Consider the following 56332-nt stretch of genomic DNA (forward strand, 5'->3'; position numbering starts at 1 on the left):
GGATGACAAAGGGCGACTACGCACGCACGCGCCTTCGACCTACAAAATTCCGGCCTGCTCTGATCGGCCTGACATTTTCAACGTGGCGCTCTGGGATCAACCGAACCCTGCAAAAACCGTCTACCGATCCAAGGCCGTGGGCGAGCCGCCGTTCATGCTGGGGATTTCCGCGTTTTTGGCGCTATCCGATGCGATTTCCAGCTGCGGTGAGGGCTATCCGGCACTCGACGCACCAGCCACCGCTGAAGCAGTTTTGGACGCCGTGACCCGTGTGCGCAATGGGTGAGAACCAGTGGATCACGATCACGGTCATGCGGACCCAAGGATCGGCGCCGCGTGATGCGGGCACCGCGATGCGGGTGTTTGCGGACGGCCAAGACGGCACAATCGGCGGCGGCGCGTTAGAATGGGAAGCCACGGCAATTGCCCACGAAATGCTGGCGAACGGCAAGACTGACATGCAACGTGTCATGCCGCTGGGGCCGGACCTTGGGCAGTGCTGCGGCGGGACCGTGACGCTTGGGTTTCAGCAGGGCGCGGCTGTCGGTGACGCCACGCAACCCGCTTTGTGGATTTGGGGCGCTGGGCACGTCGGTCGCGCGATTGCGGGCGTTTTCGCGCCTTTCAATGACCGCCCGATTACGCTGATCGACACCACCGCTGCACGTATGCCGAGCAACCTGCCGGACGGCGTTGCCCCATTGGTTGCGGCGGACCCGTTGCTGGTCGTGCCGCACGCCCCCTCAAACGCGGACCATCTGGTGCTAACCTATTCACATGACATCGATTTAGCGCTCTGCGATGCCTTGCTGCGGCGCGATTTTGGTAGCATTGGTTTGATCGGGTCCGATACAAAATGGACACGGTTTCGGCGCAGATTAACGGCGATGGGTCATGGTAACGAACAAATTTCACGCATTGCCTGTCCGATTGGCGATCCAGCCCTTGGAAAACACCCCCAAGCAATTGCGCTCAGCGTTGCGACGGCCATGCTAACCACGCAAAGCGTGAAAGAGGAACGCACCGGATGAGTGAGATTTTACTGGCGCTAAAAGGCTTAACCAAAGCCTACCCCGGTGTTGTGGCGAACAGCGATGTGTCGTTCGACATCGAACGTGGCGAAATCCACGCGCTTTTGGGGGAAAACGGTGCTGGTAAATCGACGCTGGTGAAAACGATCTACGGCTTGGTGAAGCCTGACACGGGGACGATGACGCTGAACGGCGCGGCCTTTACGCCAGCCGAACCACGTGCGGCACGGATCGCTGGGGTGGCGATGGTGTTCCAACACTTCTCGCTGTTCGATGCAATGAACGTGGCCGAGAACATCGCGTTGGGCATGGAAAACCCACCACCGCAGCGCGAAATCGCAACACGTGTGCGCGAGGTATCGGAAAAATACGGGCTGCCGCTGGACCCGTCACGGATCGTCGGTGAATTGTCGGCGGGTGAGCGGCAACGCGTTGAAATCATTCGCTGTCTTTTGCAGGATCCTAAACTGCTGATCATGGACGAGCCGACATCGGTGCTAACCCCGCAAGAGGTCGATATCCTGTTTGAGACCCTGCGCAAACTGTCCGCTGAAGGCACGGCGATCCTCTATATCTCGCATAAACTCGAAGAAATTCGCAGCCTGTGTGACCGCGCAACGGTTCTGCGTCTGGGTGCTGTTGTCGGCGACTGCATCCCGCGTGACACGTCGGCGCGGGACATGGCAGAATTGATGGTCGGCGCGAAACTGCAAGTCCCGACCAAGGCCGAACGGGCCGTTGGGCGCGGTGTTCTCGTGCTTAACGGGCTTAGCGCACCCGCGCCGCATCAATTTGGCACGCCGCTGCGCGATATTAACCTGCGTGTTCGCGCTGGCGAAGTCATGGGCATCGGCGGCGTCGCTGGCAATGGGCAGGACGAACTGGTCGCGGCACTGTCCGGCGAAATGCGCACGGCAAACGGCATGGTGATGCTGGACGAGCAGCCGATCGGCAAACTCGGGCCAAACGCGCGACGTAAATTGGGGCTGTCAGTGGCCCCCGAAGAACGCAACGGGCACGCCGCCGCTGGCGATATGTCCTTGGTCGAAAACGCGGTTCTCACGGGTGCTGTGCGGCAAGGTCTCACATCGCGAGGCTTCTTGCGGTGGGGCAAAGCACGGGCCTTTGCGGATCAGATCATCAAAGATTTTGACGTCCGCACGCCCGGGGCGGCAAACACGGCAGGCGCCTTGTCAGGCGGGAACCTGCAGAAATTCGTGATCGGTCGCGAGATACTGCAAGCCCCCGATGTTTTGGTCGTGAACCAACCGACGTGGGGCGTGGATGCGGCCGCGGCGGCGGCGATCCGGCAGGCCTTGCTTGATCTGGCGGCCAACGGGGCTGCGGTGATTGTGATCTCGCAAGACTTGGACGAGTTGATGGAAATATCCGACCAGTTCGCCGCGTTGAACGAAGGTCGTTTATCAGAGCCACGCGCTGCTAACGGGCTGACGGTGGACGAAATCGGGCTGATGTTGGGCGGTGCGCACGACATGGAGGTCGCCCATGTTGCAACGTCGTAAGATGAGTTGTTTTGGCGAAATGAAACAGGGGGCGCGGTCATGATCATGCTTGAGAAACGACCGCAGCCGTCGCAAGGCTGGACGTTGGCGACGCCGATTTTGGCGGTTTTACTGACGATGCTGGTGGGCGGCGCGTTGTTTGCCGCACTTGGCAAAGACCCGTTGGTGACGATCCGCACGATTTTTTATGACCCGCTGTTTTCGGAATTTGCATGGTATTATCGCCCGCAATTGCTGGTGAAAGGCGCGCCTTTGGTATTGATTGCCATTGGTCTGTCGTTCGGGTTCCGAGCCGGTGTGTGGAACATCGGCGCAGAGGGGCAATACATCATCGGCGCGATTTGCGGCGCGGCTGTGGGCCTCGCGATGTACCCGATGGAAAGCGTGTTCATCTTTCCCGCAATGGTGATCGCGGGCGCATTGGGCGGCATGCTGTGGGCCATGATCCCCGGCATTCTGCGGGTGAAATTTGGCACAAACGAGATTTTGGTGTCCCTGATGCTGGTCTATGTGGCCGAGCAATTGCTGGCATCTATGGCGCTAGGCACGTTGCGCAATCCCGAAGGCATGGGCTTTCCCGGATCACGGAACCTGTCGCAATATCCATCGGCGGCGAACCTTGAATTGATCTCTGGGTCTGGCATGCACTGGGGTGTTGTCGCGGCGTTTATCGCGGTGATTTTTGCCTACATCATGCTTTCGCGCCATATCTTTGGATTTCAGGTGCGATTGTCCGGCCTTGCCCCTCGTGCGGCTGCGTTTTCGGGCGTCAATCCGGGCAGGTTGATCCTGCTGTGTATGGCGATTTCGGGAGGGCTTGCTGGTCTCGCTGGATTGTTCGAAGTCGCTGGACCTGCGGGGCAAATCAGCATCGATTTCAACGTGGGTTACGGATTTACTGCGATTATCGTCGCGTTCTTGGGCCGTTTGCATCCCGTCGGAATCTTGCTGGCGGGTGGGCTGATGGCGCTGACCTATATCGGCGGCGAAATTGCGCAGAGCAAACTCGGCCTGCCTGGAGGGGCTATTCAACTGCTGCAAGGGATGCTGCTATTCTTCTTGCTCGCGGTGGATGTGTTAACGCATTACCGCGTCCGATTTGGGCAGGGGGAGGTCGCATAATGGATCTGTCATCAATCAACCCTATCCTGTTGCTCGCATCGCTTATGGTCGCGGCAACCCCGATCATGTTGGCCGCGATTGGCGAATTGGTCGTAGAGCGATCCGGCGTTTTGAACCTTGGCGTTGAAGGTATGATGATCACGGGCGCTGTCTGCGGGTTCATCGTCTCGGTGAGCACCGGATCGCCGTGGCTTGGGTTCATTGGCGCGGCCATCGGCGGTGCGATGCTGGCGTCGCTGTTCGGGTTCCTGACACAGTATTTACTGTCGAACCAAGTTGCGACCGGCCTTGCATTAACCCTGTTCGGGTTGGGGCTGAGTGCTTTGATGGGCCAAGGTTATATCGGGATCAAATCGCCTAGTTTTCCTGATTGGCACATCCCGCTGTTGGGCGATATTCCGGTCATCGGCCCAATTGTATTTCAACACGATCCGATGGTCTATGTCGGCCTGTTGATCGTGCTGGCGGTCTGGGCGTTTCTGAAATTCAGCCGTGCAGGTCTAATCCTGCGTGCTGTGGGTGAAAATCACGACGCGGCCCATGCGCTGGGCTACAAGGTCAAACGCGTGCGGATGCTGGCGATTATGTTCGGCGGGGCTTGTGCTGGCCTTGGCGGCGCGTACCTCAGCCTTGTGCGGGTGCCGCAGTGGACGGAAGGCATGACGGCAGGTGCGGGTTGGATCGCCCTTGCCATCGTTGTTTTCGCCAGCTGGAAACCGGGGCGGCTTTTGCTGGGTGCCTACCTTTTTGGCGGGGTGACTGTTTTGCAGCTGAACCTGCAGGCCGCTGGTATGGCAATTCCGGTCGAATATCTTTCGATGTCGCCGTATCTGGCAACCATCGTCGTTCTGGTTATTATGCGGGCTGGACGTGCGCCCGGATCACTGGGCCGAATCTTTCACGCCTCGCGTTAGGGGCATACGACCACGACCATCAATGGGGATTAAAAACATGATGAAATCACTTCTGACCGGGGCCACTTTTGCCCTTGGCCTGACAACTGCGGCTTTCGCGCAAGACGAAACCACAAAGATCGGCTTTATCTACGTAGGCCCAGTCGGCGACGGCGGCTGGACATACGAGCACAACCAAGGCCGTTTGGCTGTCGAAGAGCATTTCGGTGACGCGGTTGAAACCGTATTTGTCGAAAGCGTGCCAGAAGGCCCAGACGCCGAACGTGTGATGACGCAGATGGCGCTTGACGGTGCTGACCTGATTTTCTCGACATCTTTTGGTTTCATGGACCCGACGATCAACGTCGCTGGCAAATTCCCAGACGTGAAATTCGAGCACGCGACGGGCTACAAGCAAGCTGACAACGTCTCTGTCTATTCCGCACGCTTCTACGAAGGCCGGGCTGTGCAAGGCCACATTGCGGGTCAGATGACCGAAAGCAACGTGATCGGCTACATCGCGTCCTTCCCGATCCCCGAAGTTATTCGCGGCATCAACGCAGCCTACCTGCAAGCCAAAGCGGTGAACCCTGACGTCGAATTCAAAATCGTCTGGGCCTACACATGGTTTGATCCAGCCAAAGAAGCCGAAGCAGCGACTGTTCTGATCGAACAAGGCGCTGACGTAATCTTGCAGCACACTGACTCAACAGCACCACAAGCCGCAGCCCAAGCTGCTGGTAACGTGGCAACATTCGGTCAGGCGTCCGACATGGCTGAATTCGGCCCGTACCCGCGCGTATCCTCGATCATCGACAACTGGTCACCATATTACATCGCACGCACACAAGCCGTGATCGATGGCACATGGGAAAGCACAAGCACATGGGACGGTATCGCGCCGGGCATGGTTGGCATTGGTGACATCACCGACGCAGTCCCTGCAGAGATCAAAGCATCCGCTGAAGCGATGATCGAATCTATCCGTTCGGGCGACATGCACCCGTTCACTGGTCCGATCAACAAACAAGACGGGTCTGTCTGGTTGGCTGACGGCGAAACCGCCTCCGACTATGGTGATGACGGCTTGGCTGGCATGAACTTTTACGTTGAAGGCATTGTAGGCGACGTTCCGCAATAAGAGACGCTGCCTAGGTAAACGAAAGGCCCGCCAATCTTGGTGGGCCTTTTGCGTTTTAGCGCGGCGCGTCTATTTGCAAACGGCGGCAGGCGCTTGGCGATTGTCAGCGCATAAAAAACTGGTGTGCCCGAGGGGAGGCGGCACACCAGTTTTTAAGGCGGCACGTTTTATGCCGCCCGGTTGTCCGTTTAGATCACGGTGTTGTCTATTCCGCCGCTGGTGCTTCGACCTCTGGCAGTTCGACGTTGACGTCGAGCGTCTCACCGCCACCACTGGAAAACATGCCGCTGTTTATTGCGAAAAAGCCCAGTAGCAAGACAGCGACCAGCAGGCCTGCAATGAACCACCCGCCGCCACCGCTGCTCCGACCTGTGTCGGTGTGGATAACGGTCGTGTCTCGTGTATCGCGATCTCTATCGGCCATCGGATGTCTCCTTGATTAAGTTATCCAGAGAACGCGGTGACATGATAAATAGTTCCGGCAAACGCCGATTAACTTTCACGGAGAGGCTGAAAAGCTGTATCTACCAGTGCGGCGGACGTTGATCGGCCAACGGCACAGAGCCGCCTGCGTCCATCTCGCGGCCAGCCTCGCGTTCCATCAACATCGCAAGACGACGGGTCGCCACGGCGAGCTCGTTTTCCTGCCGTGCGACGATGTCGGACAGCTCTTCGACCGTTTTGGTCAGGTGGGCGATTTGTTCTTCGATGTGTGTCACGTCTGTCATAATTCCCGCTTATCACGGCCCAACGAGACTGCAAAGCCAATGCGCATTGCCCCAACCGCCTGTCCGCGCTAAACGGCAGGCGCATTCAAGCAATTCCATAGGACCCGAAATGGCCAAGATGAAAAAAGCACCCAAGCCAAAGGCGCAAACCCCCAAAGGGTTCCGCGACTATTTTGGCGCTGAGGTGACCAAGCGCACTGAAATGTTAAATCAGATCGCTGCGGTTTATCATCGGTACGGGTTCGACGCGCTGGAAACGTCGGCTGTGGAAACTGTCGAAGCTTTGGGCAAGTTCCTGCCCGACGTGGACCGCCCGAACGAAGGCGTGTTTGCATGGGAAGAGGACAAAGACTGGCTGGCGCTGCGCTACGACATGACGGCACCACTGGCACGGGTCTATGCGCAACACCGCAACGATCTGCCGACGCCCTACCGCCGCTATGCGATGGGGCCTGTGTGGCGGAACGAAAAACCGGGACCGGGTCGTTTTCGGCAGTTCTATCAATGTGATGCGGACACAGTTGGAGCGCCAAGCGTAGCGGCCGACGCCGAGATTTGCGCGATGCTGGCGGATACGCTGGAGGCCGTGGGGATTGACCGTGGCGACTACATCATCCGTGTGAATAACCGCAAGGTTCTGAACGGTGTGATGGAAGTTGCGGGCCTCGCTGGTGACGACAAAGAAGCCGAGCGCGGGATCGTGCTACGCGCGATTGATAAGCTGGATCGATTGGGTGTTGAAGGCGTGCGGGCGTTGTTGGGCGAAGGTCGTAAGGACGAGAGTGGGGATGTCACCAAGGGTGCGGGGCTAAATGAAGAGCAGATCGAAGTCGTTCTTAAGTTTGTAAACGCAAACGATGTCGTGAAATCTAATGCTCTAATTGATCTATCTGAAGCCATTGGCGACGGCGACAGTGAAATTGCAGACGTTATTCGCGCTGAAATCGAACTTTCAGATAACAAAGGTCAACATACAAGCGACCGAGACGATATAGGCGATTTTGTAAATTCTCAACGATGTGAGTATCTCCGTAAATTGGTTCAGGGATCTGAGGTCGGTATTCAAGGCGTTGATGAACTCGAAGAGATTACCGCGTTATTGAGCGCCCAAGGATACGAAGCCAATCGCATCGTTATCGACCCATCCGTCGTCCGTGGCCTCGGCTACTATACCGGTCCTGTCTATGAAGCCGAACTCACCTTTGAAGTCACCGACGAAAAAGGCCGTCCGCGCAACTTTGGCTCGGTCGCTGGCGGTGGTCGCTATGATGACCTTGTGAAACGGTTCACGGGCCAAGAGGTTCCTGCGACGGGCGTGTCCATCGGCGTGGACCGCTTGCTTGCCGCGCTTGATGCGAAGGGTCGTTTGTCGAAAGCTGCCGTTGGTCCCGTGGTTGTAACCGTCATGGATAAGGCCCGCATGGCCGATTACCAAACGATGGTTGCCGAATTGCGCAACGCTGGCATCCGGTCCGAAGTGTACCTCGGGAACCCGAAAAACTTTGGTAATCAGTTAAAATACGCTGATGCGCGACAGTCTCCGATTGCGATTATTGCAGGTGGTGACGAGTTCGAGAACGACGTTATCCAGATCAAAGACCTGATCCTAGGCGCTGAAATCGCCAAGAGCGCGACGCTGGAAGAATGGAAAGGTCTGCCGTCACAATACGAAGTGCCGCGCGGTGATCTTGTCGCGAAAGTACGCGAGATTTTAGCGGGGCAGGGCGCGTGACAACAGCAGCAATCAAAGCCGAAGCATCCCGCATTTCCGCCGTGTTCGAGGCCGCAGGGGCTGTTCCCGTCGAGGCCGAAATCATGCAACCCGCAGAGGTGCTTTTGGACCTCTACGGCGAAGACATACGTGGCCGCGCCTATGTCACAGACGATCCGGTGCAGGGCGAAATGATGCTGCGCCCCGACTTCACCGTGCCCGTCGTGCAAATGCATATGCAAAGCCACGCCAGCCCGGCACGCTACACCTATTCAGGTCCGGTTTTCCGCAAACAAGACGAAGACCCGAGCCGCGCGCGTGAATATACGCAAGTCGGTTTCGAAGTTTTCGACGGCCAGAACCCTGCCGCCGCTGACGCCGATGTGTTTGCGACAGTGCAAACGGCGCTTGCCGACGCGCCTGTGCGGGCCGCGACAGGCGACATTGGTTTGCTGAAAGCCGCCGTTGCAGGTCTGCAAACAAGTGATGCACGCAAGGCTGCGCTGATGCGGCATATTTGGCGGCCCAAACGGTTCAAAATCTTGCTTGATCGTTTCGGTGGACGGGTCGCTGTGCCTGCGAAACGTTTGGCGCTCTTGGCCAACGAAAACCCCTTTGCGGACGCAGGGCCAGAAGTCGGTCTGCGGTCACGCCAAGAGGTGCAGCAGCGCCTTGATACGTTGCGTGCAGATGCCGCGATGGCCCCGATTTCCGGCGAAGAAATCGCGGTGATCGAAGCGATTTTGGCACTAAGCGAAACCGCCCCGCATGTCCTATCCGCCTTGCACGATATTGCGGTTGATATGCCTGCGATCCGCCGTGCTGTTGGCCGCTTTGAGGCGCGTCTGGACGCGATGTCAGCACGTGGTGTCGACGTCGAAACCCTACCGTTTGAAGGCAGCTATGGACGCACGTCGCTGGAATATTACGACGGTTTTGTTTTTGGTTTTTATGGGCTTAAGGACAATCGGCCGGTGGCCACTGGGGGGCGCTACGACGCGCTGACCGAAGTGCTGGGCGAGGGCCGTGCGGCCCCTGCCGTTGGTGCCGTGATCCGCCCTGATCTGCTGCTCGAGGTACGCGCATGTTAAAGCTAGGTGTGCCGTCTAAAGGGCGGTTGATGGAAAAGACGTTCCAATGGTTCGGGCAACGTGGCGTGACGCTGCGCAAATCCGGATCGGACCGCGAATATGCGGGTGCGGTTGACGGGATCGACGGCGTGGAACTGGTGCTTCTGTCCGCCGGAGAAATCCCGCGCGAACTGGCCGCTGGCAACATCCACATGGGTGTGACCGGATCGGATTTGGTCCGCGAAAAGCTGCCCGCGTGGGACACGCAGGTCGGTGAATTGGCGCTGATGGGGTTCGGCGGGGCAGACCTGATTATCGCCGTGCCGCAAGGCTGGGTCGATGTGGAATCGCTGGATGATTTGGATGCCGCCGCCGCCGCGTTCCGCCAGAAACACGGGATGCGGTTGCGGATCGCGACAAAGTATCACCGGCTGGTCCGCGAGTTTCTGCGCGACGAAGGTGTGGCTGATTACCGTCTCGTCGATAGTCAGGGCGCGACGGAAGGTGTCGTGAAAAACGAGACCGCTGAAGCGATTGCAGACATCACGTCGACGGGCGAAACACTGCGGGCCAATGGGCTGAAAATTCTGGACGGTGGATTGATTCACGCGTCACAGGCGACGCTGTTTCGGGGCCGCCGACGCGACTGGACGGATGCACAGCGGGCGACGTTCAAAGAGCTGTTGGCGCTGCTCGACGTATGATCAGAATCGGGTTGTGACTCGCGTGCACAAGGCGTGCACAACCCGTGCACTGCTGTGTCAGATGTTGATTGAGTTGTTTTGGCGAAATGAAGCCGGGGTCAGAGCACACCAATGGCGGCGAGTGCTTCGCTGAGGGCAGCGGGAAGCGGTTCTTCTTCTTCGCGCCCCGCAGGCAGGTCGATGGGGGCGTCTTCTGGTGTGAGATAGCGCCAACCTTGGAATGCGCGTTTGGGGGTGCCTGCGACGCGGATCAGGGGTGTGTCGCAAACAATGGCACAGCGTCTGATTCCATCGGCGGAGATATGTTCGTCGAGGCGGATGATGGCTTGGCGTGCCAGAATGACGCCTTTGATCACCCAATAAATAGAGCCGCCATTTAAGATTTCGGTATCGCGTTTGGGCCACATCCGTGTGACATGACGGGGGTAGCCGTCAGCGGTTTGGGCCTGTTTTGTGGCTTGCCATGCGGCAAGTCCTTCGACATTTTCGGTGCCGACAGAGAGTTTGATCAAGTTGACGGTTTTAGTCACGCGCGATTCCTCTTAGTTGGGGTAACGCTTATTGTTTAGGTCTGCGTCTATCAAGATTTAAAATTTACTATATTTTGACATTTTCGTATTGCGGACACCACATGTTGGGGTATGACGGCCTCGAGAACGAACAACCGCCGCCCGGCACCTCGCAGAATCTCATTCCCTTTTCGCGGGAATTCACGTAGTGTGAATGTCTCCCGTTGCCATATTTCGATCACGAAAGGTCATCCCATGTCCCGTTTTACCACCCCAATCGCCGAGCAAATTTGGGACATGAAGTACCGCTTCAAGCAAGCAGATGGCACGCCGATTGACCAGACTGTCGAAGATTCGTGGACGCGCATCGCCGGTGCACTGGCAAGCGTTGAAAAAGACCCGAAGGCATGGGAACCAAAGTTCTATAACGCCTTGGAAGATTTCAAATATCTGCCAGCCGGCCGCATCACCGCTGGTGCTGGCACGGCCCGTTCAGTGACGTTGTTCAACTGCTTTGTCATGGGCACTGTGCCGGACAGCATGGGCGGCATCTTCGACATGTTGAAAGAAGCCGCGCTGACCATGCAACAGGGTGGCGGGATCGGTTACGATTTCAGCACGATCCGCCCGAAAGGCGCGTTGGTCGAAGGCGTTGCGGCGGATGCGTCTGGCCCGTTGTCCTTCATGGATGTGTGGGACGCGATGTGCCGCACGATCATGTCAGCGGGGTCGCGTCGCGGTGCGATGATGGCGACGATGCGTTGCGATCACCCCGACGTCGAGGACTTCATCACCGCGAAATCCGACGCTGCCCGTCTGCGGATGTTTAACATGTCCGTGCTGATTACCGATCCGTTTATGGATGCGGTAAAAGCCGACAAACCGTGGGATTTGGTATTCAACGGCGAGACATACCGCACAGTTCAGGCCCGCGAATTGTGGGATGCGATCATGCAATCCACCTATGATTACGCCGAGCCGGGCGTCATTTTCATCGACCGCATCAACAAAGCGAACAACCTGTCCTATTGCGAAACCATTGCCGCGACGAACCCGTGTGGCGAGCAGCCGTTGCCCCCATATGGCGCGTGTTTGCTGGGGTCGATTAACATGGCCCGCTTGGTCAAAGATCCGTTTGGTGATGCGTCCGCGATGGATGAAGACCTGATGATTGATCTGGTCGCGACGGCTGTGCGGATGATGGATAACGTGGTCGATGCATCCCGTTTCCCGTTAGAGCAGCAGGCGCAAGAAGCCGCCGCCAAGCGCCGGATTGGTCTTGGCGTCACTGGTTTGGCCGATGCGTTGCTGATGGTTGGCCTGCGCTATGGGTCCGAAGAAGCTGCGGCACAGACTGACAAATGGATGCATGCGATTGCCCGCGCCGCGTATTTGGCGTCTGTTGATCTGGCGAAAGAAAAGGGCGCGTTTCCGCTGTTCGACGCGGATAAATTCCTGGCTTCAGGTGCGATGCAGGACATGGACGAAGACGTCCGTGATGCGATCCGCGAGCATGGTATTCGCAACGCATTGCTGACCTCAATTGCGCCAACTGGCACGATTTCTTTGTATGCTGGTAACGTGTCATCCGGGATCGAGCCTGTGTTTGCTTACGCTTACACACGCAAGGTTTTGCAGAAAGACGGATCGCGTACCGAGGAAGAAGTTGTTGATTATGCTGTACAATTGTGGCGCGAGCTGAAAGGCGACACAGCATTGCCGGATTATTTCGTGAACGCGCAAACACTCGCGCCGCTGGATCACGTCCGCATGCAGGCCGCAGCGCAGAAATGGATCGACAGCTCGATTTCCAAGACGATCAACTGCCCCGAAGATATCAGCTTTGATGATTTCAAAGAGGTTTACATGGCCGCTTGGGATCAAGGCTGTAAGGGCTGCACAACTTACCGTCCAAACGACGTGACTGGGTCGGTCTTGTCGGTGTCCGAGGAAAAATCCGAGGCCCCAGTACAGGTGGCGACAGACGGCGAAACTTCTGAGATTGTGTATTTGGCAGAGCCGCTTGACCGTCCGCAGGAATTGGATGGCGCGACATACAAATTGAAATGGCCGGATTCTGAGCACGCGATCTACATCACCATCAACGACTTGATCGTCGCAGGGCACCGTCGTCCGTTCGAGGTATTCATCAACTCGAAAAACATGGAACACTTTGCGTGGACCGTGGCGCTGACACGGATGATCTCGGCGGTATTCCGGCGCGGCGGTGACGTGTCGTTTGTGGTCGAAGAGTTGAAAGCAGTGTTCGACCCACGCGGTGGCGCATGGATGCAGGGCAAATACGTGCCGTCTATCTTGGCCGCAATTGGTGGCGTGATTGAAAAGCACATGGTCGCGACAGGCTTCTTGGCTGGCGAAGGCATGGGCCTGAAATCGGACCCACAAGCGGACGTTGTCCCGTTGAATAGCGCGCCCAAGGGCAAGGCTTGCTCGTCCTGCGGCGACTACGACTTGCGGATGGTCGAGGGCTGCATGACATGCGGGTCTTGCGGGTATTCTAAGTGCGGGTGATGCTGGGCTGAGGTGTTAGGCAGAAACATGAATAGCCTTCTCAAAAGCAAGCAATAGTGTGCGCAAGGCCTGTCAAGATTTAATTCTCTTGACGGGTTCTTGTTTTTTGAACCCATATTTATCGTTTAAGGTTAGAGGCTTATCGTGATTTAGTGTCTCCGGGAGAATCGCGGCCTGCATTATGCGCAGCTGCGTCGGCTTTGGCTCTCCCGAGTGTTCAAGAATGGTGTCGCAACGTGGTGAGGCGGTTGTGCCCTGTTCGGCTTCTAAAAGAGGGCATCTCGAGTGGTCGAGAAATAATGAAGCCCAAATATTTATTCTCGCCGCACTCGGTTAGGTGACCGCTGAACCGGCGGATATCAAAAGTGAACCGCAGCTCTTTCGATTGATGACGACGCATCAATTCAGCGACATTACCCTTCCGGCTGACTTTCAAATTATCCACGAAGTGGTTTGCAGCTACGCAATTAACGGTAAGATTGAGGTCGCGGGTGGTTTGGCTGGTGAAGATTTCTACAAAAGGTTGGCGACGGCTGCTGCATTCCGCTGGGGCCTGCTTATCAAGATGACGTCTGACGCGATCGGGGCAGCGCTGTCAAAGGGAGCCGCACGGCTCGAAGTGGATCATTTTGTTGATGTTTGGGTGGAGCAGACACAGATGCCCCGCTTCGTGACTCCTTTCACGCATGACCGTTACGAAACGATGTTTCGGCGGGACAACCCGTTTCTGAAATCCATCGACGAATGATGTGGCCTAACGCTTGATGAACAACTTCATCCTAACCAGCACATTGACTGCACTCAAGTTAACCCGTCTATTCGGGACATCTATCAGGAGACAAACATGCGCGCGCTTTTCAACATTTTTATCCTTCTTACAATCCCATCTATGGTCTCTTCTCAGACCTTAGATGACACACCCCGAACGGCCATCATGTCTGCATTTCCACCTGAAATTGTTGCCTTGCAAGACGGTTTCACCGATCAGGTTAGCTATAGTTTGAATGGTGTGACCTTTACTACTGGTCAGTTCGAAGGCAAGCCCGTCGTGATGTTCTTGTCGGGTGTAAGCATGGTGAATGCGGCGATGACAACGCAATTGGCACTCGATCACTTTGACATTAAGCGAATTGTATTTTCCGGCATTGCGGGCGGTGTTGACCCAGATCTTTCAATTGGCGATGTGGTCGTATCAGCGCATTGGGGGCAATATCTACAGGGCACAGCTGCGCGAGCTGATGGAGACGGTTTTGCCCTTCCAGGGTGGATGTCATCTGACTTCCGAAACTTTGGTATGTTCCACGCGATCCCTTTCGGCGTCCTCAAAGAAGATTTGGCTGAGCCTGACAATCGGTTCTGGTTCGACGCTGATCCAGCGTTGCTGGCGGTCGCCACTGACATTTCTGAAACGCTCTCATTGGCTGATTGCAACGCTGAGGCTGCTTGCTTGACGCGCGCACCGCAGATCGTAGTTGGTGGCAACGGCGTCTCGGGGCCGATTTTTGTAGATAACGCGACCCTGCGAGAACATGTTTTTACATCTTTTGACGCACGGGTTCTGGATATGGAAAGCGCTGGCGTCGCGCAGGTCGCGTTTGCTAATGATGTGCCCTATATCGCCTTCAGATCGCTTTCAGATCTTGCTGGTGGGGGCGACGGCGCCAATGAAATGAACACGTTCATGTCTCTCGCCGCTAGTAATGCGGCGATCGTGATGCGTGGGTTCATAGCCGCACTCGACGACTAGACAGGGTGGTCTTTCTAGTTGAGACTGGCTCTCAATGCTAAGACCATAGCACCAACTATCATCTGGCATCCATCGACCAATGGCTGTGATGAAGGCAAATGCTAAAGTTATACTACCTAGAGTCCCGCCGATCGAAATCGCGTCAAGCCAAGCCAGTGTGGGACCATCGTCTTGACAAGCCCCAATCAAATAGGCTGCGGGAACTACTACTCTACCATAGAAATCCAAGTGCATTGCGAATGCGATCCTTTAGCCCGTTCTACGGCGAAGCTGAATGACCCCCAACTAGATTCCCCTTCGTGTCTTGGTGCCTAGGACGTCTTCGGCGGAGGGTGTGGGGAGATCGAAGTAGTCCATCGTTCCTGCGTATCCATTGCCGCCCATCCGACCTAAGGCATCCAGCTTTTTATGGTCTGAATAATGGGTTTTCGGGTCGATGATATCCTCACGGATGTGTGCCATAACAATTCGGCCCAAGATGATCTCGCGTGCAGAGCTGATTTCGATTCCCAAGTAACGTTCACATTCAAACGCCACGGGGGCTTCTGCGATCCTTGGGCATGCCACCATTTGTCCTGGTGCTGCAGTAAGGCCAGCCATTTCGAGTTCATCGACCTCCGGGTCGAACCCAGCCGCTGTCACTGACATGGCTTCGACATTTGCGCGATCGACGATGTTCACAGTAAAGCATTCGGTCATGCGGATATTGTAAGCGGTGTCTTTGAAACTGCGGTCTGGTTTATTCTCGACACCCAAAGCAAGGATCGGTGGATCTGCGGACAGACAGTTGAAAAACGAATAGGGGGCTGCATTCACCACGCCATCGGGCGAAACGGTGGTGACCCAAGCAATGGGCCGAGGCACAATCGTGCCGATCATGACCTTATAGGCTTCGCGGGGGGACATATCCGCGAAATCAAACGCGTGGTAACCTTCTTGAAGGGTCAATTGGCCAGCTCCTTGCCGTAGTGTGAGAGTATAGATTGGATACTATCTGGTTGTGCGGTAAGCTCGGCGCGTCCCGCGACGGCCCCCAGGTGGTGCTCCATTATTTCCGCAGCCCTCGCCTGATCTCCGGCGCGAATGGCCCCGATGATTTGCGAATGCTCGTCCACGGCACATTCCGACGAATGATTTCGCGCATACAGTGACATGATTAAGGAGCAGCGCAACACGACCTCTGATACATAGCGGGCTAACACATGATTGCCGGTGAGTTCTGCTAGCAGGATGTGAAACTCTCCCGCGAGGCGAATGGATACGGGATCGTTTTTACCTCTGACAGCATCCTCGTGACGCACATGCGCCTCTAGGCGATCAAAGCCGTCTTTGTGGATTCCCTGGCATAAAACCCTGATAACCTCTGTTTCAAGGCAGCGGCGCACTTCAAAGATGTGCTGGGCTTCTACTTTTGAAGGCTCTGCAACAAATGCCCCTCGATTTTTATACGTGACAACCAGTCCTTCATTCTCAAGCCGGACGAGAGCATGGCGCACGATAGTGCGACTTACGCCGAATTGCTCGCCTACGGTGTCTTCCGGTAGGCGCATACCTGGCTTGAGTGCTTGTTCGATGATTGCCTTGCGCAAAAGGTCATGCACTGCATCGGTAAGTGTATTTTTGTCGGCCATAGTCAACTTTGCTCATAAAATTTGCACGATGCATATCGCATACAATTTATCCAGTCAATTGGATACAATCTTCTTGACCGACAGAAATCCTCATGCCATCCCAAATATATCGTATCCAATCTGGGTGATTCCTAGATACAATTTCATTGGACGGGGACCAAAATGAAAACTCGAAACCTCTTGCTTATTTCGGCAGCACTTGCCGGTCTTTCGGGCGCAGCGCAGGCTGAAAATGTATTAACCTGGGGGGCGAACCGCGACATTGGATCGCTTGACCCCTATTCATACGGGGACAGCTTTACCATCAACGTGCTGAACCACGTTTACGAAGGGTTGGTCCGTTACGACAAAGACCTGAAGATTGAACCAGCTTTGGCGGAGAGCTGGGAAATCCTAGAGGACAACATCACGTGGCGTTTTCATTTGCGCGAAGGTGTAACATTCCACAATGGCAACCCTTTCACAGCGGAAGATGTCGTTGCCTCCTTGACGCGTGTCAGCGACGAAACGTCACCGCTTAAAGGAAACCTGCCAGCCTACGTGAGTTCGGAGGTCGTGGACGATTTGACAGTCGACGTTACCCTGAATGGAACCTATCCGCTGTTGTTGAACGATCTGACTAATATCCACATTTTCGACAATGAATGGATGACGGAAAATAACGCCCTTAAGCCGACCGACATCGGGGCGGGCACCGAGGGTTACGCGACCTACAATGCCAACGGCACGGGCCCTTTCGTCGTTGAAAGCCGTCAGCCAGATGCTAAAACCGTTTTCGTCGTGAACCCCGATTGGTGGGACGAGCCACAGCATAATCTGGACCGTATTGAGCTGACACCTGTCACATCCGCCGCAACACGTGTGGCTGCATTGCTATCGGGTGAGATCAATTTCACCAACGACGCACCTGTTCAGGATCTTCCTCGCTTGGCGGCCGCACCAAATGTTAAGGTGCTGGAAGGTGTGGATCTGCGCACCGTGATGATTGGCTTTCCGTTTCGAGAAACGCTGACCACGGGCGAAGCGAACCCATTTAAGGATCGCAACGTGCGCGAAGCGCTGTATCGTGCGATTGATCTTGATCTGATCCACCAGCGGGTCATGCGCGGTAAGTCACGGATTGCGGGTGCGACAATTGCCCCTGAAATTCCAGGATATGTTGAAGCCTTGGATGATCTGCCTGGTTTCGATCCAGATGCAGCACGGAACCTGTTGGCAGAGGCTGGTGTGCCTGAGGGACTCGAGTTTGAATTCAACTGTCTTTCAGACGGGCTTGTGAATGAAGAGCAATTCTGTCAGGCGATCGCATCCATGTGGACGCGTATTGGCCTGTCGCCAAAGCTGGATGTTGCGCCGCGTGCTGTGCAATCGCCAAAGCGGACAAATGGCGCAACCGACGTTTACACATTGGGTTGGGCTACTTTGCCTTTATTGGACAGCTATTCACCATTGTTGCAGATCTTCCACTCCAAAGACGGCAATGCAGGTGTGTTTAACTGGGGCGACTGGTCTTACCCTGAGGTTGACGCGCTGATTGACGCCGCAGGTAGTGAACTGGATCTGACAGCGCGGTTGAATTTGCAAACGCAAGCACTTCAGATCGTCAAAGACGAAATGATCATGATCCCGTTGCACCAGCAGCCGATGGCATGGGCCGTGACCGAGAACGTGGCAGACATGCCGTTGTTCTCGGACAACAAACCACGTCTCTGGTTCGCGATGGTCGACTCCGATTCCTAAATCCTGGGCCGGGCCTGTTTCGGGCCCGGCGCTTTTTTCCTTGCCCTTTGCCATCTGAAAGACAGCTATGATTGCATTTTTGATTAAACGCACCGCGAACGCCGCCTTTGTCATGTTGGCGGTCGCACTGCTGGCCTTTGTGATCTTCCGGTTCTTCGGTGATCCCGTCGAGATGATGGTGAACGAACAAGCGACGCAACAGGACCGCATTGAATTGCGCGAGCGGCTTGGTCTGAACGATGGCTTTGTCACGCAATATACGCGGTTTGTGACCAACGCCGTGCAGGGTGATTTCGGGATTTCCTACAGAAACCAACAAGATGTGATGGTTCTGATCAAGGACAGGTTTCCTGCGACATTCGAGCTGGTTCTAGTTGCGACTGTGATTTCACTTGTGGTGGGCATTCCGCTCGGGGTCTTAACTGCTGTCCATCGCGACTCACGTTTGGCCAATATACTCCAGCTAGGGTCTATTATCGGCGTGTCTTTACCAAGTTTCGTAGTTGGCATCCTGCTCATTTTGGCATTTTCGGTATCATTGGGGTGGTTGCCCGCCTTTGGGCGGGGCGACACCGTCGACATCGGGTGGTGGTCTACCGGACTGCTGACACCGTCTGGTCGCATGGCCCTTATCCTGCCGTCGTTGTCGTTGTCGACTTTTCAAATCACGCTTGTGATGCGGTTAGTGCGGGCCGAGATGCTCGAAACCCTGCGCGCCGATTACATCAAATTCGCCCGCGCCCGTGGTGTGCCGATCCGGCGCGTTCAATGGCGTCACGCGCTGCGCAATTGTTTGATGCCTGTAATTACACTGACAGGGATGCAGATCGGAAATCTGATCGCGTTTGCGCTCGTGACCGAGACCGTCTTCCAATGGCCGGGCATGGGCCTGCTTTTTATCCAAGCGGTGACCTTCGTCGATATTCCGGTGATGGCGGCCTATCTGATGATCGTTTCGTTCATTTTCGTCGCGCTGAATACGCTGGTCGATATCACCTATGCGTGGGTCGATCCGCGCTTGCGCGATGACGCGGCCCGTGCGGGTGGTGCAAATGGTTGATCCCGAGGTTCCAATGAAAAATACATCCGACATCACTAAAGGCGGCACTGCGTCACCGCTGATCCCACAAAAGCCGTCACGATTGACCAAGCTGCGCGAAAGCGATCTGTGGTTTTCGTTCTGGTCGCACCCCTCTGCCATTTTTGCGGCGGCACTGCTGGCGTTTGTCACGATCACGGCCTTTCTCGCGCCGTTCATCAGCCCCCAGAACCCCTATGACCTAGGCGCGCTAGAGCTGTGGAATTCTGAGATACCACCGATCTGGGACGCGCAAGGGCAGTGGCCTTATCTGCTGGGCACCGACACGCAGGGGCGCGATATTCTATCAGCCATTCTCTACGGGTCGCGAATTTCACTGATTATCGGGTTTGCCTCGGTGATCTTGGCCTTGTCCGTTGGTTTGGCCCTTGGTTTGATCGCGGGTTATTTCGGTGGATGGGCTGATAACATCATCATGCGGATCGGCGACGTGCTTTTGTCGATGCCATTTATCCTGATTGCGATTTTGATCACTGCGGTGGCGTCAGCGTCACTGCCGACGGGTCTAAAAGACGTGCTCGCGGCACCGATCCTGATCTTTGCGATCGCGGTGCCGTCGTGGGTGCAATATGCGCGCACGGTGAGGGCCTCTGCGATGGTTGAAGCCAAAAAAGAATATGTCCAAGCGGCGAAACTGATCAGGGTCAAGTCGTGGCGGATCATGTTGAACCATATTCTGCCCAACTGCATGACACCGATCATGGTCGCGGCCACGCTTAACTTTGGGTTGGCTATTTTGTCCGAGGCGACGTTGTCCTTTCTCGGTGTGGGCATGCCGCCGGATCAACCCAGCCTCGGCACATTGATCCGCATCGGTAACCAATATCTGTTCTCGGGCCTGTGGTGGATTGTGGTGTTTCCGTCGATCCAACTTTGCCTAATCGTTTTGTCCGTCAACATGATTGGTGACTGGCTGCGCGACGCTCTCAACCCCAAACTTCGGTAGAATAAAATGACAACATTGATCCTGAAAAACCTGCGTCCGATGGGCGGTGAACTGACTGACCTGAATATCGTTGATGGTCGTTTTTCTGCCACTGCGCCAGAGGGTGCCGAAGTCATCGATTGCGGCGGGCGCATTCTGATCCCCGGCTTGATCGAGGCGCATACGCATCTTGATAAATCACTGCTGGGCATGGACTGGTATCGCAACGAAGTCGGGCCGCGCCTGATTGATAAGATCGACAATGAACGCGAAGTGAAAGTCGCACTTGGCCTTGATCCGCAGGTGCAAAGTGAACGGCACGCTATTCTCGCGATATCGCATGGCTGCACCCATATTCGCAGCCACGTGGATGTGGATACCCACCACGGTCTAGCAGGTGTCGAAGGCGTGATGGCGACCCGTGAAAAGCTGGCGGGTATGATTGATATCGAGATTGTCGCCTTCCCGCAGTCGGGCATGATGACCCGTCCGGGCACCGTCGAGATGATGGATGAAGCCCTGAAATTGGGCGCAGAACTGGTGGGCGGCATTGATCCTTGCGGCATGGAACATGACCCCAAAGGCCATCTGGATGCGGTATTTGGCTTGGCTGAAAAACACGGCAAGCCGATTGATATCCACCTGCACGAGCGCGATGCGTTGGGCTGGTTCTCGATGGAGGAAATCATCGACAGGACGATTGCGCTTGGCATGCAGGGCAAAGTTGCGATTAGTCATGCGTTCTGTCTTGGTGCTGTAGATCGCGGGTATGTCGCGGGTCTCCAAGAAAAGCTGGCCGAGAACCAGATCCACATTTTAACAACGGCACCGGCGTCGGCACCTGTCCCGGCCGTCAAGGAGCTGAAAGAATATGGCATTCTGACTGGCGCTGGCTGTGACGGTATTCGTGACACTTGGGCCCCGTATGGCAATTCCGACATGCTGGAAAAAGCGATGCACATCGGGATGCGCAATAACTTGCGGCGCGACGACGAGGTCGAATTGGCGTTGGATATTTGCACCTTTGGTGGTGCCGCGATTATGGGCCTAAAAGGCTACGGATTAGACGTCGGATGCGTAGCTGATTGCGTTCTCGTCGAAGGCGCGACACTGGCCGAGGCAGTTGTGACCCATGCGCCTCGCAAGCTGGTGCTGAAGGCAGGCAAAGTCATCGCCCGCGACGGTGCTTGCGTGATTGAGGCCCCTTGATGGCCAAACGCACACTTCTGACGGCCCGATGGGTCATTGGCCACATGAATGGTAAACATGTCGTGTTTGAGGACGGCGTGGTTGTGATCGAAGGCAGCACAATCCTGTATGTCGGCACTGCGTATGACGGCGCCGTGGAAAGCCGTTTTGATTACGGGCAGGCCGTCATTTCACCTGGGTTTGTTGATCTTGATGCGTTGTCGGATCTGGATACGACGATCCTTGGCTATGACAACAGTCCTGCGTGGCAAAAGGGGCGTGTTTGGCCCGAGAGCTATATCAAGCGCGGCCCCTACGAGATGTATGCGCCCGATGAGCTTGCGTTTCAAAAACGACATGCTTTTGCGCAGTTGATCCGCAACGGGATCACCACCGCACTGCCGATTGCGTCGCTCTTCTACCGCGAATGGGGCGAAACAGTTCAGGAATTCGACGCGGCTGCCACTGCTGCAAAAGACCTTGGGTTGCGTGTGTATCTGGGGCCAGCGTATCGCAGCGGCGGTCAAGTCACCGATGGCGATGGCAACATTCGTGCGGTTTTCAATGAGGATCGCGGCCTTGCCGGATTAAGCGACGCGGCTGAATTTGCAGCACGGATTGATGGGACGGCGGGGGGACTCGTGCGGGCGATGTTTGCACCGGACCGGATTGAGACCTGCACCGACACGCTCTTGCAGCGGACAGCGACAATCGCCGCAGAGATGGGCGCACCCGTCCGCTTGCATTGCAGTCAGTCGCCAGTTGAGTTGCGCCTCGTTCGCGAACAGCATGATTGCGCGTCGATTGAATGGCTTGACCGGATCGGTGTTTTGCAAAGCAATTGGTTGCTGCCACATGGCACACAGGCGGTGGACGCCGAATTTGATCTTATCGCACATTCTGGTGCGACGCTGGTGCATTGCCCGCTTGTGTCAGCGCGGCACGGTGGGGGGCTGAACAGCTTTGCCAAATGCCGTGACAAAGGCATCAATATTGGATTGGGCACTGACACGTTTCCCGCCGATATGATCCTGAATATGCAGATCGGCATGATGACCGCACGTATGCGAGATGGGATGGATGCGGTCCGGTCTGAGGCAATGTTTGATGCAGCCACGCTAGGCGGTGCAAACGCGCTGAATCGCGACGATTTGGGGCGCCTTGCGGTTGGTGCCAAGGCCGATATTGCTGTCGTGAACCTCAGCGAAACGCTGCAAACGCCGGACCCCGTTCAGACACTGATGACGTCATGTGCAGGGCGCGATGTGCGTGATGTCTGGATCGACGGACGTCATGTGATGGCAGACTGGCGCATACCCGATGTGGATGCCGCCGCTGACGCGCAACGCGCCCAGGATCAGTTCGACGGCGTCATTGCCAAATACCCCGAACGCACAGCAGGTCATCCGCCTGTGTCGCGTATCTTCCGCCCCAGCTATGAAAGGAACGCCTGATGAACGACATCGTTCTAGACGTGCGCAATCTGCGCGTCGAATTCCCCACACGCAAAGGCACGTTAACCGCAGTGGATGACGTATCTCTGCAAATCCGCCGTGGCGAAATTTTGGGTATGGTGGGCGAGTCTGGTGCAGGTAAGTCGATGACAGGCATGGCAATTCTCGGCCTGTTGGAACCTCCGGGCCGGATTGCTGCAGGGTCGATACACCTGTCTGGGGATCGTATTGATACTTTGGATGACAAAGCGATGCAGACCATTCGTGGCCGTCGCATCGGGGCAATTTTCCAAGACCCGCTGACATCGCTGAACCCGCTTTTCAAGGTGGGCGATCAACTGGTGGAAACGATCCGGTTGCATACCCAACTGGATAAATCCCAAGCGCGCGAACGGGCCAAAGAGTTGATGCGCGAAGTCGGCATTCCGGCCGTTGATGAACGGATCGACAATTATCCGCACCAGTTTTCTGGCGGGATGCGCCAGCGGATCGTGATTGCGTTGGCGCTCAGTGGTGAGCCGGAATTGATTGTCGCAGACGAGCCGACAACCGCGCTGGATGTGTCTATCCAAGCCCAAATCACAGCCTTGCTCAAACGGCTGTGTCGCGAGCGCGGCACGGCGGTGATGTTGGTCACCCACGATATGGGCGTGATTGCCGAAACTGCAGACCGCGTGGCTGTGATGTATGCGGGACGTTTGGCCGAAGTTGGTGACGTGGACGACGTCGTCCGTCGCCCGCAGCATCCTTATACGCGCGGGCTGATGGGCTCGATCCCGTCGCTTCAGAACGAGGTGGAGGAATTGCAGATGATCCCTGGGTCGATGCCGCGCTTGAACGCAATCCCGCCAGGCTGCGCCTTTAACCCGCGCTGCGATCACGCCACGGCGCAATGCCGTGCTGACATGCCTCGGATCAACGGTGCAGCTGGCGGCGTCGCCTGTTGGTTGGCCACACAAGGAGCACCCGCATGAGCATTCGATCAAACGCTATTCTTGAAGTTGACGCGTTGGAACGTCGTTTTGACGTCTCCGCTCCGTGGCTCAACCGTATGATCGAGCGCAAGCCAATTCAGACGCTACGCGCGGTGGATGGTATTGATTTCGTGATCCAACGTGGACAGACGCTGGCGCTTGTCGGGGAATCCGGCTGTGGCAAAAGCACGGTCGCAAAACTGGTGACAGGCCTGCACGCGCCATCTGGCGGCAAGATCAGGTTCCACGGAGACCGCGATAGATTGCAGATGATTTTCCAAGACCCATTTGCCAGCCTGAACCCACGCTGGCGGGTCGGTCGGATCATTGCAGAGCCGTTGCGCACGCTTAAACCAGACACGCCCGACGATATTGTGTCAGCGCGCGTAGATGAGTTGCTAGAGACAGTAGGTCTTGCTGCCGCTGACCGTGTTAAATTTCCGCACGAGTTTTCAGGTGGCCAACGCCAGCGTATTTCCATCGCCCGCGCACTTGCGGGAGAACCGGAATTCCTTGTCTGTGACGAGCCTACCTCGGCACTAGACGTGTCGGTTCAAGCGCAAGTATTGAACTTGATGAAGAAGCTCCAAAAGGAGATGGAGCTGACCTATCTCTTTATCAGCCACGATCTGAGCGTCGTGCGCCATATGGCCGATGTCATCGCGGTGATGTATCTTGGGCGGATCGTCGAAATCCAGCCCACGGCGGATCTCTTCGCGAATCCGCTGCATCCTTATACGCAGCTTTTGCTGGAAACTATTCCCGATCTTGAGGCCCCGAAACGCGACCGCAGTCCGATGGGCGGCGAGGTGCCATCACCTGTATCGCCACCAAAAGGTTGCACCTTCCATCCGCGGTGCCCGATTGCGTTTGACCGATGCAAGGTCGAACGCCCAGAACGAAAGGTCGAGGTGCATAACCGTCGGGTGGCCTGTTTCGCGGCTGAAACAAAACTGGAAGGACCATCAGATGTATAACGAAAGCTTCCTGCGGCGTGCGATTGAAATTTCGGCAACGGCGATCACGACACCGGGCACGGAACCGTTTGGCGCTGTCATTGTCAAAGACGGTCAAATTGTGGGCGAGGGGATCAACCGATCCGTCATGAACCATGATCCGACCTCGCACGGGGAAACCGAAGCGATCCGCGACGCGTGTCGCAATCTGGGGACCGTCGATTTACGAGGGTGCGCGTTGTATTCAAGCTGCGAGCCCTGTGCGCTTTGCGTAGCTGCAATGAATATCGCAGGAATTGCCGCATTGTATTACGCGGCAGATATGGGGCAGGCGGGCGATGCGATTGCTGATCTCCCAGAAGCGGCTCGGTTTCCGGTTGATGTCGATTTGTTAACCCACGAATGTGGTCATGCCGTCGAGACCCGCCGCATGCCTGCAGTACAGCACCTCAGCGCCGATGCCGCCAAAATCCTTCAAGACTGGGCGACATATGCCCGTGCAAAGGTCACTTGATGCGCATATTATTTCTCAATCCGAATGCGACAGAAGCGATGACCGACAGCATTGTGTCCGTTGCGAAAACGGCGGCTGCGGATGTCGATATTTTGGGCTGGACCAACCACTCAGGCCCTGCCGCTATTCAGGGGCCTGAAGATGGGGAACGGGCCATTAGCGGTCTGATGGATCTATTGCCCTCCGCCAAAGCGGAAAAGGCTGATGTCATCGTCATCGGATGCTTTGATGATACCGGATTGGACGCATTACACGCGGCTGCTCATTGTCCGGTGATCGGTATAGGGCAGGCGGGCATGGCTATCGCCGCTTTATACGGCGGGCGGTTTGGCGTGGTCACAACATTGGCCGTTTCGGTGCCTGTGATCGAAGACAACGTCATGACCTACGGTCACCAGATGGCCTGCGCTGGTGTATTTGCATCGGGCTTGCCTGTCCTTGAGGTCGAAGCGGGCGGCGCCCACGTGACCCAACGGCTGCTCGAGACGATCACAGTCGGGAAAAACGCAGGCGCACATGCGCTGGTCCTAGGCTGCGCGGGCATGGCGCGGCTAAAACCGGAACTGGCGTTGAAATCAAATGCGGTACTGGTTGATGGCGTGTCAGCTTCCGTCAATCTGGCGCACGCACTCGTTTGATTTGTATGGCCGTTTCGGAAGTCAAGTTGGATCTACCCGGCGTAACCAACGAGAAACGATTAAAGGTCATATATAATAGAGTTCATCGGCCCTTTGTTGTGTCATCGCAGTCTATCTCCAGGTCACTTTGTATCATGAAATATGCCGACAGATGGGCCAGCACAAAAAGAGCAACTGTCATTTGAGATCGACCTGCATGCCGATTTGTTTACTGAAGGAAGAAAGAATGGGCGATTTTCTATAACGAACTTCTTGTGGGCTAACTTTTAAGGTGTGATTAGTACCTTGAAATGTATGGTATTTTTATTGAGTTAAGCTTTGCGCACGCTTTTGCTTTTTTGCGCAGACTATTGCTTTTTGAGCCCAAGAAAGTTGTTTTTTAACTATTTGAATCGAAATAGTTTTTCGATTCTTCGAATCAGGTAGGATGCAGGCTTTGAGAAGCCTTTTCCTTTTTCTCCCTAAACGACAGTCATAAATTGACCGTTTTGGTAGTTTCGTTTTCCATTATGCAGACAAAGGTTGGCCGTTGGAGTGATTTCGATCACTTCGGCGGCCTTTTTATGTGAAGTAGGGAAGGTTTGTTCGCTTACCAAGGATGTGGATCAGGGGGCCGCTGAGATATGTCGCGTCGTTAAGCTGTTTGATCGGCATCAAACCGCGACAAGTCCAAAGTGGACAGCATTCGTGGTCCTCGAATGGTAAACTCATTCTGAAGAATAGGCGGCGCACTGCCAAGCCAGAGTTTAAGAATGAACCATTCCCTTTGGCAGGCGTTTAGTCAGCAAAAGGAGACTACAATGGCCGATAAAACCACTGACAGCACACAGCCTGAATCGACAGCCGAAACCGAGGACCTCACGGTCGTGATCCCCGGTGAAAAGCGTGACATTCGCAGGGAATCTGTCGATCGTGACGACCCACCGGTCGCAGACCTCGCCCGCGAACTGCCTCCGGAGATGAAAGACGCAGTGCGCAGTGAAGGCACACTGGAAGGTGACGCAGGCCGCCATGACGGCGACGACGCGCAGGAAACATCCGGCGAACTTAGCGGGATCGCGGACGACCGCGAGACGGGTGCTTAATCAGGATTAGCCGCGGGGATTAGAAACACGCGGGGCTGCTTTCCACCAATGTGTTCGGGAATAGCTTGGCAATGGGTTCACCCCATTGCCAAGCTCAGCAAAGTGAGGCCCACCCAGAATGCGCGCCTCGCCTCGTGATGCTATTCGTAGGTGCTGCAATTGCTATTTACTCTACCAACCCTGCCGTTTCCCGTTTCATGACTGCCGCCATCGCTGGACGGTTGGCGCAACGCTTTAGCCAGGCTTGGATGGATGGTTGCTGGGGCGCTGCATCGGGTAGCCATTGGAACGGGCTTGAAAGCAGCAGATCAACTGCGGAGTATTCTTGTCCGAGCAGGTATGGCTGATACAGTGCTTTGCTCAGGCACCCAATAACTGCATCCATATCGCGGAATGTTGCATGCAGTGCAGGATGGTCGATCTTGGCCCAATCGAGAACCAGGACGGGTTCCATCACGCCTTGGTAATAGAACAACCAGCTTAGGAATTGGCCGCGTTGCGGGTGTCCGACGGGGCGACCCATCCCAGCTTCTGGGAACATATCTGTCAGATAAGCGACGATTGCACCGCGCTCGCGCACATGATCGTCGCCGTCGGTCAGGTAAGGCACTTTCTTTTCGGGGTGGGGGTTGCGTGCGTCTGCACCTCCGCTGCCATCTTGTCGCGCAACCGTGACGTCGATCACGTCGATCTGGTCGGTGATGCCCATCTCTTCGATCAAAAGAAGGATCGACGTCGAGCGGGAGTTCTGGGAATGATAAAGTGTCGGCATGAGTGTATCCTGAAGTTGTGTCATGCCTTGTCTTATCCGACACCTGCTGACAGATTGCGTCAGCATGGCCAGAACCGATCGCCTTATGCGCCTGATGGATGCGCTGCGCCGCTTGCCGGCACCCGTCACCGCCGCGCGGCTGGCGGATGAGACGGGCGTGTCGCGGCGTCAGCTCTATCGCGACATCGCTACATTACGCGCTGGTGGCGCGTTGATTGATGGCGAGGCTGGGGTCGGATACCGGTTGACCGAAGATCCCGCATTACCACCGCAAAGCTTTTCGCAGCTGGAGATCGAAGCGCTTGTCCTTGCCGTCAGTGACTTGTCCCAAACCGGTGACGCGGCGTTGGAGGCCGCAGGTCGATCCGCCCTCGCGCGGATCATCGCCACGCTTGCTGACGGGCAATCGCGTCAAGCCATGCACACCGTCTTACGCAGCTTCCGTTCGACGCCAGCGCGGCTGGAATTTTCCGTGGACATTGCGCTGTTGCGTCGTGCTTGCTGGGAGGAACTGGCGCTGAATGTGCGGTATCGCGACCTTAAGGGCCAAGTCACTGAACGCGAGATCTGGCCGCTTGGCATCAGTTATTCGGACCGCACATTGATGGTGTTGGTTTGGTGTTGCTTGCGTCAGGACTGGCGTGTCTTTCATGCGTCTGGAATTGAAACTGCCTGCCTCAGCGGGGTTTCCTTTAGACCTCGGCGCGTCGCTTTGTTGCGCGAGTATGTCGCGCGCGATACCTGTGCGGGTATGTCTGCGAAAAAGTAGAAAATCTCTCTAATCCCATGTCCTGCCGTAGGCCGCTACAGGGGATGCGACGCCGACGGCTGCACGGGCAGTAGCGCCCACGAAATGACCCAGAAATAGGGTATCTACGACAATTTAACCCCCTTAAAGAGGTCCGCATCAACCGCGTCGCCATGAAGAACAGACACATCGCCAGTGGTCTCAAGGACCGCAGCACGGACCTTTGATAGATCGAGAGCATTTGCTTCACGCAGCTTAGCAATGAGGTCTTCTTCGGCGACGCGGGTTGCTCGTAGCGCATCATATAAAATTTCACCGTCCTTCATCAAAAGAACGGGTGTGTTCTGTACAAGCTCATCGAACCATTTTTGTCGCCTGCGAATAACTGACACATAATATTGCACAGCAAAGAGCGTCAGCATCGCGGCCATGGTTTGCAATAATCCAGTCCATGTTTCAGATTGTGAAGCACCAGCGAGCAAAGACCCTGTGGCAACTGTCACCACAAAATCAAAATTTGTCATTTTTGAAAAAGATCGCAGTCCGACTAACCGTACGAGCAGAACAACCCAAAACAGCCCGATGCTACTCAAGAGCGAGCCTTTTACAATCGCGTCGATTACGGCGTTGTCGAAAAACATAAACGGCCTCCTGTCTGTTTAAGAGGTTGGATAGCGGGCTTGCTGAGCTGCGAAGCTTACCTGCATCAACCGATGAAATTCCCCGCACTAGGTCTCTTTTCGTAACGCATAGTTGAAGGAAACGTTCCAAACCTGTGAGTTAAGGCAAGTAAACGAGCAGCAAATTCCCTTTTTGTCTGTATAAAAGGTATCAATTGGGACAGTGCAGAGTTGATCACCGTACAGGATCGCCAACGTCGGCCCTGTGTTTTTTAGTTGTGCGATGTTTCAAGAAAAAACGTACCATTTCTCGCGATGCGTCTGGACCTTTGGGGTCGGTATAGCTTCCTGCGGCATGGCCGCCGGACCATGCGTGGCCCGATTTAACTACGACCCATTCTTCGACATATGGGCGAGATCGGCCAACGCGGTGAACCGTGCGCACAAATTCGCGCCCGCCGACAACCTGTCCTGACTTTTCTAATTTTTCGAGATTGCTGTAGGGCTCTACAGCCCGCATTGCGATAAATCGACCATTGCGGGGATTAACAACTTTGTCCGCATCCCCGTGGAAAACAATCGTCGGCATTTGGGCGGTGTGGCGTCGCCCCGTGGCGCCAAATTGCATTGCTCTGGGGGCTGATTTCGCATCGAGAGCAGCACCGAAACCCAAGCCCGAGTGGACACCGACCGCAGCAAATATGTCTGGGTATTCAACTGCAAGTGTAAGCGCCGCAGACCCACCCGCTGACAAGCCGGATACATACACTTTGGCGGGGTCAATTTTCTGTTCATCAATAATCTGTCGGGTCAGGTTCGCAATCAGTGCAGGTTCTCCGGCGCCGCGTTGCTGGTCGGCAGCGCGATACCAATTCCAGCAAAGATGATTGTGCGCTTCACGAGCTTGCTCGGGGTAGAGCACGACAAACCCGAATTCTTCGGCCAGTGTATTCATACCCGTGCCACGGGCGAAGTCGCGCGATGATTGTCCACAGCCGTGCAACATCACGATAAGAGGCATCGGTCCGGTCGCCGTCGCAGCAGCCTTTGGCACATAAAGCATGTATGAGCGCGCGCCAAAGTCGCATTGGTACGTCTCGGTGTTGAATGATGCCCCGCGTGGAACAACGGCGCGTGATTGCGACGTCGCTGGAATCTTTGAGTTGGGTTTGACCTGCGACGCGCCTTTTGCCTTCTGTGAACGCGCTGTAGAAGGCTTCGCCGACTTCACGGCTGACTTTTTGGGCTTTGGTTTAGCGGGCGTGAAGGTCGATCCCCATGCGTTGGTCAGCGCGGTAACTGTAGCCCTACGGATTTTCTGCCGCGACCGCGCACGCGCTTTTTTGAACGGATCGTACATGTGACCTCAAATCTATCGTGACCGTTACAGCAATTTTGGTCGGAAAATTGATACGCGCGGGTTGCCGAACAGGCATTGGTTGCACCTTGTTTCAAGCATCAAAGGTTGGGCAGGCATATTGCCTACCCAACCCTTCGACGCCGAAAATATAAATCGCTGGCAGCTTTACGCGCCGGAGACTGCAATTCCGGTTAGTTTAGCATTCGCCGCTTTTTCCATGTCAAGAATTTGCGAAAGCAAATCGTGAGCTTCCTCGTTCTTAAGCTGCTTCGCCCACTGGCGCAGCGTTCCGTAACGCGCGATTTCGTAATGCTCCACGGCCTGAGCAGCCCCGATCAGGCACATGCCCAAGGCTTTACCGCTGGCCTCTTTGATAATGCCTTCAGTTTCTTTGATCAGGCCCTCAATGGCGTCGCATTTTTCGCCCTCGGCTGGCTGGTCGATCGTCGCGAATACTTTTTTAAGCAGTTTGACGTGCTCTTTGGTTTCTTTCAGGTGATCCTCGAACGCTGACTTGATGTCATCATCATCAACGGCGTCGATCATCTTAGGCATCGCCTTGGTTAATGCGTTTTCGGCATAATAGATGTCTTTGAGTGTGTGGTGGAACGCGTCTGCCATGGTTTTCATTTTGGAATTCTCCAGATGTGAAGTTATGAAATCCAAACTCTCAATTATGAAATCCGTTCCGCCAGCAAGATCAATGTGAGCCTACTTCCGCCGAGTATTTAAAAACGCACTGTGAGGTGCCGCGTCATTTCCGATGGCCGCGATTTAATCGCGCCTTTTGGCTTTTGTGTTCCTTGCGAAGGACTGCCAGCAACCATTTAAAAATCATCAAATTCCGGCACGTTGCCTAGTCGCACGAGGAAGTTTGGTGGCTCTAACTCGCCGCTGTTCAGGTCTTCGGTGATGATGTAGGCGTCAGCGCCCGCGCAGTTTTCGTGCTGTGCTTCGCGTTCGGCTCTGTTTTGCGCTTCGGATGCTGTGGAGTATGTGAAGGTTTTGTCGATTTTCAGGTCCGGTTGTCCGCCGCGTTTTGACGGTTTCTCCACGTAAGTTTGGCAAATATAATGTATCTTTACCGTGTCTTGGTCTGCGTTTTTCATAGGGAATACCTTTGCGTGCGTGGCGAAGATTGTGGGGATGTTGGCGTTTCGTTCTCGTGCTTATCGCGGATTATTGCAGGACTGAACATAGGTTATCGGTGATGTGCTTCACGTTTTGTCGCGGCGATCTGCGCGGGTGTATTTGTGGCAGCGTGAGCGGTTGTGCGACGCGAAAAGGGGCTGCTTGTGAAAGCCGCCCCTTCGGAATTTTCAACAGACAGTTGCGCGTTGCTCTATTCAGCGACCAGACGCAGCGTTGCCAGATCGGTGCCAACGACGACATTCCCTTCAAAGCCACCGTCACGCGCTGCAGTCTCGTAGTCAGCCTCGGTCAATGGCGCGGGCAGCGGATATGGCCCCTGACGTGGTGCGCCCAGTGGTGGGATCATGTGCGTATACATTAGATTATCCACACCAGCCCGCACCGCGAGTGCCCCCAGATCAGTCGCCGTAGACTGGCGGTAGTAGATCGGCGGCGGAAATCCCGTGTCACCGTCGGGCCCCATCACAGGGTGGATGACCGAATGCACCAGCACATCCGCGTCTTTTGACAGCAGTTCGACCTGTGCCGACGTGGACGAATCGCGCGGCGGGGCAGGGCTGTCGTTGCCTGCATCGCCGCCGATGACCACGCTACCAGCGGGCGTATCGACCCTAAAGGACGCGTGACCTGCGATATGGCGGCTAGAGATCGCCGAGACGGTCACGTCGCCTTTCTGCCAGACGGTTTGAGGCTCTGTCGATGCGCCAAAGGTTGTGACATCCAGCAAATCCGATGGGCCACCCGCGAGGCGGCTGGGATTTTCGGCAAGGCGTTGCGCCATTTCACCGGATTCGATGAGAGCATCGCCGATATGTGCCGCGAATTTATCGCAGCTCATCGTGTGGCCGTCGTCAGAGGTAGCGTCTTCGTGACAAACCAGATCAACTTTTGGGCCATCCGAGTTGAAATGCCAGCGGACTTGCATCAGATCGGCAAGCCCTTCGGAATGGTCCGAGTGAATGTGGGTGAAAAACACGGCATCTAACGCCGCCGACGACAGGCCGATTTTAGATAGCTGCTGGTTCGTGCCGCGCCCCGTATCGAACTGCAAAAGCACGTCGCGGCAGTTATTTTCCTCGGTGCCGTAACTGACCAAGGTGCCTGATCCCGCCAGACCGCCAAAAACAGGCGGGCCGCCTTGCGTGCCAGTCAGCGTCACCTCAACACAAGACGCCGCCTGCGCCCCCGCGCCAAGCCCGATGAAGGCCAAAGCCAGCGCCGAGGTGGTCATACCCTTAAAGTTCATCACAAATCCTCCCAGATTTATTAGTCTCACCTTTATAAATGTCGATATTTATGGATTCGGTCAAATAGTATCGATACTAATTTGGTGGGAGAGGTTTGGGGCAGCGGTGACCGTCAACGGATTTTGATCGGTCTGGCGGATGTTTGTGAGGTTTTTCGGTTTTTATGAGGTTTCGTTCGCGCGAACGACTGAACGCAGACGAGCGACGGCTGATCGTAAGGTTGAAGACCCTGAAATATCACGGATTTAAGAGAGAAAGTGGTGAGCCGTGATGGGTTCGAACCATCGACCTACTGATTAAAAGTCAGTTGCTCTACCAACTGAGCTAACGGCCCACTGGGGGGCTTCTAGAAAGACCTGCCCGCAGGGTCAACCCTAAAATTGCCAACATCTGGATAACTCTGCAAACCTTCTCTATATGCCCTTATATGAGCCAAAAAAACTTAACAAAAATTCCGTTCATGAAGATGCACGGACTGGGAAATGACTTTGTTGTTGTTGATGAACGGGGGATTACGCCGCGCATTGATGCCGCTTTGGCGATTCGTATCGCGGATCGGCATCGTGGGGTGGGGTATGACCAACTTGCGGTGCTCAGTGATTCGTCTGATGCCGATGTGCATTTGACGTTTTGGAATGCTGACGGGTCTCAGGCCGGGGCGTGTGGCAACGCGACCCGCTGCATTGCCCGCCATATGATGGACGCGCTGCAGCGCGATACGCTGACGATCACGACGGATCGGGGTGTGTTGCAGGCCGTGGATCAGGACGGGATGGCGTCGGTGAACATGGGGCACCCGCAACTGAACTGGGACGCGGTGCCGCTATCGCACGACGTGGACACGCTTGCCTTACCGATAGAGGGTGCGCCTGCGGCCACTGGCATGGGCAATCCGCACTGCACGTTCTTTGTTGATGATGCTGAAGCTGTTGATCTGGCCGTCCGCGGTGCTGAAATCGAACATCATCCGCTTTATCCCGAACGCACAAATGTCCAATTCGCGAGCGTCATTGGTCCCGACCATATCCGTATGCGCGTCTGGGAACGGGGCGTGGGGATCACGCAAGCCTCTGGTTCGTCGTCCTGTGCAACTGCCGTGACTGCTGCCCGCAAGGGGCTGACGGGTCGTAAAGTCCGCATCGATCTGGATGGTGGCACGCTACATATTGACTGGCGCGATGATGGCGTTTGGATGACTGGCCCGACGGCCCACGTATTTGATGGTGTTTGGTATGTCTAAAGCTCCGATTTTCTCGAACCACGGCTGCCGATTGAACGCCTACGAGACCGAAGCGATGAAAGATCTCGCGACCCGTGCTGGCGTCGAGAATGCGATTATCGTGAACACCTGTGCCGTGACCGCAGAAGCCGTGCGCAAAGCGAAGCAGGACATCCGTAAGCAACGCCGCGCCAATCCAAACGCCAAAATCATCGTGACCGGATGTGCCGCGCAAACCGAACCCAAGACGTTTTCAGACATGGGCGAAGTCGACGTGGTGCTGGGCAACACTGAAAAGATGGACCCTGCGACGTGGACGCAGATGGCGCCTGATTTGATCGGGATGACGGAACCCGTGCAAGTCGATGATATCATGTCGGTGACGGAAACGGCTGGCCACTTGATCGACGGATTTGGCACGCGCAGTCGCGCTTATGTGCAGGTGCAAAACGGGTGTGACCACCGCTGTACGTTCTGCATTATTCCCTACGGTCGTGGGAATTCGCGATCTGTGCCTGCGGGTGTCGTGGTCGATCAGATCAAGCGGCTCGTGCAAAAGGGCTATAACGAAGTCGTCTTGACTGGCGTCGATCTGACCTCTTGGGGTGCTGATTTGCCATCCACGCCAAAGCTGGGCGATCTGGTGATGCGCATCCTAAAGCTGATCCCTGATTTGCCACGCCTGCGGATCAGTTCGATTGACAGCATCGAAGTTGACGAAAACCTGATGCAAGCCATTGCGACCGAACAGCGCCTGATGCCGCATCTGCACCTAAGCCTGCAACACGGCGACGATATGATCTTGAAACGGATGAAGCGGCGGCACCTGCGCGACGACGCGATCGCCTTTACCGAGCAGGCCAGCAAGCTGCGTCCTGACATGACATACGGCGCTGATATCATTGCTGGCTTCCCGACAGAAACCGACGCGATGTTCGCCAACTCGCTGGCGCTGGTCAAAGACTGTAACCTCACATGGCTGCACGTCTTTCCCTATTCCGCCCGCGAGGGAACGCCCGCTGCGCGCATGCCTGCGGTGAATGGGAAACTGATTAAATCCCGCGCCGCACAACTTCGTGCTGCTGGTGACACGGCCGTGCAAACCCACCTGCAAAACCAGATCGGCCTGACCCATCACATCCTGATGGAAAATCCCCGCATGGGCCGGACGCAACAATTTGCCGAAGTCACCTTTGAAACTGATCAACCCGAAAGCCAGATCGTGACCACCAAAATCACCGGTTCCACCGCCACCCAGCTCACGGCTTGAACGCAACCGCCCCTTCATTTCGCCATAACAACTCAGGCAACATATGTCCCAAACACCTGTCCTCTGGTCATTTCGCCGCTGCCCCTACGCCATGCGGGCGCGACTGACGATTTTGTATACGGGCGTGAAAATGGACCTGCGGGATATTCTGCTCAAGGACAAACCCGCAGAGATGACTGACGTTAGCCCAAAAGCCACGGTTCCGGTTTTGAACACGGGGACAGAGGTGATTGAAGAATCTCGCGACATCATGCTCTGGGCGCTCGCGCAGAATGATCCGCATGGCTGGCTTGATATGCCAGCTGAGGGATATGCGATGATCGACACGAATGATGGCCCGTTCAAGCGGGCGTTGGATCACACGAAATACGCGGTGCGCTTTCCTGATCGCGATGCGACGGCGGATCGCGCAAAGGCGGCCGATGTGTTGTTTGGGTTGAACGACCGTCTGGTTAACCAGCCTCATTTGTTCGGCGATGCCCCGAAAATGGTGGACACTGCGATCCTGCCTTTCGTGCGCCAATTTGCCAACACGGACCGCGATTGGTTTAACGCGCAGGACTGGCCGCATCTGATCCGGTGGTTGACAGCCTTCGAGACCTCGGACAGCTTTAAGGTGATCATGGTCAAACGTCCCATCTGGGAACCGGGGGCCGCCCCTTCGTATTTCCCTTAAGGACACGTTATGAAACTCATTTCTTCTGCGGCTTCGCCGTTTGTGCGCAAAGTGCGTGTGCTGGTTCATGAAATGGGCCTGACCGATGCGATTACAGAGCAGCAGGTCACGACGACTGCGTTTCAATCCGACGCCAGTGTGATTGCCGCCAATCCGCTGGGTAAAATCCCTGCGTTGGTCCGAGATGATGCTGCGACTCTCTATGATAGCCGCGTGATTACCCGCTTTTTGAACGACACCAATGACGGCGCGTTCTATCCTGCGGCCCGCATTTGGGAGACTTTGACGTTAGAGGCCACAGCAGACGGGATCATGGAGACTGCTGTTTCGATGGCTTACGAGGTCCGTCTGCGTCCTGAGAATGAACAATCGGCCGATTGGGTCGAGGCCCAGTGGCAGAAAACCAGTCGTGCGATTGCTGCTGTGAACAACCGCTGGATGAGCCATTTGGCTGGTCCGTTAGACATGTCGCATATCGCGGTGGCGTGTGCTTTGTCTTACGTCGATTTGCGCCACGATGCCCGGAACTGGCGAAATGGGAACGACGCGCTTGCCGCTTGGCACGAAGCTTTCAAGCAGCGCGACAGCATGAAAGCAACATCTGCCTGAGTACGTAAAACGTCGAACGGGAGATCGCAGTGCGAATCCCGTTCGGTTTCTAGTGTGGCTTAGAAGTTAAAGCTGACACCGACGTTGAGCGCGTTGGTGAAGATGTCGCTGGACACTGTGCCGCCTGTATCAAGGTCGCCGTCGTTCACAGAATACGTTCCTTTGTATTCCCCAAACACGGACCAACGATCGTTGATCGGCATGCTGGCACCCGCGATAATGGTCGCGGCGGGCCCTGTGACTTGGTAGCCCAAGGTCGAGCTGTCTTCGGTGATGACTTCGACATGGGGAATGGCAAGGCCGATACCGCCACCGACGTAAGGTGTGATGTCGCCAACCACGTCCTGCCACCGATAGTAGGCGTTTGCAGTTAGCGTGTTCAGGCCGTCGGTGAATTCAAGGCGGCTGTACCCGTCAGGCAATTCGCCTTCTTGTGGGTAAACTTTGTTGTGCGAGAAATCGAGACCATAGCCGAACGACGGACTTTGCCATTTTGTGACACGAATACCATAGTAGGGCGGGGCGTCGAACGACTTGCCTTCCCAGTCGACATTGAACGAGCTGCTGGGAATCACGTCATCGCCAGAAATCTTAACGTCAGACGGTGGTGCCGTTTGAATGCCGCCATAAAAGCTGAGTTCGATCTCTGCTGACGCCGCATTTGCGGTGCAAAGTGCGATCATCAATGGAATAAGGCGCATAAAGGTCATCGTGGGAGTCCAACGTTGCAATGTTGTCCCAGATATAGACCTTCGGTATCACCACAGCAACAGCCCAAAACCGTGGTTTTGTTCAACATTTCGCTAGTTTCCGCCGACGGTCGAATCGGTTGTGTTGCACCGAAGCCTACAACCGGCAGGTTTAGTGGGGGCTGGACGGTCTGGCACTGGATGTAGCATGATACAGGGGAGTAGGGAGCTTAACACCTTGGATACCTGTATCGCATAGACCCTATATAACCCCCTGCGCCCGAATGTCCGCTGGACTGGCAGGGAATTGCCGTCTAAACACCGCCGCAATGGGCGATGCTTTGGGCTTCACCCCTATTCGCGCGGAAAACCGCAACATTAAACCGGAGATGCACCCCGTGTCACATGCAGACGAACACCAGGGCACACGCCGCGACTTTATCTACTACGCTACCGCAGGTGCGGGCGCAGTTGTTACAGGCGCTGCTGTCTGGCCACTGGTCAATCAGATGAACCCCTCTGCCGATGTTTTGGCTTTGGCCTCTATCCGCGTCGATATCAGCGCAGTTAACCCTGGCACACAGATTACTGTTCTGTGGCAAGGTAAACCGGTTTTCATTCGGTCCCGTACCGAAGACGAAATCGCCGAAGCGCGTGCTGTTGACGTAGACAGCTTGCCCGATTCCGAAGCGAACAACGAAAACCTTGGCGACGTGCCAGCGACCGATGAAAACCGGGCGCTTGACGAGTCTGGTCAGTGGTTGGTGCAAATGGGTGTGTGTACACACCTTGGTTGCGTCCCATTGGGCGAAGCTGGTGATTTCGGTGGTTGGTTCTGCCCATGTCACGGGTCGCACTACGATACGGCTGGCCGTATTCGTCGTGGTCCTGCGCCGCGCAACCTGCCGGTTCCTATCGCGTCCTTCGTGGACGACACAACAATTCAACTCGGTTAAGGAGAGAACCCCATGAGTGGCATTCCCCACGACCATTACGAGCCAAAGACCAACCTTGAAAAAGGTATGGAAGCACGGCTGCCGATTCTCGGCCTGCTTTACACAACGATCATGGCTCCGACGCCGAAAAACCTGAACTGGATGTGGATTTGGGGCATTGTCCTGACATTCACACTGGCGTTGCAGATCATCACAGGCATCGTGCTTGTGATGCACTACACGCCACACGTCGATATGGCGTTTGCGTCCATCGAGCACATCATGCGTGATGTGAACGGCGGCCATATGATCCGTTATTTCCACATGAACGGCGCGTCACTGTTCTTCCTTGCGGTTTATGCCCACATCTTCCGTGGCCTTTACTACGGCTCTTATAAAGCCCCACGTGAAGTCACATGGATCATCGGTATGCTCATCTATCTTCTGATGATGGGGACTGCGTTCATGGGTTACGTTCTGCCATGGGGCCAAATGTCGTTCCACGGTACTGCTGTTATCACCGGCCTGTTTGGTGCGATCCCGTTCATCGGTGAAAGCATTCAGACGTGGTTGCTTGGTGCTGGCGCTGTTGGCCAACCTGCGTTGAACCGCTTCTTCTCGCTGCACTATCTGATGCCATTCATCATTGCTGGCCTCGTGATCCTGCACATCTGGGCGTTCCACCACACAGGCAACAACAACCCAACTGGTGTTGAAGTGCGCCGCACGTCCAAAGAAGACGCAAAGAAAGACACACTGCCGTTCTGGCCGTACTTTGTGATCAAAGACTTGTTCGCGCTGGCCGTGATCTTGGTCGTGTTCATGGCGGTTGTGGGCTTCATGCCGAACTACCTTGGTCACCCAGACAACTACATCCCTGCGAACGCGCTTGCGACACCTGCGCACATCGTTCCTGAATGGTACTTCTTGCCGTTCTACGCGATCCTGCGGGCCTTTACTGCGGACGTTTGGGTTGTTCAGATCGTTCAATTCCTGAGCTTTGGCATCATTGATGCGAAATTCTTTGGTGTTCTGGCGATGTTTGGTGCGATTGCAGTCATGGCGCTGGCGCCTTGGTTGGACACATCGTCTGTCCGTTCAGGCCGTTACCGTCCGATGTTCAAGTGGTGGTTCGCCCTGCTTGTCGTCGATTTCATCCTGCTGATGTGGGTTGGTGCGCGTCCAACAGAATTCCCGTATGACTGGATTTCATTGATCGCCTCGACGTATTGGTTTGCCTACTTCCTCGTGATCCTGCCGCTTCTTGGCGTGATCGAGAAACCAGACACACCGCCTGCAACGATTGAAGACGACTTCAATGCGCACTATCCGGCAAAAGGCAGCACCGCTGCTGCGAAACCGGCAGAGTGAGGAAAGACACAATGACTATGTTCCGTAAACTCACCCTTTCCGCCGTTGCTGCTGTGTCCCTTCTGGGGACACAGGCCGCCGCAGAAGGTGACGTCCACATTAGTGACGTGGATTTCTCTTTTGACGGTATGTTTGGCGCTTTCGACCAAATGCAGTTGCAACGCGGCTTGCAAATCTACACTGAAATCTGTTCCGCATGTCACGGTCTAGAGCACGTAGCGATCCGCACACTCGGCGACGAAGGCGGCCCTGCGCTGCCCGAAGACCAAGTGTTCGCATACGCTGAATACTACGAAGTGTTTGACCAGGCTTTGTTCGATGGCGAAGGCGATTTTCGTCCAGCGACACCAGCTGACAAATTCCCTGCTGTAACGTCCGTTGGCGCACCTGACTTGTCCTTGATGGCCAAATCACGCGCTGGCTTTCACGGACCTGCGGGCACTGGCTTGAACCAACTTTGGTACGGTATGGGTGGCGCTGAATACATCACAGCGATCCTCAGCGGCTACGAAGAAGAGCCAGAATGTGCCGCTGATGCAAACATGGAAGGCTACTACAACACTGCATTTGCAGTTGGTGGTTTCCCAGAATCCTGCGTTGACGAAGAAGGCCACAACATGGTTCTAGGGTCGTGGATCGCGATGGCACCGCCGCTGTATGATGGTGCGATTGAATTCAACGACGGCCATGCAAACGACATCCAAGCCATGTCGGAAGACACCGCTGCATTCCTGATGTGGACGGCTGAACCAAAGATGATGGCGCGTAAGCAGGCTGGTCTGACCGGCGTGATCTTCCTCGCGATCCTGTCTGTGCTGCTTTACCTGACGAACAAGCGTCTTTGGGCACCGCACAAGAAAAAAGACTAATTTCTTTGATCTAAAGTATACGAAAGGCCCGCCAGATTGGTGGGCCTTTTGCGTTTGAAGGTCAGGGCCTGTGGTGTGGCATGGGCTTTGGGCTGATAGCGGAATCACCCCAAGTAAGCGCGTAGTGCTGGTGGTGGGTTTGCGAATATCTCTTCGCTGCTCACGGGCGCATGGGCCACACCGTCCGCGACCAAGATCACCTGATCCGCAAAGCGACGTGCATCGTCGGGGTCATGCGTCACAATCACAACTGATTTGCCAGCCTGCACTAATGTTTCGCGGACCAATCGCAGCATGTCGTCCTTCATCGCAGGCCCAAGTGCGGCGAAGGGTTCGTCTAGCAATACAAGCGGACGTTGCGACACGAGAACACGGGCAAGTGCCGCGCGGCTTTGTTGTCCGCCGGATAGCGCCGCTGGTTTGCGTGCGCCCAGATCGGTTAATCCCACATGATCGAGGGTGTCTGCGACCATCTGCTTTTGGTCCTGCGTCAGTCGCAGATCGGGCCGCAACCCAAGCCCGACATTCTGCTGGATTGTCAGATGCGGAAACAGGTTATTGTCTTGGAACAGCATGTTGACTGGGCGTTTGGCTGGCGAGGTTCCGGTGAGCACTTGGTTATCCCACAGAACGCGGCCTTTGGACGGTTCAAAGAAACCAGCTATGCCTGCCAGCAACGTTGATTTGCCGCCACCTGACGGGCCGATCACCGCCGTGATGTCGGCTTGCAGCTGAAAATCTGCGGTCAGTTGGAACGTGCCTTGCGATAATGTCACCGCATCAAACGTCAGCATTTACGCGCCCTCCACGGTCACAAATCCAGAATAGCAACAGGCTAAGCGCGACGAGCAACAAGCCAGCCCCTGCTGCGGCCTCAAGCTGGTAGGCCCCCATTAACCGATACATGGCGAGTGGCAAGGTTGCGCCGGACTGGTCGGCAAACAAGGCAATCACGCCCAAATCGCCCATGGATAGTGCCGCTGCCAATCCCAGTGCAAAGCCCATTGGTCGCCGGATGCGGGGCAAGATCAGCAGGCGCAGCCGTGTCCAGCCCGTCAACCCAAGTTGATCCGCGAGCCGTCCGTAGTCTGCGACAACCGAGTCGATAGCGGGGGAAAGCGACCGTAATGCGAAGGGTAAAGCTAAGGTTGCGTTGACAAGTGCTGTGACGGGCAGCGCTAAATCGGACGGGCGCACGAAGGGAAATACGATCAGGAACAAGCCTGTGCCGACGACTAGTCCGGAGGCGGCCAACGGCAGAACGCCGATAATTGCGACCATGCGGCCGCCATGCAGCGCGAGGGCTAAGGCCATTCCGACACATAGAATTGCGGACACGAGCGCCACCCCGATTGACCGGATCGCCGCGGCGAATACGCTAGGTGGCAGGTCGAACAGGCCGGGGATGCCTTTGATCACGACCATGCTGAGCGGGACGATTAAGAACAACGCGGCGGCGGTGATCCACGTAAAGTCCCAAACTTTTGAGCCATCCCAACGTTGCACAACGCGGTCAAGCCCTGCGCCGAAGCCGTCAACTGCCGTGACTTTCCACGCCACCACTGCCGCAATCGCGCAGATGACGAATTGCACGCAAGCCAGCAGGGCGGCGCGACCAAGGTCAAAATCAAAGCGGATCGCTTGGAAAATGGCGAGTTCGACGGTTGTTGCTTTGGGCCCACCGCCAAGAGTCAGGGCGACGGCGAAACTTGTGAGGCATATCAGGAAGATAACGAGGAATGTACCCGGCACGACAGCGCGTAGCATTGGCCATTCCAGTAGTCGTCCGACTGGTGCATTCAGTGACGCCGCAAGTCGGAACCGTTCCGCTGGTATTGCGAGCCAGCCTTGCAGGAGGAACCGTGTGGCGAGTGGTAGGTTAAAGAAAACATGCGCAAGAACGACGCCGTGAAAGCCATAGATCGAGACTTCGGGTAGTCCTATAGAGCCGAATGCGTCGTTCAGGATGCCGCCGCGACCAAATACGGCGAGCAGGCCTAGAACGGCGACAATCACGGGTAAAATGAACGGCGCACCGAGTAGCGTGATTAACGCGCCACGCCCCCAAAACGACCGCCGCGCGAGTGCGCGTGCAACGGGGATCGCCAGCAAGACGCTGACCAAGGCCGAAACCAATGCTTGTGACATCGTGAATTGGATCGCCGCCCAATCGGCAGCGGATAGGCCGGTGCCGACCTCGGCCCGTATCGCGACTGCGATTAACGTGCCCAAGGTCAGTGCCAGCACCAACGCCCCCGCCAGATTGGCGGGGGTGCGGCTGATTATTGCGACAGGGCTTCGCGCCATTCGGCCAATGCCTCGTCTCGGATTGCCAGCGCGTCTTCTGGTGTTTTCAAGAGAGACAGCTCTGGGACGACCAGCGTGTCAAACCCCTCGGGCAAACCGTCCGCAGGTGTTGCAGCCGGATACATCCAGTTTGTCGTCGGGATGATGGACTGGAAACCGTCAGAGACCATGAACGCCAAGAATTGGTCTGCGATTTCGGGCACGTTCGTGCCTGCGACTTTACCCGCGACTTCGACCTGCATGTAGTGGCCGTCATCAAACGCCCATGCGACTTTGCTGGCGTCATCTTCGGCGATCAAGTGGTAGGCGGGCGAGGTCGTGTAGGACAGCACTGCGTCAGCTTCGCCATCGATGAACAACCCGTAGGCTTCGGACCAGCCGGGTGTCACGGTGATGATATTATCAGCGAGGTCGGCCCAGAATTGTGGGGCGTCGTCGCCGTAGACGTCTTTGACCCACAAGAGCAGACCAAGGCCGGGTGTTGATGACCGTGGATCTTGGATCACGATTTTGATGTCGCTATCGGCCAAGGCCTGTAGCGATGTGGGTGCTTCTGCGCCTTCGTTGCCGACAAAGGCGAAGTAGCTCCAATCATAGGGTAGAAATTCGGTGTCGGTCCAACCCAGCGGCAGGGTTAATTCTGCTTCAATCCCGTGCGGCGCGAACAAGCCTGTTTCACGTGCCGCAGCAGTCAGGTTTGTATCGAGGCCAAGCACGATGTCGGCTTCGGTCCGCAACCCTTCGAGCTGCAAGCGTGCGAGCAATGCAGCACCGTCGCCTGCGCCTACGAATTCCAGATCGCAGGCACAGGTTTCTTCAAACGCCGCCTCAATCGCAGGGCCGGGGCCCCATTCTGTGGTAAAGCTATCGTAGGTGAGGACAGTCAATTTCGGGACCTCTGCCGTGGCTACAGTAGCCACACAAAGTCCCGCAACAGCTGTCAGATAGGTCGTTTTCAACATCGTATCCTCCAAATGTGACGGGCGGATTGGGGGGATAGCGGATGTGCTAAACCTTCCCTCCGCCGGTCTTAACCGGTTCAGGTTCGACGGGTCAGCTTGCGCAGTCTCAGCCATAAAAGGCCCCCCGAGGTGCTGCTTTGGTAGGATGGATTATCTATGGGGGCAAGGGATCGTTTGTAGAAGGCGTGGTTAAGAGAGGCTTAGCACGGCACCACGACGTCGCGGCCGCCAAAGCGTTCGATGGCGAGGCCTGTGCCGAACAGGTCGCTGAGCATCGGACCTGTCATGGCAAGGACACGTGGTCCCGTTGTCACGAGCTGTCCGTTTTTAAGGGCGACGATCCGGTCTGCGTAGCGAGCAGTTACGCTGAGATCGTGCAGGACGATAACAACGCTACGTTGGTTTTCGCCCGGTCGGGTAAGCGCGTGTAAGCGGTCCATGATGTCGCGCACGTGGCGCGGATCAAGGGCCGACAGCGGCTCGTCCAGCAAAAGCCACGGTGTTTCTTGTGCCCATGCCATTGCGACAAACGCGCGCTGCCGTTGACCGCCTGACAATTCATCCAAGCGCCTGTCGGCGAGTGTGACGAGATCAAAGGCTTCGATCGATTCTTCGATTTTACGGTGGTCTTCGTCTTTGGGGCGGCCTTTATGGTGTGTCCAACGTCCGAAGCTGACGAGATCGCGCACAGTCAAACGTGCAGTGACCTGTTCATTTTGCGCGAGCAATGCGACGTGGCTCGCCCGTTCAGGTGGACGGGCGCGGATCATATCGCAGCCTTCGACCGTCACCGATCCTTGTGACGGTGTGATTAGTCCTGCGATGGCATTCAGAAGCGTGGACTTGCCCGCGCCATTTGGGCCGATCAATGCGGTGATGCCGCCTTGGCCAAATTTTAGGGACACATCCCTGAGGATATCCGCGCCATTTTTGGTGATCGACAGGTTATCGAGCTGGATCATAGTCGTGGCCTTCGCAGAACGAGGAAGAGGAAGAGCGCACCGCCTGCAAATTCGACGATGACGGTGAGGGTCGATTGCAGACCGAGTAGGCGTTCGAAAACGAACTGACCCGCAACGAGGATGATCGCGCCGATGATGGCGGCGGCGGGCAGCAGGCGTGCGTGTCGCCACGTTGATAAGACCGCGTGGGCTAGGCTGGATGCGAGCAAGCCGAGGAACGTGATGGGACCAACAAGGGCGGTTGATGTTGCGACGAGCAATGCGACGATGCCGAGTGCCACGAACACCATGCGGTCGTAGTCGAGCCCGAGCGGCAGTGCGGTGCGGCGGCCAAGTGCCATCAGATCAAGTGATCGCGCGATGCTGAGTGCCGCGACGAGGCACAGCACAAGAATGACGCTTGCGATTGCAAGTTGGGTTTTGTCGACGGCACCAAATGTCGCAAAGCTTGCTTGTTGGACGATTGAAAACTCGGACGGGTCGAGCAGGCGTTGCGCTAATCCGGCGAGCCCGCGCAGCAGTACGCCGATGATGACGCCTGTCAGGACGAGGCGCAGAATGTCGTCGGCCCCTTTGCGCAGTAGGATGCTGAATAGCGCGAGTGCGGCCAGAACGAGGACGGTTGTTTCGACGCCGAACTGGGCGAGGGCAGGCAATCGTGCGAAACCTGCGCCGCCCAATGTGAGAACGAGCATGGTTTGGATGAACACAAAGAGCGCGTCAAATCCGACGATGCCGGGTGTTAACATGCGGTTTGCGGCGATGGTTTGAAATAGGACTGTGGCGGTCCCGATCGCGGCACCGACCACGCAGAGTGCTGCGAACTTTGTGAAGCGCAGTGATAGGATAAAGCCCATCGGCGCACGTAGATTCCAGAACAGGAACAGTGCGGATACGAACGCCAAGAGGGCTGCGAGCAGTAAAATGCGACGATCAACCATGGGACCGCCTCGGTGCTGCATGCAGCAGCCAAAGGAAGACCGCAGCGCCCAGAACGGCGAAAACCGTGCCGGCGGGGATCTCGTAGGGAAAGCGAATGATCCGCCCGATAATGTCGCAGGCCAGCACCATGGTCCCGCCCAGCCACGCCACCAGCGGCAAGTTGCGACGCAGATTATCGCCGCGCCAACGTGATACGATATTAGGCACGACGAGGCCGACAAAGGGGATCGACCCGACGCTGACCACGACGACGGCCACGATAATCGACACAAGGATCAAGCCAGCCAGCAGCGTTTGACGGTAATCTAGGCCGAGGCTGCGGGCCGCGTCTTCGCCCAACCCGAGCATGGTGATCCGGTCTGCAGCGAGCCAAACAAGTGTGGCGACCAAGGCGACGATCCAGAGCAATTCGTAACGGCCTTGCAGCACGCCCGAGAACTCTCCGCTTTGCCAAACGCCGATGTACTGGACCAAATCTGTCGTCCACGCGAGCCATAGCACTGCCGCGCCGATGATGCCGCCGTAGATCAACCCAACGAGCGGGAGTAGTACGGGATCGCGGCGCGGTACATGTCGCGCTAACCATAAAAATACGAGCGTGCCGACCAATGCGGCCCCTGCAGCGACGGACATTTTAACCATTAACGCAGCACCGGGGGCGATCAGGGTGACGATCAGCAACCCAAGCATTGCAGACTCAGGTGTGCCAACGAGGCTGGGTTCGACCAACCTGTTTTGAACGCTCATCTGCACGACAACACCAGCAAGCGCCAATCCTGCGCCTGCCAGTAGCGCCGCGAACGTGCGTGGTAGACGGCTGACGACCATCACCATTTGCCCGTCGAGGTCAGAGCCAAAAAGGTCAGCGACCCCAATAAGACAACTCGCCCCCACAAGGAGGGCGAGCGTCAAGGTCGCGTAAAGCCACAGTTTCACGAAATCGCCTCGCTTTAGTCGGCTGCAAACGCCGCTACGACTTCGTCAATTGTGCCCATCATGGACTGGTAACCGCCGCCGACAAGATAAAGCCGTGCGGAATCGAGGTAAACGATGTGACCTGCTTTGCCAGCCGCAGTGCCTGCAACCAGTGGGTTATCCAAGGTTACGGCTGCCGCTTCGCCGTCTTGGCCGATTGCTGCACCGCGATCGACGACGAAGATCCAATCAGGGTCGACGTCGGCGATGAATTCAAACGAAATGGCTTCGCCGTGCGTTTCTGCATTCAGCTCTGGGAAAGCTTCGGGCAAGCCAAGCGATGTGTGCAACCACCCAAAGCGCGAGTCGTCGCCGTAAGCGGAAACTTTGCCGCCATTGGTTAACACGATCAGCGCGTCGCCTTTTCCATCAACCGCTGTGCGGGCCGCGGCAATTGCATTGTCGAGGTCTGCGAGTAGGGCGGCTGATGCGTCTTCGCGATCAAACGCCGTGCCGTAGGCCGAAATACGTGCTTTCGCGTCGGCAAGCAGGTTGTCGCCAGAGATCGTCATGTCGATTGTCGGTGCGATCTGGGACAGCGGTTCGACCTGTGCTTGTGATCTGCCACCCGCGATGATGAAGTCGGGGGCCATGACGGCCAAAGCTTCGAAATCAGGCTCGAACAGCGTGCCGACTGTGGGCAAGCCGTCGATGACATCGGCGAGATACGCAGGCGGTGCGATTTTTGGTACGCCAGCAACGGACACGCCCAGTGCTGTCAACGTGTCGAGCGCCGCGAGATCAAATGTGACCACAGATTCGGGCGAAACAGGAACCGTCACTGGCCCGGCTGCGGTTTCTATTTCCGCTGTTTGAGCGAATGCCAATGTCGGTAAAACCGCAATGGCGAGCGTGGTTAATATGGTTTTCATTGGATGTCCTTCAGGTGGTCTGTGCGGGTCTCAGCGCCTAGACAAAGCCGAGTGAATCTGTCAGGTACTTTCTCCGACACAAATACTCAGGAATATGTGCGATGCAAGCCCCATTTTCGGACCAAGGTCGGTTCAAGACAAAAAACGCCAATCGCTACCTACAGCAGCTCTGCAAACACTTTGCGCATAAGATTGATGTTCAGTTTGATAAGACCGCAGGGACGGCGGTGTTTCCGTTCGGGCATGCCACGCTGACGGCGACTGATGCGGAGTTGATTGTCGATTTGACAGCTGACACTGCAGGCGGGATTGATCGCGGGCGTGTTGCGATCGACAGCCACCTTGAGACATTCGCGTTTCGCGAGGCGTTCAAGACGATGGATTGGCGTGGTTAATGGCGCGCTTGGGACCGTGTCCCGAGGGTCAGCGTTTCGGCTGCCATATCTTCGGCCAAGGCGCTGATCATTTCGCGTGATGAACCGCGGTGCATTTCGACGCGCAGGGCTGTGATGTTGGCTTGGAAGCGACGCGCGAGCCGTTCCGGATCGGCGTTTTCAGGGATTTCGCCAGCATTTTGTGCCGCACGAAACACGTCCGTGATCTCGGCGCACATCTGATCAAGGTAGTCTTTTGACGCGGATGCAATTGTTTCATCGGTTGTGTTGGTGTCAACAAGGGTCTTGGTCAACATGCAGGCTTGGCGGGCGGCATCCGACTCTGGCAGGCTTGCGAAATTAATGTAGTGGCCAGCGAGGCCCGCAAGTGGGCTGTCGGCGCTGGCGATTTGGTCGCGGAACCCTTGGCGCGATATCGCGAAGTAACGCGACATCGCTAAGAGATAGAGGTTCTGTTTGCTCTCGAATGCGGCGTAGATACTGCCCGGTTTCAAGGTTAATGCCGCTTCGAGGTCTTTCAGAGACGTCGCGTGATAGCCCTTGCCCCAAAATAGGGTCATGGCCGCATCCAGTGCGGCGTCACGATCATAATTTGCGGTGCGGGCCATGGCTTATTCTTTCAACTCGGCAAGCTGCGTCAAAATGCTTTTGTAATTGTCTACGCCTTGGGCGCCGGTCACAAGGTGCTGACGGTCGAAAACAACCGCTGGAACACCGCTGATGCCCTGTTGCTGCCAAAACTGTTCGCCTTTGCGAACCTCGTCGGCGTAGCGTTGGTCATCCAATACAGCGGCGGCTTCGTCTCGGTCCAGCCCGATTTCGGCGGCGATATCGGCAAGCACGGTGTCATCCGACAGGTTGCGACGGTTGGTGAAATGCGCGGTGAACAGCGCCATTTTCAGATCGTGTTTGCGACCTTGGGTGTCTGCCCAAGCCAGCAACTGGTGCGTATTGAATGTGTTGTGCATCCGCGATTCGTCGGTCCACTGAAAATCAAATCCCAGATCGTCGCCAAGTGCGGCCATTTGCGCACGGCTTTCCAGTGATTGCTCGCGTGTAGAGCCGTACTTTTCCGAGATATGTTCGAACATGTCTTGGCCTTCGAGAGGCATCTGCGGGTTCAACTCGAACGGGTGCCAGTGAATTTCATGGTCGGTGCCTGACGCTTCAAGTGCCTGCTCAAGTTGGCGGTATCCGATGATACACCAAGGGCACATGACGTCAGAGATAATGTCGATACGAAGCGGCTTGGTCATGTCATTTCCTTCATGCAGGGGCGCTGGTCGGTCAGTGGGGGATGGTCTGGCGCGATACGCCAGACCAATACGTGAGTGGTTATTCGGCCGCAACGTTGCCGGATTTTTCCCAAGCGAACTTTTGGAACACTTGGTCAACTGGAGTCTTTGCGAAGTGGTTCGTGTAGTTCGACATCAGTTTTTGAGCCGCGCCCAAGATGATTTCGAGGATGTTGGTTTCGGTGAAACCCGCGTCCAAGAATGCCTGTGTGTCTGCGTCAGCGACGAAACCACGGTCGCGGAGCATCGCGAGTGTGAATGTGCGCAGTGCTTCGAGTTTCGCTGTCGGCAGTGGTGTTTCATCGCGCAAAGCGTCGGTGATTGCGTCGTCGACCTTCATCATTTTAGCGATGCCTGTGTGTGCTGGCACACAGTAATGGCAGCTGTTTTCGACGTTGATCGCCTGCCATACAACAGTTTTTTCTTCGTCTGTCAGGCTTGTCGCCATGAACTGCTGGTGAGCAAAGTTATACGCTGCAAGCAAAGGTGGCGCGTCTGCCATTGTGCCGTGCAGGCCAGGAATACGGCCATTGTTTTTCAAAGATGTTTCCAAAAGCGGCTTGGCGGCTTCTGGTGCGGATTCGATCGTGTGGATTTTAAAGTCAGTCATGGCGCGTCCTTTGATGCGTAGTTCTGTGGTGTCTATGCACACAGAACTACGCATTGTTGAGTGATTGCTCAAGTGTTAATTTTGAGCAATCACTCAAACGTGAGGGCGTGTCAGATTATGCGTCGGCTGTCGCATCCGATTCTTGGCGCAGTCGTTTCGCCGCAGACCCCGGTGCCGCACCCCAGACCGCGATCCAGCGATAGAAGATCGGCGTCAGGAACAGCGTGAACACGGTCGCAAAGCCTAGGCCGCCGACGATCACCCAGCCAACGGCGATCCGTGCTTCGGCACCTGCGCCAGAGGTCAGGATCAAGGGTAGGCCGCCGAACACGGTGGACACCATCGTCATCATCACAGGCCGGATACGCAGGCGCAGGGCATTCCGGATCGCGCTGTCGATGTCTTCGCCGGCTTCACGCAGTTGGTTGGCAAACTCGACGATCAGGATGCCGTTCTTGGCCATAACGCCGATCAACATCACAAGCCCGATCTGGCTGTAATAGTTCAGCGACCCGCCCGTTAGTGAAATCGCGAGCAAGGCAGCCGCGAGACCGAACGGCACCGTCAACATGATGACAACCGCACTGGCAAAGCTTTCGAATTGCGCGGCGAGAACCAGTAGGACAACGATTAGCGCCACGCCAAAGACCATGTACATACCAGCGGCGGTATCATCGAGCGTCGCCGCCTCGCCTGTGAACGTGATTGCCATGCCGTCGGGCAGGACGTCATCCGCAATAACGAGCAGTTGTTTCATAGCCGTGGACAGGTCCACGTTTTCGCCGAGGTTTGCCTGCAAGGACACGGCAAGCGAGCCGGCCAAGCGTTGGATTTGCGCATCGCTCACAACAGTTTGCAGCGAGGCTACGGCGGATAGTGGCACATAAGCACCGTTATCAAGGCGGATCGACATGGATTCGATGTCGGATGGATCGTCGATAGGCGGGCCGCCGGGCACGACATTAACGTCGACTTCGGTGTCATTGTTGAACACGGTCACAGCCACGTCGCCTTGCACCAAGGCACGCACGAGGCTGGTAACTTCGGCGCTATTCAGACCCATGGTGCCTGCGGCGGTGTCATCGACGGTGACTTCCAATTGCGCGTCGACGCTATCGCTGGACAGTTGTGGGTTCACGAAAGTGCTGTCTTGCGCCATCGCCGAAACCAAGCTGTCAGCCGCTGCGGTCATATCCGCGATGTTGTTACCAGTGACCGCGAAGCCAAGCCCGCTGCCGCCGCCACGGATGTTCAGACTGTTGGTGGACCGTGCGCTGACCTGCACACCCGGCACGGACGAAAGCCTGCCGCTGATCTTGCTGATAAGTTCTTGTTGCGTGAAGTCGCGGTCGGCCCAGTCCGGAAGGCGGACGACGATAAACGCGCTGGTCCCGCCGCCGACGCCGATGATGCTTTGAACCGCAGCAATTTCGCCGCTTGCAAGGTAAGGGGCAAGGATTTCTTCGACTTGAATGACTTGGGTGTCCAAGTAATCGACCGTCGTATCAGACGCACCACGCGCCTGAACAAGGAAAAAGCCGCGATCCTCTGTCGGGGTGACGGTTGATGGCAAGGTCGCAGCCGCGCCGATCGCGATCATGGCAAAGCCCAGCGCCACAGCCAGCACGATGATTGGCGTCCGGATTGCGTAATCCATGACCGCGTCAAAGCTGCGTGAAAGGCGGCTTGGTTTAGGTGTCGTCGCGTCGGCCTGCGTTTTGCCCGGATCGAGTAGGGCCGCCAAGACAGGTGCCAGCGTCAAAGCCGTAATCGATGACAAGGTCACAGCAAAGGCGAGCACGAAGCCAAATTCAGAGAACACACCGCCAGCTTGTCCGGGAAGGAACGAAATAGGGATGAATACCGCAGCAAGCGTTGCGGTGGTCGAAATTACGGCGAAGAACACTTCGTTCGTGCCAGCTGCAGCAGCCGCATAGGCGCCCATGCCGGATTTACGTTTCCGCACGATGTTTTCAATAACCACGATAGCGTCATCCACGACCATGCCTGTCGCCAAAACCAAGGCCAAAAGGCTGATTGTGTTGACGGAAAATCCAGTCAGCCAGATCGCGGCGAGCGTGCCGATTAGCGCCACGGGAATGGTTATAGCTGGGATCAACGTAGCACGCGGTGAGCGGAGGAACAGGAAAATCACGGCCACAACGATGACAGTTGCAAGAAGAATGGATTTCACCACCTCGTTGATTGATCCTTCGATGAAAATCCCATCGTCGGAGGTCACGAGCAACTGCACATTATAGGGCAGTGCGGCGCGCAGTTCTTCAACGGCCACACCAACGTCGCGCGAGATTTCCAGCGTATTGCCGACGGATTGCCGTGTGATATCAAGCCCAACCGCTGTTTCGCCGTTAACGCGAGCGTAGACGCTGCTGTCCTCGGGGATCAACTGGACAAAAGCGACATCGGCCACTTGGGTGGTGTCGTTGATCGGTAGGTCGTTGATTGTGGCAACTGTGACCTCTTCGTTGCCAACGCGCAGTGCAAGCGTTTGCGACGCGCTTTCCAGAGAGCCCAAGGCGGTATCGTCACGCAGTTGTGCCAGTGCAGTGGACACGTCAAAAATCGTGAGACCACGGCTGAGGAGGGACGGCATATTCAACGACACGCGGAATTCGTTCGCGCGATTGCCGCGCACAGTAACCTCGGCGATGCCGTCGATCAGTGAAAGGCGTTCGTACACCGCACCTTCGGCGATCTGCGTCAACTCGTCAAAGCTGGCGTCGCCCAATAGCGCGAGGCGGATAATCGCGTCGGAGTTGCTGTCGCTTTTGGTGACGCTGGGATCGTCCACGTCATCGGGCAGAGAGCGCAGCGTGTTTGATACGATCTCGCGGGCTTCGTTTGCAGCGACGTCAACGTCGGTCCCATCGGACAGGTCGATCGTGATGCGGCTGGAGCCGGTGCTGGAGGTCGATTCAATGTAGGACATGCCTTCCAACGCGCTGAGCGCGTCTTCGAGAACTTGGGTGACTTCACTATCGACTGTGGTTGCCACGGCACCATCATAGTTGGTGCGCACGGACAGGACGGGACGGTCGACGTCTGGCATTTCGCGAATATCGACGCTGGACAACGCAGCGAGGCCCGCAATGATAATCAGAAGGTTCAGGACAATCCCAAGGATCGGACGCGCGACAAAAATGTCAGCGAATCCGGCTTTGTGGGCGCGTTTCTCGATGCTCATGCGCCTTCTTCCACTCGTGTGCGGGCTGGGGCGACTTCGGCGCCTTCGCGAAGTTTCGCAGCCCCTTCGGTGACGATTCCCGCCCCAATCGGCGCTTCGGTTTCGATCCAGACCCGATCCGCATCACGGTAGCGAATGGTGGCCGCAACGCGCACGGCCTTGCCGTCTTGCGACATCCAGATGCCAGCGCCCGTGCGGTCCCAAGTGACCGCAGTCGCGGGGACGACGGGTAGGGGATCTGTTTCGTCGATCATGCGGGTGGCGAGGGTCATGCCGGACAATAGCAAACCTTCGGAATTGTCGATTTCGGCTTGTACGGTCACGCTACGTGTCACGCTGTCGAGGCGGCTGTCAAAGGCGGTGATGCTGCCCTCGAACACGCGGCCCGTATAGGTTGGGGTGGACACGGACACGGGCTTGCCTTCGGCCAAAAGCCCGACAGAGCGTTCGGGGACTTCGAATTCTGCAAAAATTGTGGTGGTGTCATCGACAGTGACGATGGTCTGACCCGCTGTCAGGCGGTCGCCGACGTTCACTTCACTGAGGCCAAGACGTCCGGAAATCGGCGCGACGACTGTGCGGTTTTCAAGGTCGAGTTCGGCCAATCCGACGTTGGCTTCGGCCAAGCGCAGGGCAACTGCGGCTTCGGACAGCGCAACGTCAGTGACCACAGAACTGCCGTTTGTGTGCAGCCCTTCGTAGCGGGTGACGGTGGCTTGTGCCTGATCGCGCTCGGCTTGTGCGATTTCCAGTGACAGGCGCTCGGTCCGATCATCGAGGCGCAAAATTACATCGCCTTTTTCGACCAAGGCATTGGCACGTAACGCTGTTTCGACAACTTCGCCCGCTTCGGTTGCGACAACATCGGCGCGGAATAGCGAAATAGCGCTACCAACCGTGCGCAGGGTCAGCGTGTAGCTGTGTTCCTCAAGTGGGGATAGCACGACAGTTGTTGCCCGGCTTTGTCCGCGTCCGCCGCCGCCTTGACCGCCACGCGGGGTGGCTTCTGCTTCTTGCGGCTGCTCGGTGCTGCCTAAAAGCTGCGAAACCTGGTCCGGAACGCCGAACGCGATACTATAAGCCCCTGCCAGAACGGCCGCTGAAAGAAGTGTCACAAAAAAATGTTTCAAAGTTTTGGCCGTCCCTAAATCCGTTTCGTCTGCAATGACGCAGCAATCACCGGCACAGCCAATCCAAACCGATCATCGGGTGGGTCCGGCTGCGCGTCTATGATCTTACGTAGCACCAAATATTTTCCGTCGAAAGAAAATCGCGGGGACATCACTATTTTGTGCCAACGGGCGATTTAAAGTGTGGCGGGCAGGTTAAAACGCTGTGCGGAATGCTGTTTTGGAAGGCGGAAAGGGGATTGGTTTACGCGTTGGGTGCGTTTGCCGTTTTTGCTGATGGCGCGGCGGGCTTAATGGCGCTGGCGTCAAATGAGGTTTGTAATCGCAAGAGTGGCACTGGTTTCGAGAAATAATACCCTTGGACTTGCGTGCATCCTTCGGCAAGCAACCAATCGTATTCTGCTTGTGTCTCGACACCTTCGGCGACTGCCGTTGCGCCGACTTGTTTTGCCAAGGTTAAGATCAGTTGGATGATCGGGCCGGACTCGGGCAGTTGACTGACGAACGACTTGTCAATTTTGATGCAGTTCAGTGGAAACCGCGAGATATAAGACAAGTTTGAATATCCGGTCCCGAAGTCATCAATCGCAATCCGGTACCCCATCTCGACGATTTCCTGCAGCTTTTCAGCGATTTTATTGTGGTCGCCAAACAGAACGTTCTCGGTGATTTCGAGTTCGATTTTATGGCGCGGAAAGCCGGGTGTTTTTGTGAACGCCTTCAACGCGTCCATCAGTTGGGTGCCCTGAAACTGGCGCGGGGAAATGTTGATAGAGACGCCCATGTCGATGCCGGCATTTGCCCATGCCAAGGCTTGCTTGCAGCCTATGTCCAAGACGATTTTGCCTAAATCTTCGATCATGCCGGTTTCTTCGCAGATCGGTATGAAATTATCTGGCATGATGAGCCCGCGATCTGGATGTTCCCAGCGCACGAGAGCCTCAACCGAGACAGTTTGCCCGTTTGGCAGATGGACGCGCGGCTGGTAGTGCAGGATAAATTCGTTTTGCGCGATGCCGCGTCTGATATCTGCTTCGATCAAGCGCCGTTCTTTGTCGATGGCACCGATTTCCTCGTTGAAATAAGTCGCCTGATCTCGGCCGGATTGTTTTGAAACGTACAGGGCGATGTCCGCGTTGCGCAGCGCTGTGTCGAATTCAATGCCGTGCGGTTCAAAGGTCGTGACGCCGAGGCTGACTGTGACGTTCACATGGGTCGCGGCGTTGCGGATCGGTTCGCCAAAGGCGCGTTGCAATTCGTCGATTTTGTTGGAAATGTCGTCGGGGGAGGTTGCATCGTGCAGAAGAATGACAAATTCATCGCCACCGAGACGCCCAAGCAGGTCATCGTTTCGCAGCAATTTACGTGCGCGATGCGCTAGTTTTTTCAACACGATGTCGCCCATCTCGTGGCCGATTTCGTCGTTTATTGTCTTAAATTTATCGATGTCAAAGTACAAAAGAGCGCACTTGCCTGAGTTGGTGGTCATCAGGGTGTCGAAATGTTGCTGGATATAGTTGCGGTTGTAACATCCTGTCAGTTGATCACGATCCGCGAGATACCGTGCTTTGTCCTTCGCGACTTTGAGTTCGCTCACGTCGGTCGCTGTGACAAGGACTGCTGGTTTGCCCGTGACCGCGTCCAGACACCGTTTCGCTGAAATATCATACCACCGCGCGCCAATTCCGGTGTGGGCTTGGGTGACGAGCCGATGTTCGCCGGTATTGTGGATCGCAGCCATGACATTGTCGTAGTCGGTGCGATCCATGAATATGTCAGAGAAGACGTGTTGTGATCCGACGGCTGCGTTGCGCGCGGCGGGGTTCATGTAAAGCAAGTCACCGTCCATCGCGTATTGGGTGATCATGACGTCGGTGTGCAGCAACGCTTCGGCGCTGCGAATGTTTTCGGGTTCTGCCTCGGACCCGTCTAGCACCTCGCAAAACATAGCCATGCGACCGCCGTCCAGTCGAATGCCGCTGTAGGCGACCATGACGCTAGTTGGTTGGCCGTTCGGATATAACGTCCATTGTTCGGTGAATACGGAATCGTATTCGATAAAATCTACTTGGTATTGCTGCAATCGCCGCTTTACCGCGGGGGACATGTTCTGGCTTAGATCGCGGGCGCAGAGTTCTTGTTCGTTGTTGGCCTGCCATAGCATAAAGGCGGGCGCGTTCGCGAAGACGATGCGCGAATTGTCGATGTCGAATACCCAAACGGGT

57 protein-coding genes, 1 tRNA gene and 1 riboswitch (2 of these 59 running past the window's edge) are annotated in these 56332 nt (G+C 56.1%); of the genes, 32 read left to right on the forward strand and 26 right to left on the reverse strand.

Translation table 11 applies throughout. From position 1 onward, the window contains the following. The 6 genes in view from xdhB to FHS72_RS00575 are tightly spaced (at most 39 nt apart) and all read left to right on the forward strand, a layout consistent with a single transcriptional unit that may run on beyond the window. Nucleotides 1-286, forward strand: the final stretch of a protein-coding gene (gene xdhB, locus FHS72_RS00550; RefSeq protein WP_183523958.1) for a xanthine dehydrogenase molybdopterin binding subunit. Its footprint begins 2057 nt before the window's first position; only the last 286 of its 2343 coding nucleotides appear in the window; the start codon falls outside the window, past its left edge; its stop codon occupies nt 284-286. Continuing rightward, complete coding sequence (gene xdhC / locus FHS72_RS00555; protein ID WP_183523961.1) at nt 279-1031, forward strand: xanthine dehydrogenase accessory protein XdhC; 753 nt, start codon at nt 279-281, stop codon at nt 1029-1031. Before xdhB ends, xdhC begins: the two co-directional genes overlap by 8 nt. Then, a complete protein-coding gene (locus tag FHS72_RS00560) occupies nt 1028-2554 on the forward strand; it encodes an ABC transporter ATP-binding protein (RefSeq protein ID WP_183523964.1) in 1527 nt (508 codons plus the stop codon). The genes xdhC and FHS72_RS00560 overlap by 4 nt, the downstream gene beginning before the upstream one ends. A 39-nt stretch (nt 2555-2593) precedes the next feature. Continuing rightward, entirely contained in the window at nt 2594-3676 is a 1083-nt protein-coding gene (locus FHS72_RS00565; protein WP_183523967.1) for an ABC transporter permease, read from the forward strand. Next, on the forward strand, nt 3676-4590 hold the full coding sequence (locus FHS72_RS00570; protein WP_183523970.1) for an ABC transporter permease: 915 nt from the start codon (nt 3676-3678) through the stop codon (nt 4588-4590). Before FHS72_RS00565 ends, FHS72_RS00570 begins: the two co-directional genes overlap by 1 nt. A 37-nt stretch (nt 4591-4627) precedes the next feature. Then, nucleotides 4628-5710 carry a BMP family ABC transporter substrate-binding protein gene (locus FHS72_RS00575; protein WP_425511098.1) on the forward strand — a complete coding sequence of 361 codons (1083 nt, stop codon included), beginning with the start codon at nt 4628-4630 and terminating at the stop codon, nt 5708-5710. 205 nt (nt 5711-5915) lie between these two features. On the opposite strand, the gene FHS72_RS00580 is transcribed toward FHS72_RS00575, so the two are convergent. Both FHS72_RS00580 and FHS72_RS00585 read right to left on the reverse strand, forming a co-directional pair. Continuing rightward, nucleotides 5916-6134 carry a hypothetical protein gene (locus tag FHS72_RS00580; protein ID WP_183523974.1) on the reverse strand — a complete coding sequence of 73 codons (219 nt, stop codon included), beginning with the start codon at nt 6132-6134 and terminating at the stop codon, nt 5916-5918. A gap of 100 nt (nt 6135-6234) precedes the next feature. Beyond that, nucleotides 6235-6438, reverse strand: a complete 204-nt coding sequence (locus tag FHS72_RS00585; RefSeq protein ID WP_183523977.1) for a SlyX family protein — start codon at nt 6436-6438, stop codon at nt 6235-6237. A gap of 109 nt (nt 6439-6547) precedes the next feature. Between FHS72_RS00585 and hisS the strand changes: the two genes are divergently transcribed. The 3 genes from hisS to hisG are packed head-to-tail and all read left to right on the forward strand — an operon-like array spanning nt 6548 to nt 9923. After that, nucleotides 6548-8170 carry a histidine--tRNA ligase gene (gene hisS / locus FHS72_RS00590; protein ID WP_183523980.1) on the forward strand — a complete coding sequence of 541 codons (1623 nt, stop codon included), beginning with the start codon at nt 6548-6550 and terminating at the stop codon, nt 8168-8170. Continuing rightward, nucleotides 8167-9240, forward strand: coding sequence for an ATP phosphoribosyltransferase regulatory subunit (locus FHS72_RS00595; RefSeq protein WP_183523984.1), 1074 nt, complete (start codon nt 8167-8169; stop codon nt 9238-9240). Before hisS ends, FHS72_RS00595 begins: the two co-directional genes overlap by 4 nt. Then, nucleotides 9234-9923 (forward strand): ATP phosphoribosyltransferase, encoded by a 690-nt coding sequence (gene hisG, locus FHS72_RS00600; protein WP_183523987.1) that lies wholly within the window; start codon nt 9234-9236, stop codon nt 9921-9923. Before FHS72_RS00595 ends, hisG begins: the two co-directional genes overlap by 7 nt. 98 nt (nt 9924-10021) lie before the next feature. Here the strand turns inward: hisG and FHS72_RS00605 are convergent, their stop codons facing one another. After that, nucleotides 10022-10453 carry a DUF1489 family protein gene (locus FHS72_RS00605; RefSeq protein ID WP_183523990.1) on the reverse strand — a complete coding sequence of 144 codons (432 nt, stop codon included), beginning with the start codon at nt 10451-10453 and terminating at the stop codon, nt 10022-10024. A 234-nt stretch (nt 10454-10687) separates the two neighbouring features. Here FHS72_RS00605 and FHS72_RS00610 point away from each other — a divergent pair, with 234 nt between their 5' ends. The 3 genes from FHS72_RS00610 (at nt 10688) to FHS72_RS00620 (ending at nt 14711) form a co-directional block, all read left to right on the forward strand. Further along, a complete protein-coding gene (locus tag FHS72_RS00610) occupies nt 10688-12964 on the forward strand; it encodes an adenosylcobalamin-dependent ribonucleoside-diphosphate reductase (protein WP_183523993.1) in 2277 nt (758 codons plus the stop codon). Between the two features lie 388 nt (nt 12965-13352). Then, complete coding sequence (locus FHS72_RS00615) at nt 13353-13712, forward strand: hypothetical protein (protein WP_183523997.1); 360 nt, start codon at nt 13353-13355, stop codon at nt 13710-13712. A 186-nt stretch (nt 13713-13898) separates the two neighbouring features. Next, complete coding sequence (locus FHS72_RS00620) at nt 13899-14711, forward strand: 5'-methylthioadenosine/S-adenosylhomocysteine nucleosidase (protein ID WP_221235299.1); 813 nt, start codon at nt 13899-13901, stop codon at nt 14709-14711. A 285-nt stretch (nt 14712-14996) separates the two neighbouring features. On the opposite strand, the gene FHS72_RS00625 is transcribed toward FHS72_RS00620, so the two are convergent. Both FHS72_RS00625 and FHS72_RS00630 read right to left on the reverse strand, forming a co-directional pair. Next, complete coding sequence (locus FHS72_RS00625; RefSeq protein WP_221235300.1) at nt 14997-15659, reverse strand: flavin reductase family protein; 663 nt, start codon at nt 15657-15659, stop codon at nt 14997-14999. Then, nucleotides 15656-16342: a GntR family transcriptional regulator gene (locus FHS72_RS00630; protein WP_183524003.1), complete on the reverse strand. Its 687-nt coding sequence runs from the start codon at nt 16340-16342 to the stop codon at nt 15656-15658. The genes FHS72_RS00625 and FHS72_RS00630 overlap by 4 nt, the downstream gene beginning before the upstream one ends. Nucleotides 16343-16504: 162 nt before the next feature. Here FHS72_RS00630 and FHS72_RS00635 point away from each other — a divergent pair, with 162 nt between their 5' ends. The 10 genes from FHS72_RS00635 to FHS72_RS00680 all read left to right on the forward strand — a co-directional run bounded on the left by FHS72_RS00635 (nt 16505) and on the right by FHS72_RS00680 (nt 26915). Further along, on the forward strand, nt 16505-18082 hold the full coding sequence (locus tag FHS72_RS00635; protein WP_183524006.1) for an ABC transporter substrate-binding protein: 1578 nt from the start codon (nt 16505-16507) through the stop codon (nt 18080-18082). Between the two features lie 67 nt (nt 18083-18149). Further along, a complete protein-coding gene (locus FHS72_RS00640) occupies nt 18150-19142 on the forward strand; it encodes an ABC transporter permease (protein ID WP_183524009.1) in 993 nt (330 codons plus the stop codon). A gap of 13 nt (nt 19143-19155) precedes the next feature. Further along, the gene (locus FHS72_RS00645) at nt 19156-20127 is read left to right on the forward strand and encodes an ABC transporter permease (RefSeq protein WP_183524012.1); all 972 of its coding nucleotides are present in this window, start codon (nt 19156-19158) and stop codon (nt 20125-20127) included. A gap of 6 nt (nt 20128-20133) precedes the next feature. Beyond that, on the forward strand, nt 20134-21315 hold the full coding sequence (locus FHS72_RS00650; protein ID WP_183524015.1) for an amidohydrolase family protein: 1182 nt from the start codon (nt 20134-20136) through the stop codon (nt 21313-21315). Beyond that, nucleotides 21315-22748: a chlorohydrolase family protein gene (locus FHS72_RS00655; RefSeq protein ID WP_183524018.1), complete on the forward strand. Its 1434-nt coding sequence runs from the start codon at nt 21315-21317 to the stop codon at nt 22746-22748. The genes FHS72_RS00650 and FHS72_RS00655 overlap by 1 nt, the downstream gene beginning before the upstream one ends. Then, nucleotides 22748-23722 (forward strand): ABC transporter ATP-binding protein, encoded by a 975-nt coding sequence (locus tag FHS72_RS00660; protein WP_183524021.1) that lies wholly within the window; start codon nt 22748-22750, stop codon nt 23720-23722. Before FHS72_RS00655 ends, FHS72_RS00660 begins: the two co-directional genes overlap by 1 nt. Next, the gene (locus FHS72_RS00665; protein WP_183524023.1) at nt 23719-24699 is read left to right on the forward strand and encodes an ABC transporter ATP-binding protein; all 981 of its coding nucleotides are present in this window, start codon (nt 23719-23721) and stop codon (nt 24697-24699) included. The genes FHS72_RS00660 and FHS72_RS00665 overlap by 4 nt, the downstream gene beginning before the upstream one ends. Next, the gene (locus FHS72_RS00670; RefSeq protein WP_183524026.1) at nt 24692-25192 is read left to right on the forward strand and encodes a nucleoside deaminase; all 501 of its coding nucleotides are present in this window, start codon (nt 24692-24694) and stop codon (nt 25190-25192) included. The genes FHS72_RS00665 and FHS72_RS00670 overlap by 8 nt, the downstream gene beginning before the upstream one ends. Next, a complete protein-coding gene (locus FHS72_RS00675) occupies nt 25192-25830 on the forward strand; it encodes an aspartate/glutamate racemase family protein (RefSeq protein WP_183524029.1) in 639 nt (212 codons plus the stop codon). Before FHS72_RS00670 ends, FHS72_RS00675 begins: the two co-directional genes overlap by 1 nt. Before the next feature lie 800 nt (nt 25831-26630). Further along, nucleotides 26631-26915, forward strand: coding sequence for a hypothetical protein (locus FHS72_RS00680; RefSeq protein WP_183524032.1), 285 nt, complete (start codon nt 26631-26633; stop codon nt 26913-26915). 166 nt (nt 26916-27081) lie between these two features. Here FHS72_RS00680 and FHS72_RS00685 read toward each other — a convergent pair whose 3' ends face one another. Then, nucleotides 27082-27711: a glutathione S-transferase family protein gene (locus FHS72_RS00685; protein ID WP_343042613.1), complete on the reverse strand. Its 630-nt coding sequence runs from the start codon at nt 27709-27711 to the stop codon at nt 27082-27084. A 40-nt stretch (nt 27712-27751) separates the two neighbouring features. Between FHS72_RS00685 and FHS72_RS00690 the strand changes: the two genes are divergently transcribed. Further along, nucleotides 27752-28456, forward strand: coding sequence for a helix-turn-helix transcriptional regulator (locus FHS72_RS00690; RefSeq protein ID WP_183524034.1), 705 nt, complete (start codon nt 27752-27754; stop codon nt 28454-28456). Nucleotides 28457-28560: 104 nt separating this feature from the next. On the opposite strand, the gene FHS72_RS00695 is transcribed toward FHS72_RS00690, so the two are convergent. Continuing rightward, nucleotides 28561-29076 carry a DUF421 domain-containing protein gene (locus FHS72_RS00695; RefSeq protein WP_183524037.1) on the reverse strand — a complete coding sequence of 172 codons (516 nt, stop codon included), beginning with the start codon at nt 29074-29076 and terminating at the stop codon, nt 28561-28563. A 214-nt stretch (nt 29077-29290) separates the two neighbouring features. Further along, nucleotides 29291-30118, reverse strand: coding sequence for an extracellular catalytic domain type 1 short-chain-length polyhydroxyalkanoate depolymerase (locus FHS72_RS00700; protein WP_246414408.1), 828 nt, complete (start codon nt 30116-30118; stop codon nt 29291-29293). Between FHS72_RS00700 and FHS72_RS18430 the strand changes: the two genes are divergently transcribed. Next, on the forward strand, nt 30117-30419 hold the full coding sequence (locus tag FHS72_RS18430; protein WP_246414411.1) for a hypothetical protein: 303 nt from the start codon (nt 30117-30119) through the stop codon (nt 30417-30419). The two genes, FHS72_RS00700 and FHS72_RS18430, sit on opposite strands and share 2 nt — an antisense overlap. Nucleotides 30420-30580: 161 nt before the next feature. On the opposite strand, the gene FHS72_RS00705 is transcribed toward FHS72_RS18430, so the two are convergent. The 4 genes from FHS72_RS00705 to FHS72_RS00720 all read right to left on the reverse strand — a co-directional run bounded on the left by FHS72_RS00705 (nt 30581) and on the right by FHS72_RS00720 (nt 33148). Continuing rightward, on the reverse strand, nt 30581-31045 hold the full coding sequence (locus tag FHS72_RS00705) for a YciE/YciF ferroxidase family protein (RefSeq protein WP_183524043.1): 465 nt from the start codon (nt 31043-31045) through the stop codon (nt 30581-30583). A gap of 197 nt (nt 31046-31242) precedes the next feature. Next, on the reverse strand, nt 31243-31524 hold the full coding sequence (locus tag FHS72_RS00710; protein ID WP_183524046.1) for a hypothetical protein: 282 nt from the start codon (nt 31522-31524) through the stop codon (nt 31243-31245). Nucleotides 31525-31757: 233 nt separating this feature from the next. Beyond that, complete coding sequence (locus tag FHS72_RS00715; protein ID WP_183524049.1) at nt 31758-32813, reverse strand: MBL fold metallo-hydrolase; 1056 nt, start codon at nt 32811-32813, stop codon at nt 31758-31760. A 259-nt stretch (nt 32814-33072) separates the two neighbouring features. Beyond that, nucleotides 33073-33148 (reverse strand) — tRNA-Lys (locus FHS72_RS00720). 126 nt (nt 33149-33274) lie between these two features. Between FHS72_RS00720 and dapF the strand changes: the two genes are divergently transcribed. Genes dapF through FHS72_RS00740 form a run of 4 tightly spaced genes read left to right on the forward strand, consistent with a single transcriptional unit; the run spans nt 33275 to nt 36588 of the window. Then, nucleotides 33275-34054, forward strand: a complete 780-nt coding sequence (dapF, locus tag FHS72_RS00725; RefSeq protein WP_425511099.1) for a diaminopimelate epimerase — start codon at nt 33275-33277, stop codon at nt 34052-34054. Continuing rightward, the gene (mtaB, locus tag FHS72_RS00730; protein ID WP_425511100.1) at nt 34047-35303 is read left to right on the forward strand and encodes a tRNA (N(6)-L-threonylcarbamoyladenosine(37)-C(2))-methylthiotransferase MtaB; all 1257 of its coding nucleotides are present in this window, start codon (nt 34047-34049) and stop codon (nt 35301-35303) included. Before dapF ends, mtaB begins: the two co-directional genes overlap by 8 nt. A gap of 43 nt (nt 35304-35346) precedes the next feature. Further along, nucleotides 35347-35979: a glutathione S-transferase gene (locus FHS72_RS00735; protein ID WP_183524058.1), complete on the forward strand. Its 633-nt coding sequence runs from the start codon at nt 35347-35349 to the stop codon at nt 35977-35979. Between the two features lie 9 nt (nt 35980-35988). Further along, nucleotides 35989-36588 carry a glutathione S-transferase gene (locus tag FHS72_RS00740; protein WP_183524061.1) on the forward strand — a complete coding sequence of 200 codons (600 nt, stop codon included), beginning with the start codon at nt 35989-35991 and terminating at the stop codon, nt 36586-36588. Between the two features lie 59 nt (nt 36589-36647). Here FHS72_RS00740 and FHS72_RS00745 read toward each other — a convergent pair whose 3' ends face one another. Next, nucleotides 36648-37298: an outer membrane protein gene (locus FHS72_RS00745; RefSeq protein WP_183524064.1), complete on the reverse strand. Its 651-nt coding sequence runs from the start codon at nt 37296-37298 to the stop codon at nt 36648-36650. Between the two features lie 377 nt (nt 37299-37675). Here FHS72_RS00745 and petA point away from each other — a divergent pair, with 377 nt between their 5' ends. From petA to FHS72_RS00760, 3 genes are read left to right on the forward strand one after another with little or no spacing between them, the layout of a single operon-like run. Next, a complete protein-coding gene (petA, locus tag FHS72_RS00750; RefSeq protein ID WP_183525270.1) occupies nt 37676-38233 on the forward strand; it encodes a ubiquinol-cytochrome c reductase iron-sulfur subunit in 558 nt (185 codons plus the stop codon). Nucleotides 38234-38245: 12 nt separating this feature from the next. Next, the gene (petB, locus tag FHS72_RS00755; RefSeq protein WP_183524067.1) at nt 38246-39583 is read left to right on the forward strand and encodes a cytochrome b; all 1338 of its coding nucleotides are present in this window, start codon (nt 38246-38248) and stop codon (nt 39581-39583) included. Between the two features lie 11 nt (nt 39584-39594). Next, nucleotides 39595-40452, forward strand: coding sequence for a cytochrome c1 (locus FHS72_RS00760; RefSeq protein WP_183524070.1), 858 nt, complete (start codon nt 39595-39597; stop codon nt 40450-40452). 104 nt (nt 40453-40556) lie between these two features. On the opposite strand, the gene FHS72_RS00765 is transcribed toward FHS72_RS00760, so the two are convergent. From FHS72_RS00765 to FHS72_RS00795, 7 genes are all read right to left on the reverse strand, one after another. Then, complete coding sequence (locus tag FHS72_RS00765) at nt 40557-41246, reverse strand: thiamine ABC transporter ATP-binding protein (protein ID WP_183524073.1); 690 nt, start codon at nt 41244-41246, stop codon at nt 40557-40559. After that, entirely contained in the window at nt 41233-42759 is a 1527-nt protein-coding gene (locus tag FHS72_RS00770; RefSeq protein ID WP_183524076.1) for a thiamine/thiamine pyrophosphate ABC transporter permease ThiP, read from the reverse strand. The genes FHS72_RS00765 and FHS72_RS00770 overlap by 14 nt, the downstream gene beginning before the upstream one ends. Continuing rightward, a complete protein-coding gene (gene thiB, locus FHS72_RS00775; RefSeq protein WP_183524079.1) occupies nt 42735-43721 on the reverse strand; it encodes a thiamine ABC transporter substrate binding subunit in 987 nt (328 codons plus the stop codon). The genes FHS72_RS00770 and thiB overlap by 25 nt, the downstream gene beginning before the upstream one ends. A 37-nt stretch (nt 43722-43758) precedes the next feature. Then, a riboswitch (TPP riboswitch) is annotated at nt 43759-43858 on the reverse strand. 63 nt (nt 43859-43921) lie between these two features. After that, nucleotides 43922-44683, reverse strand: a complete 762-nt coding sequence (locus FHS72_RS00780) for an ATP-binding cassette domain-containing protein (protein WP_183524082.1) — start codon at nt 44681-44683, stop codon at nt 43922-43924. Further along, nucleotides 44680-45624 carry an iron chelate uptake ABC transporter family permease subunit gene (locus FHS72_RS00785; RefSeq protein ID WP_183524085.1) on the reverse strand — a complete coding sequence of 315 codons (945 nt, stop codon included), beginning with the start codon at nt 45622-45624 and terminating at the stop codon, nt 44680-44682. Before FHS72_RS00785 ends, FHS72_RS00780 begins: the two co-directional genes overlap by 4 nt. Then, nucleotides 45617-46561, reverse strand: coding sequence for an ABC transporter permease (locus tag FHS72_RS00790; RefSeq protein WP_343042615.1), 945 nt, complete (start codon nt 46559-46561; stop codon nt 45617-45619). The genes FHS72_RS00785 and FHS72_RS00790 overlap by 8 nt, the downstream gene beginning before the upstream one ends. A gap of 14 nt (nt 46562-46575) precedes the next feature. Further along, entirely contained in the window at nt 46576-47472 is an 897-nt protein-coding gene (locus FHS72_RS00795) for a siderophore ABC transporter substrate-binding protein (RefSeq protein ID WP_183524088.1), read from the reverse strand. A 101-nt stretch (nt 47473-47573) separates the two neighbouring features. Here FHS72_RS00795 and FHS72_RS00800 point away from each other — a divergent pair, with 101 nt between their 5' ends. Next, the gene (locus FHS72_RS00800; protein WP_183524091.1) at nt 47574-47867 is read left to right on the forward strand and encodes a DUF2218 domain-containing protein; all 294 of its coding nucleotides are present in this window, start codon (nt 47574-47576) and stop codon (nt 47865-47867) included. On the opposite strand, the gene FHS72_RS00805 is transcribed toward FHS72_RS00800, so the two are convergent. The 6 genes from FHS72_RS00805 to FHS72_RS00830 all read right to left on the reverse strand — a co-directional run. Then, on the reverse strand, nt 47864-48475 hold the full coding sequence (locus tag FHS72_RS00805; RefSeq protein WP_183524094.1) for a TetR/AcrR family transcriptional regulator: 612 nt from the start codon (nt 48473-48475) through the stop codon (nt 47864-47866). The genes FHS72_RS00800 and FHS72_RS00805 overlap by 4 nt on opposite strands. A 3-nt stretch (nt 48476-48478) precedes the next feature. Next, on the reverse strand, nt 48479-49123 hold the full coding sequence (locus tag FHS72_RS00810) for a DsbA family oxidoreductase (protein WP_183524097.1): 645 nt from the start codon (nt 49121-49123) through the stop codon (nt 48479-48481). A gap of 79 nt (nt 49124-49202) precedes the next feature. Continuing rightward, on the reverse strand, nt 49203-49772 hold the full coding sequence (locus FHS72_RS00815) for a carboxymuconolactone decarboxylase family protein (protein WP_183524100.1): 570 nt from the start codon (nt 49770-49772) through the stop codon (nt 49203-49205). A gap of 115 nt (nt 49773-49887) precedes the next feature. Then, a complete protein-coding gene (locus FHS72_RS00820) occupies nt 49888-52977 on the reverse strand; it encodes an efflux RND transporter permease subunit (RefSeq protein ID WP_183524103.1) in 3090 nt (1029 codons plus the stop codon). Then, a complete protein-coding gene (locus FHS72_RS00825) occupies nt 52974-54092 on the reverse strand; it encodes an efflux RND transporter periplasmic adaptor subunit (RefSeq protein WP_343042617.1) in 1119 nt (372 codons plus the stop codon). The genes FHS72_RS00820 and FHS72_RS00825 overlap by 4 nt, the downstream gene beginning before the upstream one ends. A 259-nt stretch (nt 54093-54351) precedes the next feature. Further along, nucleotides 54352-56332, reverse strand: partial view of a putative bifunctional diguanylate cyclase/phosphodiesterase gene (locus FHS72_RS00830; protein ID WP_343042618.1) — the 3' portion only. Its footprint extends 110 nt past the window's final position; only the last 1981 of its 2091 coding nucleotides appear in the window; its start codon lies off the right edge, out of view; it ends in the stop codon at nt 54352-54354.

This window comes from Yoonia ponticola, from assembly GCF_014199395.1.
Classification (GTDB): Bacteria; Pseudomonadota; Alphaproteobacteria; order Rhodobacterales; family Rhodobacteraceae; genus Yoonia; species Yoonia ponticola.

Bases quoted from the DNA above. Each gene is read 5' to 3' on its own strand.
- FHS72_RS00740 (WP_183524061.1), top strand. From the start codon at position 35,989: ATGAAACTCATTTCTTCTGCGGCTTCGCCGTTTGTGCGCAAAGTGCGT.
- FHS72_RS00630 (WP_183524003.1), bottom strand. From the start codon at position 16,342: ATGGCCGACAAAAATACACTTACCGATGCAGTGCATGACCTTTTGCGC.
- FHS72_RS00715 (WP_183524049.1), bottom strand. From the start codon at position 32,813: ATGAACTTTAAGGGTATGACCACCTCGGCGCTGGCTTTGGCCTTCATC.
- FHS72_RS00565 (WP_183523967.1), top strand. From the start codon at position 2,594: ATGATCATGCTTGAGAAACGACCGCAGCCGTCGCAAGGCTGGACGTTG.
- hisS (WP_183523980.1), top strand. From the start codon at position 6,548: ATGGCCAAGATGAAAAAAGCACCCAAGCCAAAGGCGCAAACCCCCAAA.
- FHS72_RS00640 (WP_183524009.1), top strand. From the start codon at position 18,150: ATGATTGCATTTTTGATTAAACGCACCGCGAACGCCGCCTTTGTCATG.
- FHS72_RS00685 (WP_343042613.1), bottom strand. From the start codon at position 27,711: ATGACACAACTTCAGGATACACTCATGCCGACACTTTATCATTCCCAG.
- FHS72_RS00580 (WP_183523974.1), bottom strand. From the start codon at position 6,134: ATGGCCGATAGAGATCGCGATACACGAGACACGACCGTTATCCACACC.
- thiB (WP_183524079.1), bottom strand. From the start codon at position 43,721: ATGTTGAAAACGACCTATCTGACAGCTGTTGCGGGACTTTGTGTGGCT.
- FHS72_RS00820 (WP_183524103.1), bottom strand. From the start codon at position 52,977: ATGAGCATCGAGAAACGCGCCCACAAAGCCGGATTCGCTGACATTTTT.
- FHS72_RS00760 (WP_183524070.1), top strand. From the start codon at position 39,595: ATGACTATGTTCCGTAAACTCACCCTTTCCGCCGTTGCTGCTGTGTCC.
- FHS72_RS00710 (WP_183524046.1), bottom strand. From the start codon at position 31,524: ATGAAAAACGCAGACCAAGACACGGTAAAGATACATTATATTTGCCAA.
- FHS72_RS00785 (WP_183524085.1), bottom strand. From the start codon at position 45,624: ATGGTTGATCGTCGCATTTTACTGCTCGCAGCCCTCTTGGCGTTCGTA.
- FHS72_RS00680 (WP_183524032.1), top strand. From the start codon at position 26,631: ATGGCCGATAAAACCACTGACAGCACACAGCCTGAATCGACAGCCGAA.
- FHS72_RS00780 (WP_183524082.1), bottom strand. From the start codon at position 44,683: ATGATCCAGCTCGATAACCTGTCGATCACCAAAAATGGCGCGGATATC.
- FHS72_RS00695 (WP_183524037.1), bottom strand. From the start codon at position 29,076: ATGTTTTTCGACAACGCCGTAATCGACGCGATTGTAAAAGGCTCGCTC.
- mtaB (WP_425511100.1), top strand. From the start codon at position 34,047: ATGTCTAAAGCTCCGATTTTCTCGAACCACGGCTGCCGATTGAACGCC.
- dapF (WP_425511099.1), top strand. From the start codon at position 33,275: ATGAAGATGCACGGACTGGGAAATGACTTTGTTGTTGTTGATGAACGG.
- FHS72_RS00660 (WP_183524021.1), top strand. From the start codon at position 22,748: ATGAACGACATCGTTCTAGACGTGCGCAATCTGCGCGTCGAATTCCCC.
- FHS72_RS00745 (WP_183524064.1), bottom strand. From the start codon at position 37,298: ATGACCTTTATGCGCCTTATTCCATTGATGATCGCACTTTGCACCGCA.
- FHS72_RS00800 (WP_183524091.1), top strand. From the start codon at position 47,574: ATGCAAGCCCCATTTTCGGACCAAGGTCGGTTCAAGACAAAAAACGCC.
- FHS72_RS00645 (WP_183524012.1), top strand. From the start codon at position 19,156: ATGAAAAATACATCCGACATCACTAAAGGCGGCACTGCGTCACCGCTG.
- hisG (WP_183523987.1), top strand. From the start codon at position 9,234: ATGTTAAAGCTAGGTGTGCCGTCTAAAGGGCGGTTGATGGAAAAGACG.
- FHS72_RS00560 (WP_183523964.1), top strand. From the start codon at position 1,028: ATGAGTGAGATTTTACTGGCGCTAAAAGGCTTAACCAAAGCCTACCCC.
- FHS72_RS00810 (WP_183524097.1), bottom strand. From the start codon at position 49,123: ATGACCAAGCCGCTTCGTATCGACATTATCTCTGACGTCATGTGCCCT.
- FHS72_RS18430 (WP_246414411.1), top strand. From the start codon at position 30,117: ATGTATGAGCGCGCGCCAAAGTCGCATTGGTACGTCTCGGTGTTGAAT.
- FHS72_RS00655 (WP_183524018.1), top strand. From the start codon at position 21,315: ATGGCCAAACGCACACTTCTGACGGCCCGATGGGTCATTGGCCACATG.
- FHS72_RS00670 (WP_183524026.1), top strand. From the start codon at position 24,692: ATGTATAACGAAAGCTTCCTGCGGCGTGCGATTGAAATTTCGGCAACG.
- FHS72_RS00765 (WP_183524073.1), bottom strand. From the start codon at position 41,246: ATGCTGACGTTTGATGCGGTGACATTATCGCAAGGCACGTTCCAACTG.
- FHS72_RS00795 (WP_183524088.1), bottom strand. From the start codon at position 47,472: ATGAAAACCATATTAACCACGCTCGCCATTGCGGTTTTACCGACATTG.
- FHS72_RS00805 (WP_183524094.1), bottom strand. From the start codon at position 48,475: ATGGCCCGCACCGCAAATTATGATCGTGACGCCGCACTGGATGCGGCC.
- FHS72_RS00620 (WP_221235299.1), top strand. From the start codon at position 13,899: ATGTCTGCATTTCCACCTGAAATTGTTGCCTTGCAAGACGGTTTCACC.
- FHS72_RS00610 (WP_183523993.1), top strand. From the start codon at position 10,688: ATGTCCCGTTTTACCACCCCAATCGCCGAGCAAATTTGGGACATGAAG.
- FHS72_RS00815 (WP_183524100.1), bottom strand. From the start codon at position 49,772: ATGACTGACTTTAAAATCCACACGATCGAATCCGCACCAGAAGCCGCC.
- xdhC (WP_183523961.1), top strand. From the start codon at position 279: ATGGGTGAGAACCAGTGGATCACGATCACGGTCATGCGGACCCAAGGA.
- FHS72_RS00735 (WP_183524058.1), top strand. From the start codon at position 35,347: ATGTCCCAAACACCTGTCCTCTGGTCATTTCGCCGCTGCCCCTACGCC.
- FHS72_RS00665 (WP_183524023.1), top strand. From the start codon at position 23,719: ATGAGCATTCGATCAAACGCTATTCTTGAAGTTGACGCGTTGGAACGT.
- FHS72_RS00705 (WP_183524043.1), bottom strand. From the start codon at position 31,045: ATGAAAACCATGGCAGACGCGTTCCACCACACACTCAAAGACATCTAT.
- FHS72_RS00675 (WP_183524029.1), top strand. From the start codon at position 25,192: ATGCGCATATTATTTCTCAATCCGAATGCGACAGAAGCGATGACCGAC.
- FHS72_RS00570 (WP_183523970.1), top strand. From the start codon at position 3,676: ATGGATCTGTCATCAATCAACCCTATCCTGTTGCTCGCATCGCTTATG.
- FHS72_RS00575 (WP_425511098.1), top strand. From the start codon at position 4,628: ATGATGAAATCACTTCTGACCGGGGCCACTTTTGCCCTTGGCCTGACA.
- FHS72_RS00700 (WP_246414408.1), bottom strand. From the start codon at position 30,118: ATGCTTTATGTGCCAAAGGCTGCTGCGACGGCGACCGGACCGATGCCT.
- FHS72_RS00650 (WP_183524015.1), top strand. From the start codon at position 20,134: ATGACAACATTGATCCTGAAAAACCTGCGTCCGATGGGCGGTGAACTG.
- petB (WP_183524067.1), top strand. From the start codon at position 38,246: ATGAGTGGCATTCCCCACGACCATTACGAGCCAAAGACCAACCTTGAA.
- FHS72_RS00770 (WP_183524076.1), bottom strand. From the start codon at position 42,759: ATGGCGCGAAGCCCTGTCGCAATAATCAGCCGCACCCCCGCCAATCTG.
- FHS72_RS00585 (WP_183523977.1), bottom strand. From the start codon at position 6,438: ATGACAGACGTGACACACATCGAAGAACAAATCGCCCACCTGACCAAA.
- FHS72_RS00635 (WP_183524006.1), top strand. From the start codon at position 16,505: ATGAAAACTCGAAACCTCTTGCTTATTTCGGCAGCACTTGCCGGTCTT.
- FHS72_RS00615 (WP_183523997.1), top strand. From the start codon at position 13,353: ATGACGACGCATCAATTCAGCGACATTACCCTTCCGGCTGACTTTCAA.
- FHS72_RS00690 (WP_183524034.1), top strand. From the start codon at position 27,752: ATGGCCAGAACCGATCGCCTTATGCGCCTGATGGATGCGCTGCGCCGC.